The sequence below is a fragment of the Streptomyces sp. NPDC001100 genome (assembly GCF_053598575.1).
Genome location: NZ_JBSFKO010000020.1, coordinates 114743 through 166117, shown reverse-complemented (window position 1 = coordinate 166117; position 51375 = coordinate 114743). Strand labels below are relative to the sequence as shown.

Here is a 51375-nt window from a genome sequence, read left to right as displayed (position 1 = left end):
GCCCCACCGTGCTCGGCGCTGCGCGCCTCCGCGCGGTGGGCCTCTCGACACCGGCTTCAGGCGCCCCGAAGGCGACCGAACCAAAAGAGGTGCACGCACGGCGCCTGTCGAGCACCGGCCCAGCCAACCGGGACCTGCCCCACACCGGCCCAGCTACCCGGCGCCTGCCCAGCACCGGCCAAGCTCCCCGGCCCCCACCCCACACCCCCTCAGTCGTGCCAAGCCCCAAAGTCCTCCAGCAGCCCCTGAAGCGGCTCGAACACCCCCGGACTCCCCGCCACCGCCAGATCCCGCCCGGGCCGCTCTCCGGGCCGTCCACCGGTCAGGGCGCCCGCCTCACGGGCGATCAGGTCCCCCGCACCGAGGTCCCACGGGTTCAGCCCCCGCTCGTAGAAACCGTCCAGCCGCCCCGCGGCCACATCGCACAGGTCGACCGCCGCCGAGCCGCCCCGCCGGATGTCCCGCAGCAACGGAATCAACTTCTGCGCCACATCGGCCTGATGGACCCGGACCTCGGTGACGTAGTTGAACCCGGTCGACACCAACGCCTGCTCAAGGGGCGGCGCGGGCCGGCAGGCGAGCCTGCGTTCGCCCTCCCACGCGCCCGTGGCCCACGCCCCGCCGCCGAGCACCGCGTGGAACGTCTCGCCGCGCATCGGGATCGCGACGACCCCGGCGACGGTCTCGCCGTGCAGCTCGGCCGCGATGGAGACGGACCAAGTGGGCAGCCCGTACAGGTAGTTGACCGTGCCGTCGAGCGGGTCGACGACCCAGCGGACACCGCTCGTGCCGGTGACAGAGGCGCCCTCCTCGCCCAGGAACCCGTCGTCGGGCCGCTGCTCGGAAATCAGATCGGTGATCAGCTTCTCGGCCGCGATGTCCATCTCGGTGACGACGTCGATCGGGCTGGACTTGGTGGCGGCGACCGCGAGGTCGGCCGGGCGGCCGTCCCGCAGCAGCGCGCCGGCCTTGAGGGCGGCTTCCTGGGCGAGTGCCAGCAGTTCCTGGTGCAGGGGGTCGGTCACGGCGCTCCTCATGCGTAGGGGCTGTCGGCGCCCGCGGCGGCGGGACGCGGGGCGCGGGCCGGGCAGCAGCCCACCGGGCAGACGTTGTGGCCGGCGCCGAGGGCGCCCAGGGCGCAGGGGGTGACCTGCCGCCCGCTCTCCACGGCGGCGCGCTCCAGGACGAGTTCGCGGATGGCGGCGGCGAACCGCGGGTCGGCGCCCACGGTGGCCGACCGGCGTACGGGCAGGCCCAGTTCCTCGGCCTTGGCCGTGGCCTCCGTGTCGAGGTCGTAGAGGACCTCCATGTGGTCGGAGACGAAGCCGATGGGCGCCATGACGACCGCGGGGACGCCGGCCGCGTGGCGCTCCTCCAGGTGGTCGCAGATGTCGGGCTCCAGCCAGGGGATGTGCGGGGCACCGGAGCGGGACTGGTAGACGAGCTGCCAGGGGTGGTCGATTCCGGTGCGCTCGCGGACGGCGTCGACGATCAGGCGGGCGACGTCCAGGTGCTCCTCGACGTACGCCCCGCCGTCTCCGTGGGCCTCGGCCGGGCCGGAGGTGTCGGCCGCGGCGGTCGGGATGGAGTGGGTCGAGAAGGCGAGGTGGGCGCCGTCCCGGACGTCCTCGGGGAGATCGGCGAGGGATTCGAGCACCCCGTCGATCATCGGCTCCAGGAAGCCGGGATGGTTGAAGTAGTGGCGCAGCTTGTCGACCCTGGGGAGGACGAGGCCCTCGGCCTCCAGGGCGGCCAGGGAGTCGGCGAGGTTCTCCCGGTACTGGCGGCAGCCCGAGTACGAGGCGTAGGCGCTGGTGGCCAGGACGAGGATGCGGCGGCGGCCGTCGGCGACCATCTCGCGCAGGGTGTCCGTGAGGTACGGGGCCCAGTTGCGGTTGCCCCAGTAGACCGGCAGGTCCAGGCCGTGGTCCGCGAAGTCCTTGCGGAGGGCGTCCAGGAGGGCGCGGTTCTGGTCGTTGATGGGGCTGATCCCCCCGAACAGGAAGTAGTGCTGTCCCACTTCCTTCAGGCGTTCCTTGGGGATGCCTCGCCCGCGCGTCACGTTCTCCAGGAACGGAACCACCTCGTCCGGGCCTTCGGGACCGCCGAACGAGAGCAGGAGCAGGGCGTCGTAGGGAGTGGCATCGAGCGTGTCTGGCATGTCTCCGATCCTGCCACCCGCCACTGACAGGCGGGAAACGGAGGGGTGCCGGACCGCGAACCCCGGGCTTCCGGGGCGGTGCGTCGGGGGCGGCACGGGCGGGTGCATCGGGCCGGACCTGCTCGTAAGCTGTATCAGCCGCATTCGCACCTTACTGAGCGGTCATCGCATCACCGCACCACCACCGAGCCGCCGCCCCGCCCTTCCGACCGGAGTCACCCGTGCCCAGCCCCTATCGCGCCCTCTTCGCCGCCCCCGGCTCCAAGGGCTTCTCCGCCGCGGGGTTCCTCGGCCGGATGCCCCTGTCGATGATGGGCATCGGCGTGGTCACGATGGTCTCCCAGATCAACGGGCGCTACGGGCTCGCGGGCGCGCTGTCGGCCACCATCGCGCTGGCCGCCGCCGCGATCGGGCCTCGGATCTCGCGGTGGGTCGACCAGTACGGGCAGCGGCGGGTGCTGCGTCCGGCGACGCTCGTCGCGCTGGCCGCGGCGGCCGGGCTGCTGCTGGCCGCCCGCTTCGGGTGGCCGGACTGGGTGCTGTTCGTGTGCGCCGCCGGCATCGGCTCGGTGCCGAGTCTGGGCGCGATGGTCCGGGCGCGCTGGGCGGCCGTCTACCGGGGCACCCCGCAGCTGCACACGGCGTACTCCTTCGAGTCCGTGGTGGACGAGGTGTGCTTCATCTTCGGGCCGATCATCTCCATCGGGCTGTCCACGGCGTGGTTCCCGGAGGCCGGTCCCCTGCTGGCCGCCTGCTTCCTGGCGGTGGGCGTCTTCTGGCTGACCGCGCAGCGCGCCACGGAGCCCGCGCCGCACCCGCGCGTGAAGGGTGCCGAGGGCGGCGGCTCGGCGCTGCGGGCGGCAGGTCTCCAGGTGCTGGTGGCCACCTTCGTGGCGACCGGGGCGATCTTCGGGGCGGTGGACGTGGTCACCGTCGCGTTCGCCGACGAGCGGGGTCACAAGGGTGGCGCCAGTGTGGTGCTCGCCCTGTACGCGGCGGGGTCCTGCGTGGCCGGAGTCGTGTTCGGGCTGCTGCGCTTCCGGGGAGCGCCCGAACGCCGGTGGCTGCTGGGCATATGCACGATGGCCGTGAGTATGATCCCCCTCCTACTGGTCGGAAACTTGCCGCTTCTGGCCGTGGCGCTGTTCCTTGCGGGACTGTCCATCGCACCCACGATGATCACGACGATGTCCCTCATAGAAGAGCACGTACCTCGCGCGAAGCTCACCGAGGGCATGACCTGGGTGAGCACCGGCCTGGCGGTCGGGGTCGCACTCGGTTCCTCGGTCGCCGGCTGGGTGATCGACGCAGCCGACGCGCGGGCCGGGTACGGGGTTCCGGTGGTCGCCGGAGCCGTCGCGGTCGCGGTCGGTTTCCTCGGGTTCCGCCGGCTCAGCAGACCGGCACCGGGTCGGGGAGGCACCGTTGTTGGGCACCACAGCGAGCGCGAAGAACGGCACGTGGCGTAACTGGGGCGGGACGGTCGCGTCCCGGCCCGCGCGGGAGGTGACGCCCGCGTCCGTCGAGGAACTGGCGGCGGCCGTCCGCAGGGCCGGTGAGGACGGCCTGACGGTGAAGGCCGTCGGCAGCGGGCACTCGTTCACATCGATCGCCGCCACCGACGGTGTGTTGATCCGCCCTCAACTGTTGACCGGCATCCGCAACATTGATCGGGATGCATTGACGGTCACGGTCGAGGCGGGCACCCCGCTCAAGAGACTCAACATGGCTCTCGCGCGCGAGGGTCTGTCGCTCACGAACATGGGCGACATCATGGAGCAGACGGTCTCCGGGGCGACCAGCACCGGCACCCACGGCACCGGACGCGAATCGGCCTCCATAGCCGCCCAGATCAGGGGACTTGAGCTGGTGACGGCGGACGGCTCGGTGCTCACCTGCTCCGAGCAGGAGAACCCGGACGTCTTCGCTGCGGCCCGCATCGGCCTCGGCGCCCTGGGCGTCGTCACCGCGATCACCTTCGCCGTCGAGCCCGTCTTCCTGCTCACGGCCCGCGAGGAGCCGATGACCTTCGACGAGGTCACCGGACGCTTCGACGAACTCTGGGCCGAGAACGAGCACTTCGAGTTCTACTGGTTCCCGCACACCGGCAGCACCAACACCAAGCGCAACAACCGCAGCGCGGGCCCGGAGCAGCCGGTGGGCAAGGTGGCCGCCTGGTTCGAGGACGAGTTCGTCTCCAACGGCCTCTGGCAGGTGGCCAACTGGGTCGGCCGCGCGGCGCCCGCGACCATTCCGACCATCGCCCAGATCTCCACCCGGGCCTGGTCCACGCGGACGTACACGGACATCCCCTACAAGGTGTACACGTCGCCACGCCGGGTGCGGTTCGTCGAGATGGAGTACGCCGTTCCGCGCGCGGCCCTGGTGGACACGCTGCGGGAACTCAAGGCGATGGTCGACCAGTCCGACTTCAGGGTCAGTTACCCGGTGGAGGTCCGCACCGCGCCCGCGGACGACATCGCCCTGTCCACCGCCTCCGGCCGGGACAGCGCCTACATCGCCGTACACATGTACAAAGGCACGCCGTATCAGGCGTACTTCACCGCCGCCGAGCGCATCCTCACCGCGCACGAGGGCCGGCCGCACTGGGGCAAGGTGCACACCCGGGACGCCGAGTACTTCGCGGGGGTCTATCCGCGCTTCGGCGAGTTCACGGCGCTGCGGGACCGGCTGGACCCTGAACGGCGGTTCCAGAACGACTACTTGCGGAGGGTGCTGGGGCAGTAGCGGGCGAGCCGCCGGGCGAGTCGGGCGGGGAATCGGCCGTACCCGGTTCCCCGCGACGTGCGGGACGCTCGGACAGTTCCGTTTCCGGCTATTGCGTGAAGTACGCCACTTTCAAGATCGCCCGAACCCCGCTCCGGACCGCCAAGTCCCGCTCCCCACAAGAAGTTGGGTGGCGTGCCAATCCACGCACGTGGTCCAAATGGAGTACTGTTGCGAGCCCTGGGTGCGGTCTCCTGCCAGGGCGTCCGCGGCCTTTTGGACCGCTCAGAGGGGGCCAGTTGCACAGGGTGACGTAGTTGGTCACTTAGCGTTGCGAATAAGTAACCGTGCCATAACGGCGAGTCCGGGCCCGTGCCCGACACGCCGGGCAACTCGGCAAGGTTGTGGCAGGCTGCACCCGGGCAGGCCACACTCGACTAGCGGAAGCAGCGACGCACGTGACGTCGGCAGGCACCACCCGGGAGGTCCCCATGCCCGAACTGCGTGTCGTGGCCGTCTCTAACGACGGCACACGGCTGGTGCTGAAGGCTGCGGACAGCACGGAGTACACGCTTCCGATTGATGAGCGTCTGCGCGCCGCCGTACGCGGCGACCGTCCCCGCCTCGGCCAGATCGAGATCGAGGTGGAGAGCCATCTCCGCCCCCGAGACATCCAGGCACGTATACGTGCCGGCGCCTCCGCCGAGGAGGTCGCGCAACTCGCCGGCATTCCCGTCGACCGGGTGCGCCGCTTCGAGGGTCCCGTGCTCGCCGAGCGTGCCTTCATGGCCGAGCGCGCCCGGAAGACCCCCGTCCGCCGCCCCGGTGAGAATGCCGGACCCCAGCTCGGCGAGGCCGTTCAGGAACGGCTGACGCTGCGCGGTGCCGAGAAGGACACCGTTCAGTGGGACTCCTGGCGCCGCGACGACGGCACCTGGGAGGTCCTGCTGGTCTACCGGGTCGCGGGCGAACCGCACTCGGCGAGTTGGACGTACGACCCGCCCCGGCGGCTCGTCCAGGCCGTCGACGACGAGGCGCGCTCGCTGATCGGCGAGTCCGACGACCTCTCCGCCACCCCGGAGCCCAGCTTCCCGTTCGTCCCGAGGATCGCCCGGCTCCCGCGCGACCGCCCGCTGGACCGTGCCCTGGAGCGCCCGGAGCGTCCCGCGCTGCCGTCGCCCGAGGTGGCCGAGGAGAGCGAGCGCGACTCGCTGACCAGCCTCCTGGAGGCGGTACCGAGCTTCCGTGGCGACATGGTGGTTCCCGAGCGCCCCTCGGAGACCCCCGAGGAGCCCGTCGAGGAACCGGAGGCGGAGGAGCCACCGGCGCCCGCGGCTTCGGCCGGTTCGGCCTACGCGGACGTCCTGATGCCCCGTTCGGTCGGCGCGCACCGCGACCGGCTCATCGGCTCCACCGACCGCCAGGCCGAGGCGGACGGCGTCCGCCCGGGCCGCAGAGCGGCGGTCCCGAGCTGGGACGAGATCGTCTTCGGCACGCGGAGAAAGAAGCAGGAGTAGTCGGCCGTACGAGCGGTTCGCCGTAAGGGAGTTCGGCTACGGCAGGGAGGGCCCGCGCCGGTTTCGGCGCGGGCCCTCTTTGTCCCGCTACGGCCGCTACTGCGGGTCGGGGCCGACGGCGACCGGGCGCTCCGGGTCCGCGGACCACTCCGACCAGGAGCCGACGTAGAGTCCGGCCGGAATGCCCGCCACGGCAAGGGCCAGCACCTCGTGGGCGCCCGAGACGCCGGAGCCGCAGTAGACGCCCACGCCCGCCCCCTCCGTGGCACCCAGGGACTTGAAGCGGGCGGCCAGTTCCTCCGCCGGGAGGAAACGGCCGTCGGTGCCCACGTTCTCGTTGGTCGGCGCGGAGACGGCGCCCGGGATGTGGCCGCCGACCCGGTCGATCGGCTCCACCTCGCCCCGGTAACGCTCCCCCGCGCGGGCGTCGAACAGGACCCCGCTGCGGGCCAGCACGGCGGCACCGTCCGCGTCCAGGAGTTGCACGGCACCCGGCTCCGGCGTGAAGTCGCCCTCGGCCGGCGTCGGCGTATCCGTCTCCAAAGGACCCTCCCAAGAGGGAAGGCCGCCGTCGAGGACCCGCACGTCCGGGTGACCCGCCCAGCGCAGCAGCCACCACGCGCGGGCCGCCGCCCAGCCCTGGCCGCCGTCGTACACGACGACCGCGCGGTCGGCCGATACACCCGCTCGGCGCATCGCGGAGCCGAAGCGTGCGGTGTCGGGGAGGGGGTGCCGGCCGCGGGCGCCGGGGGCCGAGGCGAGTTCCTGGTCGAGGTCTACGTAGACGGCACTTGGGATGTGCCCGGCCGCGTACTCGGCGTGTCCGTCGAAGGGCGGTTCACCTGCGGCCTTCGCGACGCTGAGCTGCCAGCGGATGTCGAGGAGGACCGGCGGGTTCGACCCGGCCAGATCGCTCGCCAGTTCGGATGCGGAGATGATGGCGTTCATGGACACCATCCTCGCGCAAGGGGTGGCCGACACGGCCGGGTCCGACTACTCTGCCCGCCGGACAGTCTCGGTCACGAGGCGTACGGGATCGAGCACATGGTGTACAACCGATGGACACCCCACGGCAATCAACCAGAAACGGACGAGGGGCCACAGACCGGGCATCCTCCGTACGTGAGCCGCCCGTCGACGGCGCGGCCGGGGCGCGTGGCGCCGCAGGGGGTGCGAGCATCGGCTCGGGGCGTGACGCGGCTGCGGCACGCGGATCCGCAGTGCGGAAGAAACGGCCACCGCGAGGGGCCGAGGAGAAGGTGACGATGACCGAGGCACGGGGGTCGGCCGGCCTGAACGGCGACACGCACACTCGGCGTACGCAGGGCACACCCTGCTGGGTGAGTCTGATGGTGCACGGCATGACGACGACTCAGGAGTTCTACGGGGAGCTGTTCGGTTGGGAATTCCAACCCGGTCCCCATCAGCTCGGCCCCTACGTGCGGGCCCTGCTCGACGGGCAGGAGGTGGCCGGCATCGGCCAGCTGCCGCCGGACCGGCATCTGCCCATCGCCTGGACGCCGTATCTCGCCTCGGACGACGTGGACCAGACGGCCGAGACGGTACGGATGTGCGGCGGCACGGTAGGGGTGGGTCCCCTGGACGCGGCCGAGGCGGGCCGCCTGGCCATCGGCTCCGACCCGTCGGGGGCGGTGTTCGGCATCTGGCAGGTCGCGGAACACCTCGGCACGTCCATCACGGGCGTCCCCGGCACCCCCGCCTGGAACGAGCTGCTGACCTTCGAGACCGCGAGCGTCGCCAAGTTCTACGAGGCGGTGTTCGGCTACGAGGGGGTCCCGGTCGACTCCGCGGACCTCGACTACGTCACCCTGCACCTGGACGGCACCCCGGTCGCCGGCATCCACGGCGTCGGCACGGCCCTGCCCCGCGACCGGGGCCCGCACTGGATGACGTACTTCGAGGTGGCCGACACGGACGAGGCCCTGCGCCGCGTCGCAGACCTGGGCGGCCACACCCTCGAACCCTCCCACGACAGCCCCCACGGCCGCGTGGCCACGGTCGCGGACCCCGAGGGCGCAATGTTCTCGGTGATCCAGGGGCCGCGGTAGCCCTTCGGGTCGCTTCCGGGGTGGTGCGGGCGGATCAGCCGCTCCGCACACCCGGAGGGGGCAGCCCGAAGTCGTGATCCCTAGGCCGACGTCATCGGCAGTACATCCGGTGACAGTGCCGCCGCCCGTGCCGTGGCCGACGTCATGCGGCGGCGGTGGTGGCGGCGGCAAAGGACCTCGTAGCCGATGGCCTCCGCCTGGTTGACGTCGCCGACGACCACCTGGGCGCCCTCGACGACCATCTCGCCGCCTATCGTGCGGGCGTTGTGGGTGGCGCGGGCGCCGCACCAGCACAGGGCCTCCACCTGGAGGACCTCGACGCGGTCGGCGAGTTCGACCAGGCGCTGGGAGCCGGGGAAGAGCTTGGAGCGGAAGTCGGTCGTGATGCCGAAGGCGTAGACGTCGAGGCTCAGATCGTCGACCACGCGCGCGAGTTGGTCGATCTGGACGGGCGCCAGGAACTGCGCCTCGTCGGCGATGACGTAGTCCGCGCGGCCGCCCTGAGAGAGGTGGTCGACGAGATACGCGTACAGGTCCTGCTCGTCCTCGACCTCCACCGCGTCGGTGACCAGGCCGAGGCGTGACGAAAGCTTTCCCTCGCCCGCGCGGTCGTCCCTGGTGAAGATCACCCCTGCCAGGCCGCGCGCCGAGCGGTTGTGCTCGATCTGGAGCGCCAGGGTCGACTTCCCGCAGTCCATCGTTCCGGAGAAGAACACCAGCTCGGGCATGGGAAGTTGAGCACCTTTCGGCAAACAGGAGGACGGTGGGGCTTCAGGAGCGTACTTCGAGCAGGGGGACCAGCTGTTCGGCAGGGGTCATGGAACCGTGGTTGCCGACCATCACCGACTCCTTCGGCTCCCGCTCGGACGCGATGACCAGGACGTCGTCCCGGGCCGCCACGATCACGTCGCCGAGGCGGTCGTGGACGCGCTCGTCGACCGTCGGGCCGAACCAGCCCGCCGCGATCGCCTCGTCACGCGACGCCACCCAGAACTGTTCGCCGAGGACCTCACGCCAGCAGGTCAGTACGTCGTTCTCGGCGCCCCGGACCGCGTAGACATGGCGTGCGCGGCCCTCGCCGCCGAGCAGGGCGACCCCGGCGCGCAACTCCCAGTCCGCGTCGAAGTCGATGCGGTGCTCCTCGTCGAAGGGCACGTCGATCATGCCGTGGTCGGCGGTGACGTACAGCGCGCTGCGCGGCGGCAGTTGCTCGGCCAGGCGCTGGACGAGCCGGTCGACGTACATGAGCTGGCCGCGCCAGGTGTCCGAGGCGACGCCGTAGCGGTGGCCGGCGCCGTCGAGTTCGGCGTAGTACGTGTACACCAGGGAGCGGTCCCCGGCGGCCAGTTGCTCGGCCGCGAGGTCCATGCGCTCCTCGCCGGTCAGCCGCCCGAGGAACGTTCCGCCACTGAGCGCGACCTTCGTCAGCGGGGTGTTCTGGAAGGTGGGGGACGAGACCTGCGCGGCGTGCACGCCCGCGGCCTGGGCGAGTTGGAAGACCGTGGGGTAGGGCTGCCAGGTCTTCGGCTCGGTCCACGGGTGCCAGCGCAGCTGGTTCATCAGCTCGCCGGTGGCCGGGTTGCGCACGGTGTAGCCGGGCAGCCCGTGCGCGCCGGGCGGCAGGCCGGTGCCGACGGAGGCCAGCGAGGTCGCGGTGGTCGCCGGGTAGCCGGCGGTCAACGGACGTCCTGTGCCGCCACGTGAGCTGCCGAGGAGCGCGTGCAGATACGGCGCCTCGTCGGCGTGGTCCTTGATCTGCTCCCAGCCGAGGCCGTCGACCAGGAAGACGCAGTTGCGGTCGGCCGCGGTCAGTTCCGGGATCGCCGCGACCGTACCGGGAACGCCCATTCCGGCGGCCAGCGTGGGCAGCAGGTCGGCGAGGGAGCCGGAGCCGTACTCGGGGACGGGTGCGGAGGCGACGGCGAGGGGTTCGGGGTGGTCCCAGGTTGCGGGCTGCGCCATCAGCGGGGAACGTCCGCGGTCGCCTCGGAGAGCGACTGCGCGAAGGCAAGGGTCTGCTGCACCGTCTCCGGGCCGTCCCCGGCCTCGCTGACGCGCAGGCTCAGGTCGTCCGCCGTCGAGTTGCCCGTGTAGCCGTGGTCGGCCTCGCAGTTGGGGTCGCCGCAGGCGGCCGGCTCCAGGTCGATCCGGGAGACGGCACCCCAGCCGATGGTCAGCACGACCTCGCGGGGCGGTGTGCCCGGCTTGTACGACTCCGGGTTGGCGACCACGCGGCTGAGCACCACCGACGAGATCCGGCCGATCTTCACGGACTCCGTGGACGTCGTGGCGTAGGGCGTCGGGGAGGTGCTGTCGGCGGCCTGCTCGTCGGTGTGGCTGACGATGAAGCGGTTGCCGGTGAGGACCAGCACGGTCACATGCCGACGCACCTCGTTCTGGTCGAACGTGGTCTCCTGATGGACCAGGAACGACCGGATCGGCTCGCCGCCCACGGCGGCCTCCACCGCCTCGGCCACGAGGGCCGGGTAGTAGCCGCTGCGCTCGATCGCCGCACGCAGCCCCTGGGTCGTCGTACTGGTCTTGGCCATGACGTCCATCCTACGGTGGCCCACTGACTGCGAGGCACCGCCGAGCACGGTCTTGTCACAGCCGTCTCAGTACACGGGACCAGCACCCGGAAGCGGTCTCCCGCGCGCGGGAGGTCCGTCAGTAGACGGGAAGTGTCCTCGGGCCGAGGTCGTCGCGGACCGGCGGCGGGGCCAGGCGGACGGAGGCGCCGAGCACGCTCAGGCCGTGCGCGGCGACGACGACCGGCTCCAGGGTCACCGCGACCACCTCGGGGTGGTCGTCGACCAGCCGTGACACCCGCAGCAGCAGCTCCTCCAGGGCCGGCGTGTCCGCGGGCGTCGAGCCGCGCCAGCCGAACAGGAGGGGCGCCGTCCGGATCGACCGGATCAGCGAACCGGCCTCCCGGTCCGTGACCGGGATGAGCCGGTGCGCGGTGTCCCCGAGCAGCTGCGAGGCGGCTCCGGCGAGCCCGAACGACAGCACGGCCCCCGCCGCCGGGTCGATGACGGCCCGTACGACGGTGTCGACCCCGCGCGGCGCCATCCGCTGCACCACCGGCCGCAGTTCCTCCGGCTTGCCGAACAGCTCGCCCAACTCGGCGTACGCGCGCCGCAGTTGGTCCTCGTCCGCGAGATCCAGGCGTACGCCGCCCAGGTCCGCGCGGTGGCGCAGGTGCGGGGCGGTGGCCTTGAGGGCGACCGGGTAGCCGAGGGTGCCGGCGGCCTCGGCGGCGGCATCGGGGGTGGGCGCGGGCAGCGCGCGGTGGACGTCGACGCCGTACATGCCGAGCAGTTTGCAGGTCTCGTCGACGCCGAGCGTGAGGCCCTGCCCGCGCGCGAGGAGCCCGCCGATCAGCCGGGCAGCTCCCTTCTCGTCGATGTCCTCGTACTCGGGCACCCGGCCGGGGTCGACGGCCTCGCGCCGCCACTGGGCGTACTTCACGGCTTCGGCGAGGGCGCGGACCGCGCGTTCGGCGGCGGGGTAGGCGGGGATGAGGCCGACGCCTTCGGGGGCCTGCGGCGCGGCCGACGGTCGTTCCGCGGGGCGAGGGGTGTCCCCTCGCTTCGAAACGGCCCGCGGTGCCGTGCTCATCGCGGCCGACAGCGCCGCCGCGAGTCCGCCGAGCTCCACATGCACCACCAGGACGGGCTTCCCGGGAACCTCCTCGGCCGCCGACCGCAGCGCCTCTGCCAGCGCCGCGTCCTCCTCCGGCCCCTCCCCCACGGCGGGTATCGCGGTCACCACCACGGCGTCGCAGGAGTCGTCGGCCAGCGCCCCCGACAGCGCCCGGTGGAAGTCCGCCGCCGCCGCAGCCGTCGTCAGATCCACCGGCGGTGTCGGGCGCAGCCCCTCGGAGAGGCACGCGTCGTACGTCAGCAGCCCCAGTGACTCGGAGTTCCCGACGATCGCCACCCGTGGCCCGCCGGGCAGCGGCTGGCGGGCGAGCAGCAGCCCGGTGTCCACGAGTTCGGTGATCGTCTCGACGCGGATCACGCCGGCCTGCCGCAGCAGCGCGGACACCGTGGCGTGCGGCAGGCGGGTCGCGCGTACGGCGTGCCCCTGGGGAGCGGATCCGGCGCCCTGCACCACGACGAGGGGCTTCGCCGCCGCGGTGCGCCGGGCGAGGCGGGTGAACTTGCGGGGGTTGCCGATGGACTCCAGGTACATGAGGGCGACGTCGGTGTCGGGGTCGTCGTACCAGTACTGGAGGACGTCGTTGCCGGACACGTCCGCGCGGTTGCCCGACGACACGAACGTGGAGACGCCCGTGACACCGGTGACGCCGCCGCCGCGCCGGTGCAGCCGGGAGAGCAGGGCGATGCCGATGGCGCCGGACTGGGCGAACAGGCCGATGCGTCCGGGGCGGGGCATCTCGGGAGCCAGGGACGCGTTCAGCCGTACGTCCGCGGCGGTGTTGATGACCCCGAAGGCGTTCGGCCCGATGATCCGCATGCCGTACGTGCGCGCGTGCCGGACGAGTTCGCGCTGGCGCTCGCGTCCCTCGGGGCCGCTCTCGGCGTAACCGGCGGTGACCACGACGAGCCCCTGCACCCCGTGTTCGCCGCACTCGGTGACGACCTGGGGGACGTGTTCGACCGGGACGGCGACGACCACGAGGTCGACGGGGCCTTCGATGTCGCGCACCGAGCGGTACGCCGGCACCCCGTCGAGTTCCTTCTGCCCTTCGGGGAAGGCCTTGTTCACGGCGTACAGGCCGCCGGTGAATCCGGCGCCCCTGATGTTGTCGAGAACGCTGCGGCCCACCCCTCCGGGGGTACGGCCGACACCGACGACGGCGACCGAGCCGGGCACCAGCAGGCGTCGTACGGACCGCGCTTCGGCGCGCTGCTCCCGTGCGCGCTGCACGGCGAGGGACCTGTCCGTGGGTTCGAGATCGAACTCCAGGCGTACGACGCCGTCCTCGAAGCTGCGCTTCTGGGTGTAGCCGGCGTCCGTGAACACCTTGATCATCTTGTTGTTGGCGGGCAGCACCTCGGCGGCGAAGCGGCGGATGCCGCGCTCGCGGGCGACGGCCGCGATGTGCTCCAGGAGGGCTGAGGCGACGCCCCTGCCCTGGTGCGCGTCCTGTACGAGGAAGGCGACCTCGGCCTCGTCGGCGGGGGCGGACGCGGGACGCCCGTCGGCACTAATGCGGTCATAGCGTACGGTGGCGATGAACTCGCCGCCGACGGTGGCCGCGAGTCCCACCCGGTCCACAAAGTCGTGGTGCGTGAAGCGGTGGACATCCTTGGCGGACAGGCGAGGGTACGGCGCGAAGAAGCGGTAGTACTTCGACTCGTCGGAGACCTGCTCGTAGAAGCTGACCAGGCGATCGGCGTCGTCGACGGTGATGGGCCTGACGCGCGCGGTACCTCCGTCGCGCAGCACGACGTCGGCTTCCCAGTGGGCGGGGTACTCGTGCCGGTCCGACGAGGTCTGCTGCATGGGGCCCAGCGTACGGCTCGCGTCCGACAACGGCGCGAGGCAGTCTGTGGGTGAATGCAGCGAGGAGACGAGGGGAAGTGGGGCCGAGGCCGCGGTCCGACCCCCCTTTCCGGACGGTCCGCGAGACCGGTCCGGGCTCGCTTCACGTGTGGGAAACTGGTCTAGACAACCCTGAGACTCTGAAGGGCAGCATCACATGGCTGAGCGCCGCGTCAACGTCGGCTGGGCGGAGGGCCTTCACGCCCGCCCCGCCTCCATCTTCGTCCGGGCCACCACGGCCGCAGGTATCCCCGTGACGATCGCCAAGGCCGACGGCAACCCCGTCAACGCGGCCTCCATGCTCGCGGTCCTGGGCCTGGGCGCCCAGGGCGGCGAGGAGATCGTCCTCGCGTCGGACGCCGAGGGCGCGGACGCGGCCCTCGACCGGCTGGCGAAGCTGGTCGCGGAGGGTCTTGAGGAACTCCCCGAGACCGTCTGAGCCCCCCTCTTTGCGCCTAAACCGGCGCCGCTCTCGCGGAGGTGGTTGCGCTCCGTCGGGGTTCCTCAATTGATGGTTGCGGTGCTTTTCTCCGCAAAACCACGTACGCAACCTCGAAGGGCTCGCCCGAATTACCGGGCGAGCCCTTCGCAATTCCATTCGCGGGCAGCAGAAATAATCCCCCGCGAATTACCTCTTCTTTGTATACGGCGCCCGTGTTAATGCCGGAGACCCGACATGTTTACGGGAGGTTGCGAAGTCCTCACACGCTCCGTGCCGTTCGCCCCGCCGGGAAAGCGCAGCCGGTGCGCGCTGCCCGCGCGCTCGGTGTGCAGGGCGGTGATCGCCCGCGCGCGCTCGGCGTCGCCGCGCGCCACGGCGTCCACGATCGCCCCGTGCTCCGCCCAGGACTCCACGGGATTGGCCGGCGCCTCCACCGCGTACATCCAGGCGATCTTGTGCCGCAGCTGGGTCAGCATCGAGGTCAGGGCGGGGCTCCCGGAGGCCTGGGCCAACGTCTCGTGGAACCAGCTGCCCAGGGAGCGCAGATCCTCGCTGTTGCCCCTCCTGGCGCGCTCCTGGCCCAGCCGGACGAGGCCGCGCAGCACCTTGAGGTGAGCCTCGGTGCGCCGCTGGGCGGCCCGCGAGGCGCCGAGCGGCTCCAACAGCATCCGCATCTCCAGCAGGTCGGCGGCCTCCTGCTCGGTCGGTTCCGCGACGCACGCGCCCGCGTGCCGCCGGGTCACCACGAACCCCTCCGCCTCCAGGGTCCGCAGGGCCTCCCGCACGGGGACGCGCGAGACGCCGTAGCGGCGCGCGAGGAGTTCCTCCGTGAGCCGGCCGCCGCGCTCGTAGACACCGGCGACGATGTCGTCCCGGATCGCCGTGCATACCGAGTGCGCCGGAATACGCATGTCCGACCTCCGCCTTAATCCCCGTGAAACGTCGACGATTGACGTGTGTTCCGTGACTCTATTGCAATCAGCGTGAATTTCCGATGGCGGACCGGAATCCATGGATATTTTTTGGACAGGAGGGGTCCGGAAACGCCGAAAGCCCCGGCCGACGGGCCGGGGCTCCGGGAAGTGCGCTGGTGCGTCGTCAGACGTTGACGCCGTGCTTGCGGAGGTAGGCGACGGGGTCGACGTCGGAGCCGTACTCGGCGGTCGTCCGGGCCTCGAAGTGGAGGTGCGGTCCGGTGACGTTGCCGGTCGCCCCGGAGAGGCCGATCTGCTGGCCCGGGGTGACCTTCTGGCCGACGGAGACGCCGATGGACGACAGGTGGCCGTACATGGTGTACATGCCGTCGGCCATCCTGATCACGACCTCGTTGCCGTACGAGCCGCCCCAGCCGGCCTCGACGACGGTGCCGGAGCCCACCGCGTGGACGCTGGTGCCGGTCGAGGCGTGGAAGTCGATGCCCGTGTGGGCGCCGGAGGACCACAGGGAGCCGCCGGTCTTGTAGCCGGTGGACACATAGGAGTTGGCGACCGGCGCGACGAAGGTGTTGAGCCTCTTGCGCTCGGCCTCGCGGGCGGCGCGCGCCTGGGCCTCACGGGCCGCCTCTGCCTGGGCGGCGGCCTTGGCGCGGGCGGTCTCCTCGGCCAGCGTCTCGGCGGCGGCCTGCTGCTGGGCGACGGCCTGGGCGTCGATCTTCTGGGCCACGGAGTCGCCGATGGCGACGACGGGCGTGAGTCCGGTCTGTTCGGGGGCGGGCTCCGCGGCGAACGCCGGGGCGGCGGCCAGGGTGCCTACGACGCCGGAGGTGGCGAGAGCCGCGACACTCGCGGCGCGAACGGTGGTGCGGTGGGTCCGGCTCGGGCGACGGTGCTTCCCGGTGGCGCGGGTGAACGCCATGAAGTGGCTGGTCCTTTCCTTCCTTCTCGCCTACCGGGTTAGCTGACGGGTTCGGAGCAGGAAGGTCTCCTACGGACTCCCCCGCCACGCGCGCGGGCGTCCGATTCACCCCAGGGACTCATGTGGGTCCCCGGCTCCCCTGGCTCGCGCCGTACGGGGACTCGGCGATGACTGTCCGGTGCCGCGAGTGCGGCGCGGTGCCTGACGGACAGCCGGACCGACGCTAAGGGGGGCCACTTTCAATCCCCAAACGGATCACGGGTTTTGTTGCGCATGCCACAGGGCAGACGGGCAACCTCTCCCTCAATTCGGACAATAGGGAGCCCTGGTGACGCTTCAGTCACCAGGGCCTCCCCACGCGCGCGTGCCGCTCCTGCGGCTACTCCGCCGGAACGACGGTCACTTCGCCGATACCGAGGGCCTCGACGGGCTCCTTGATCTGCTCCGCGTCGCCGACGAGGATCGTCACCAGACGCTCCACCGGGAAGGCGCTCACGACCGCCGCGGTGGCCTCCACGGTGCCGGTCGCGGCGAGCTGCCGGTACAGCGTCGCCTGGTAGTCGTCGGGCAGGTGCTGCTCGACCTGGTCGGCCAGCGTGCTCGCCACGGCGGCCGCGGTCTCGTACTTGAGCGGCGCCACCCCGACGAGGTTCTGTACGGCGATGTCCCGCTCGGCGTCGGTGAGTCCGCCCTCGGCGAGCTTGCGCAGCACCGTCCACAGGTCGTCCAGGGCCGGACCGGTGTTCGGGGTGTCCACGGAGCCGCTGATGGCGAGCATCGACGCGCCCGTGCCGTCCGGTGCCGAGCGCAGCACCTGGCCGAACGCCCGCACACCGTAGGTGTAGCCCTTCTCCTCGCGCAGGACGCGGTCCAGGCGGGAGGTGAGGGTGCCGCCGAGGCAGTACGTGCCGAGTACCTGGGCCGGCCACACGCGGTCGTGCCGGTCGGCTCCGACGCGGCCGATGAGCAGCTGCGTCTGGACGGCGCCGGGCCGGTGCACGATCACGACCCGCCCGCTGTCGTCGGCGGTCACCGGCGGCACGGGGCGCGGCTGGGCGGTGGAGCCGGTCCATGAGCCCAGAGTGTCGGCGAGCAGCGCGTCCAGGTCGATGCCGGTGAGGTCGCCGACGACCACGACGGTGGAGGTCGCGGGGCGAACGTGCCGGTCGTAGAAGGCGCGTACGGCCCCGGAGTCGATCTTCTGGACGGTCTCCTCGGTGCCCTGGCGCGGGCGCGACATGCGCGAGCTCGCCGGGAACAGCTCCTTGGAGAGCTCCTTGGCCGCGCGGCGGGACGGGTTGGCCGTCTCGTGCGGGATCTCGTCGAGGCGGTTGCGGACCAGCCGCTCGACCTCGCTGTCCGCGAAGGCGGGCGCCCTGAGGGCGTCCGACAGCAGACCGAGGCCCTTGGCCAGGCGCGAGGCCGGGACCTCCAGGCTCAGCCGGATGCCCGGGTGGTCGGCGTGCGCGTCGAGGGTGGCGCCGGAGCGCTCCAGCTCGGCGGCGAACTCCTCGGCGGAGTGCTTGTCGGTGCCCTCGGAGAAGGCACGCGCGGTGATCGTGGCGACGCCGTCCAGTCCGGACGGTTCGGCCTCCAGGGGCGCGTCGAGGAGCACCTCGACGGCGACGACCTGCTGGCCGGGGCGGTGGCAGCGCAGGACGGTCAGGCCGTTGCCGAGCGTCCCGCGCTCGGGCGCCGGGAAGGCCCACGGCCTGGCCTCGCCCGCCTGGGGCTGCGGGTGGAATTCCATCGTGGCGAGCTCGGTCACTTGGCCGCCTCCTCGTTCTCGTCGCCGGCCTCGGCCGCTGCTTCGTCGTCGTCGGCATCCTCGTCCGCGATCGGCTCGTAGACGAGCACCGCGCGGTTGTCGGGCCGCAGGCGCGCCTTGGCGACCTCCTGGACCTCCTCCGCCGTCACGTCCAGGACGCGCTGTACGGCGGTCAGGGCGAGCTGCGGGTCGCCGAACAGGACGGCGTACCGGCACAGTTCGTCCGCGCGGCCCGCGACCGTGCCGAGCCGGTCCAGCCACTCGCGCTCCAACTGGGCCTGAGCGCGCTCCATTTCCTCGGCCGTGGGGCCCTCCGCGGCGAACCGGGCGAGCTCCTCGTCGATGGCGGCCTCGATGACGGGCACCTCGACGTCCCCGGACGTCTTGACGTCCAGCCACCCCAGGGAGGGCGCTCCGGCCAGCCGCAGCAGCCCGAAGCCGGCCGCGACGGCCGTACGGTCGCGTCGTACGAGGCGGTTGTAGAGGAGCGAGGACTCGCCGCCGCCGAGGATGGTGAGGGCGAGGTCGGCCGCGTCGGACGCGCGCGTGCCGTCCTCCGGGAGCCGGTAGGCGCACATCAGGGCGCGGGCCGGGACCTCCTCCTCGACGACCTCGCGCAGTTCGCCGCCCATCGTGTCGGGCAGTGAGCCGTCACGGGGCGCGGGCTTGCCGTCGTGCGAGGCGATGGACCCGAAGTACTTCTCGATCCAGGCGAGTGTCTGCTCGGGGTCGATGTCGCCGACCACGGAAAGGACGGCGTTGTTGGGCGCGTAGTAGGTGCGGAAGAACGCGCGCGCGTCCTCCAGGGTGGCCGCGTCCAGGTCCGCCATCGAGCCGATGGGCGTGTGGTGATAGGGGTGCCCCTCCGGGTAGGCGAGGGCGGTCAGCTTCTCGAACGCCGTTCCGTAGGGCACGTTGTCGTAGCGCTGGCGGCGCTCGTTCTTGACGACGTCCCGCTGGTTCTCCATCGACTCGTCGTCCAGGGCGGCGAGCAGGGAACCCATGCGGTCGGCCTCCAGCCAGAGGGCGAGCTCCAACTGGTGGGTGGGCATGGTCTCGAAGTAGTTGGTGCGCTCGAAACTGGTGGTGCCGTTGAGCGAACCGCCCGCGCCCTGCACCAGTTCGAAGTGTCCGTTGCCCTTCACCTGTCCGGAGCCCTGGAACATCAGGTGCTCGAAGAGGTGAGCCAGGCCGGTACGCCCCTTGACCTCGTGGCGGGAACCGACGTCGTACCAGAGGCACACCGCCGCGACCGGGGTCAGGTGGTCCTCGGAGAGCACCACGCGCAGACCGTTGGCCAAACGGTGTTCGGTCGCTGTCAGACCGCCGGACCCTGCCTCGGCGGTGGCCGTGTGACCCATGGGCATGTACGTCCCTTCGATCGCGGATTCTCTGGCTGGAACCGCAGAAATCCTGCTCGTCCCGCCACTGTATGCAAGCGTGCGGACCGTCGGCGAAGTTCCCGGCGGACGTACGCCGAGAGCGAGATCGCGTAGCCTGCGGGCAGTCGCACACGTGGACCCACGCGGCAGCCGTCGGTGACGGAGCCGAGCGGCCAACGCCGGGTCCTGGTCCGCGTTGTCAGTGCCGCGGTCCACAATGGTTCACGTCAAGACCCCGTTCACGCTTCAGCAAGAGTGAGCCGAAGGGGAGCGACCCCCAGGCGAGCGACCAGAAAAGAGGAGCCGGCAGCGATGGCCCGCCGCAGCACGAAGACCCCGCCGCCCGACGACTCGTTCGAGGAGCGGATCCTCGACATCGACGTCGTCGACGAGATGCAGGGCTCCTACCTTGAGTACGCCTACTCGGTCATCTACTCCCGGGCCCTGCCGGACGCCCGGGACGGCCTGAAGCCGGTCCACCGCCGGATCGTCTACCAGATGGACGAGATGGGCCTTCGCCCCGACCGCGGCTATGTGAAGTGCGCGCGTGTCGTCGGCGAGGTCATGGGCAAGCTGCACCCGCACGGCGACGCGTCGATCTATGACGCCCTGGTGCGCATGGCCCAGCCCTTCTCCATGCGCGTCCCCCTGGCCGACGGCCACGGCAACTTCGGCTCGCTGGGCAACGACGACCCGCCCGCCGCCATGCGGTACACCGAGTGCCGGCCGTCCGAGGCCGCGAACCTGATGACCGAGTCGATCGACGAGGACACGGTCGACTTCGCCCCGAACTACGACGGCCAGGAGCGGGAGCCGGTGGCCCTGCCCGCCGCCTTCCCGAACCTGCTGGTGAACGGCTCGTCGGGCATCGCCGTCGGCATGGCCACCAACATGCCGCCGCACAACCTGGGCGAAGTCATCGCGGCAGCCCGCCACTTGATCCGCTATCCGAACGCGGACCTGGACACCCTGATGCGGCACGTCCCAGGCCCCGACCTGCCCACGGGCGGCCGGATCGTCGGCCTGACGGGCATCCGGGACGCGTATGAGACGGGCCGCGGCACCTTCAAGATCCGCGCCACCGTCACCGTGGACAACGTGACGGCGCGCCGCAAGGGCCTCATCGTCACCGAACTGCCCTTCTCCGTGGGCCCGGAGAAGGTGATCGCCAAGATCAAGGACCTGGTCGGCGCGAAGAAGCTGCAGGGCATCGCCGACGTCAAGGACCTCACCGACCGCGCGCACGGTCTGCGCCTGGTCATCGAGATCAAGAACGGCTTCGTACCGGAAGCGGTCCTGGAGCAGCTCTACAAGCTGACGCCGATGGAGGAGTCCTTCGGCATCAACAACGTGGCACTGGTCGACGGCCAGCCCCTCACGCTGGGCCTCAAGGAACTCCTGGAGGTCTATCTCGACCACCGCTTCAACGTCGTACGGCGACGCAGCGAGTTCCGCCGCACCAAGCGGCGCGACCGCCTCCACCTCGTCGAGGGCCTGCTCACCGCGCTCATCGACATCGATGAGGTCATCCGGATCATCCGCTCCAGCGACAACTCCGCGCAGGCGAAGCAGAGCCTGATGGACCGCTTCTCGCTGAGCGACATCCAGACGCAGTACATCCTGGACACACCCCTGCGCCGCCTGACCCGGTTCGACCGGATCGAGCTGGAGTCGGAGATGGAGCGACTCAACGCGGAGATCGCGGAGTTGACCCGCATCCTGGAGTCGGACACCGAACTGCGCAAGCTGGTCTCGACCGAACTGGCCGCGGTGGCCAAGAAGTTCGGCACCGACCGGCGTACGGTCCTGCTGGAGTCGGCGGGCTCCCCCGACGCCACCGTGCCGCTCCAGGTGGCCGACGACCCGTGCCGGGTCCTGCTCTCCTCGACGGGCCTGCTGGCCCGTACGGCGAACGGCGAGCCCTTCCCGGAGGACGCCGACGCACGGCGCGTCAAGCACGACGTGATCGTCTCGGCGGTCCCGGCGACGGCCCGCGGCGAACTGGGCGCGGTCACCTCGGCCGGCCGCCTCCTGCGGATCAACGTCGTGGACCTCCCGCAACTCCCGGAGACGGCGTCCGCGCCGAACCTCTCCGGCGGTGCGCCGGTCTCGGAGTTCGTCTCCCTGGACGAGGGCGAGACGGTCGTCTGCCTGGCAACGCTCGATGAATCGTCCCCGGGCCTGGCCATCGGCACGGAGCAGGGCGTCGTCAAGCGCGTGGTCCCCGACTACCCCACGAACAAGGAGGAGTTGGAGGTCATCACGCTCAAGGACGGCGACCGGATCGTCGGCGCGATCGAACTGCGCACCGGCGAGGAGGACCTCGTCTTCATCACGGACGACGCCCAACTCCTGCGCTACCAGGCCTCCCAGGTGCGTCCCCAGGGCCGCCCGGCCGGCGGCATGGCGGGCATCAAGCTCACGGACGGCGCGAAGGTCATCTCGTTCACGGCGGTCGACCCCGCTGTGGACGCGGTCGTCTTCACGGTCGCGGGCTCGCGCGGCACCCTGGACGACTCGGTCCAGACGACGGCCAAGCTGACCCCGTTCGACCAGTACCCCCGCAAGGGCCGTGCCACCGGCGGCGTCCGCTGCCAGCGCTTCCTGAAGGGCGAGGACTGCCTGTCCCTGGCCTGGGCGGGCGCCGTACCGGCGAAGGCCGCCCAGCGAGACGGCACACCCGCCGAACTCCCGGAGATGGACCCGCGGCGCGACGGCTCGGGGGTGTCGCTGCCGAAGACGGTGTCGGTGGTGGCGGGGCCGGTGTAGCCCGCGCCCTCGACCCCTACGGTTCCGAGTAGGGGTCGAGTTCCGGCTCGGATTCCGGTTCCTGATCCTCCGGTTCCTGATCCTCCGGTTCTTGTACGTAACGCAGGACGCCCCACATGCCGTGCTCGTCGGCGTGTGGGGCGTCGCCGTCCTGGCACGCCTCCAACTCCTTGCCGAGCGCGGCCAGTTCGAGACCGGTGCCGATCAGCACGAGCTGAGTGAGCCGGGCGTCCCCGCTCGCCCAGGGCTCGGGATAGAACCGCAGGAACCGTCCTACGGCGTGCACGGCGTACCGGTTGCGCGGATCGTGGGCGCCGAAGTCGACGTACCCCTTGATCCGGTAGAGCCCCTCGGGCCTGCTGTCCAGGAACCCCATCAGCCCGCGCGGATCCATGGGCACCTCGGAGGCGAAGGAGAGGCTGTCGTAGGCGGTGTGCAGATGGCCGGCATGGTCGTGCTCGTCGCCGGTGTGCTGGTGCAGATCGTCGAAGGTCAGCTGTCCGACGCGCTCCTCGCTTGGCCTGCAGTCGAAGAGGAACTCCGGGTCGATACGGCCGTAGGTGGCGGGCACCACGGCGGCCCCGTCGGTGAGGGAGCGGACGAGTCCGAGGACGCGCGGGGCATCGGCTGCCGCCCGGTCGAGCTTGTTGACCACGACGAGGTCTGCGAGGGCGAGATGCCGGTCGATCTCGGGATGCTTCGCGCGCGTGTCGTCGAACTCGGCGGCGTCGACGACCTCGACGAGTCCGCCGTAGACGATCCCCGGGTGTTCGCTGGCGAGCAGCATGCGCACCAGTTCCTCCGGTTCGGCGAGTCCGCTGGCCTCGATGACGATGACGTCGATACCGGTGGAGGGGTGGGCGAGCCGCTCCAGATAGACGTCGAGTTCACTGGCGTCGACGGCACAGCACAGGCACCCGTTGCCGAGCGAGACGGTCGAGTCGCCGAGGGCCCCGGCCACGGCGAGCGCGTCGATCTCGATCGCCCCGAAGTCGTTGACGATGGCGCCGATACGGCTGCCTCCGCTGCGGTGCAGGAGGTGGTTGAGCAGGGTCGTCTTGCCGGAACCGAGGAATCCGGCGAGGACGACGACGGGGATCTGCGGGGGGCTTGAAACCGGCGCCCCGCTCTCGCTCGGGCTCGGGTGCGCGCTCGGGTTCTGCGGGCTCAACGTGCGACCTCTTTCACGCCGACGCGTGCACCGGATCGCGTCCGGCTGCACGTACGGAGGTTGAATGCCGCCCCAGGATACGAGCCGGAAGAATCGCCGCTAAGTGAACGATTGTTAGCACTCCTTGCGGGGCACACGTTGGGGAAGGCGCCGGTTCGTGCGACCCTCGCTTCCCTCCGTGCGCCTCCTCTCCGCCTCCCTGCCGATCAGAGCCGCTCGGCACTCTGGGAGACGGCAAGCGCCGCCCATCGCTCGCCGGTCCCCATCAGTCGACCCGCACCCCGACGACCGGCGGACGGCCGCCTGATTCGGGGGTTATTGACATGGCCACACGGAACGTGGGGATGCGAAGGCTCGGCTCAGCCGTCAGAGCTTGGGTCGCGGCCGTCGCCGCGCCCCTTGCCGGGCCGGTCTCACGCCGTCGGCACAAAGCGGCCCTCGCCGAACAGCACCGGCTCCACTTCGCCCTGCTGTGCAAAGCCATGGACGACCCGGCCCTGGCCAGCGTCCTCGACACGTACGAGACCCCCGTGCCGCCCGAGAAGCAGCGTCAGTACCTCTTCGCGAACGCGCTCTACGTGAACGCCCTGCACTACCACCGAATCGGTGCCCTGTCCCTGGCCGAGCTGCACGGCCACTTCCGGGTCATGTGCCAGAACCCGGTCTTCCGCGAATACTGGGCAGCCACCGAGCACCACCGGAAGAGCCTGCCTGACGCCTCCGAGGAGGCGGGGCTCGGCCACGTCATGGACGAACTGATCCAGGAACTCGACGACTCGGACACCGACGAGTGGTGGGTCGTCGGGGAGACGCCGGGCGATTCACCGTGACCGCAGACGGGTCCCAACGCCCCGAAAGCACTCCGTCAAGAGCAGACGGCAGAGTTCACCTGAATGCTTGCTGTTAACCGGCCCACCACGAGTCGCGGAATGGTCTACCTTGTCGTCTGGCCCCCTCCGGGCACTCCGACGAACACCCTTCACGCTCGGAGACCTGCGGTTCCGGCGCCACACCTGCCCGGGGTGCCGCACCGCTCGGAGTCCCCATCCCTCCGAGCCACAAGGAGCCACACTCGGAGAACACTCCGAGTAAGATTGGTAACACTACGTGAGAATCGTGCGACGTGTCGGGGCTTCGCCTCGCGAGCGAGGCAGCGCCACTGGCCAGACTTGCCCCGATATCTTCGAGCTCAGTGACGGCGACTTCGCCGTCATCGGGCGCGAAGCGACTGCGGAACTCGACTCCGAGCTCCCTCCTGACGCCGCACGTGCCGACTACGAGCGCATCGTCGTCATCAGTCGCGAGACCCTGCTTCGCGCGAAACAGGACATCCCCGACGCCTGACACCTACGACCATCAAGGCACGTCTCCCCCTTCAGTTCACACCCAGGACTTGCACATAGAGAACCCGGCACCCTGCGGTGCCGGGTCTCCGGCCACAGGCCTCATCTTTCATCTGAGCCCAACCCGTCAACTCCCCTCCGTCCCGCTTGGGTTCACGAGCCGCGTCCCTCACGTGAGGACACAACCGTGGACTCGGCGGCGCGGGACGCCATCCCGCACACCCAGGGCCTTTGGGCCGGGAGGGAGCCGGTCTTGAAGCGCAAGCGGACGGACCGGTGGCGGATCCATGTACGGCAGCACGTCTCATCGGAGCGTGTGTGCGCGACCTGCGAGATCTTCCTTGTGATCGCGTGGATCATCCAGCACTGCCCGTGGGTCTGAAGCACGAGGGCCCCGGCTGAGTGATCGGCCAAGGCCCACGTCCACCACCAGGGCCTCGTCCTCAAAGTCCTAGCCGACGGCAGGACGAGGCCTTCGTGTGTCCCTTAATGGATACACGCGCGACGCGACAGGAAGCAACACAGCCCACCGCCGCACCAGCGGCGAACGCAGGCCGCCCCCGGGGAGCCAGCCTTGCCTCAAGTCATCGCCGGCACCACTACCGGCGCCCCCACCCCCACATACCGAGCCACCGGCCGAATGATCTTCGAATCCTCCGCCTGCTCCACCACATTCGCACCCCACCCCACCACCCGCGCCGCCGCGAACGTAGGAGTGAACATCTCCCGCGGCAGCCCGCACAGTTCCATGACCAGCCCCGCGTAGAACTCGACGTTGGTGTGCAGCTCGCGGCCCGGCTTGAGTTCCGCGAGGATGGCCTCAACCTGACGCTCCACCTCAACCGCGAACTCCACCCGAGGCCCACCGAACTGCTGGGCGACCTCGCGCAGCATCCGCGAGCGCGGGTCCTCCGTGCGGTAGATCGCGTGGCCGAAGCCCATGATGCGGTCGCCGGCGAGGACGCGTTCACGGATCCAAGGGTCGATACGGTCCGGGGTGCCGATCGCGTCCAGGGTGTCCAGGGCGCGGCTGGGCGCACCGCCGTGCAACGGGCCCGAGAGCGCCCCCACGGCTCCGACCAGACAGGCCGCCACATCCGCACCCGTCGATGCGATGACCCGCGCGGTGAAGGTTGACGCATTGAATCCGTGGTCAATGGTTGAGATCAAGTATTGCTCGATCGCCCTGGTCTGCTGCTTGTCCGGCTCCGAACCCGTCAACATGTAGAGGTAGTTGGCCGCGAAGGAGAGGTCCTCGCGCGGCTCCACCGGGTCGAGCCCTTTGCCGAGCCGGTACAGCGCGGTCAGCAGTGTCGGTACGGCGGCCGAAGCCACAAGGGTGTCCCTGCGGCGCGCATCCGCGTCGATGTCGTACACCGGCCGGAAACCCTTCGCGGCGCCGAGCAGCGACAGCGCCGTGCGCATGCCGGAGAGCGGTCCGGACGTCCTGCTCGCCGCCGCCACGGCGGGCAGCGCGGCCCGCACCCCGTCGGGCAGCCTGCGCAGTGCCGCGGTCTCGGCGGCGAAGGCGGCACTCTGTTCGGCGTCCGGCAGGTCGCCGTGGGCCAGGAGATGCCAGACGTCCTCGAAGCCGCGGGTCCGCGCGAGCTCGACGGCGGAGTACTGGCGGTAAATTCGGTGCACCGCTCTGACCTGGACTTATGAAGGCCGAAACGGTTGTGACCTGCTAGGACGGGTCGCAGAGGCGATCGGAGGCAGTCAGAGGGAAACGCTCTGATTCGACCCCGGTTCGACCCGGGCCGCTCGGAGGCAGTCAGAGGCGATCCCTCTGATTTTGGCTCCGAGCGGACCCGAGTTGGCCGGCTCGATCAGGGCAACACCTCGACGCTCTTCGCTTCGCCCCGGTCGAGCCGCGATGGGAAAGCCTGCCTCTCGTCGGAGCCAGGCATACGAAAGCCCCCAGGACCGGAAATCCTGGAGGCTTCGTTGGCACCGATTGGAGGTCGGTTCCGGACACCACCCCTGGTTTTAGCCGGCCTGGGTGGCGTCCACGTCTTTGCGAGACGCCTTCAGAATGCCATACGACATACCGACTCCGCACTACTCGCAGCATGCTTCACCCCAGCCAGAGGCAGTCGCAGGCCCCCACACCACGCGGCAGGGCCTCGCGAAGCTCCCGCGGACGGCGGCTGATCTGGTCCTTCTCGGAGACCTCACCGGCCGCTACGCCTCAGGCAGCTACAGCCGGCTCGATCGTCAAGGACACGTAGTCCTGCGTCAGGTCCGGACGGGCGTGGCCGAGCACGGTCACCGCGTCACGGCGGCCATCGCCTGCCACGTGGCCCGGGCCGGCGGAACCGTCAGCCAATTGACGGAACTCCTCCTGCATCCGGATCACGAGGGCGGCAGGCACGCACAGTACATCGCTCTCCGCTCCGGCCAGGCCCGTGCCCTCGCCTACATCGAGCGCGTGTGGAGGAACGCCAGCGCCACGGTCACCAGCACCGTGAGAGTCGCGTCGCGCCAGGACGTGCACGAAGACCTTGCGGCCCTCCGTGACCGCATCGAGGTCACGCCCTGGCGTGGGGAGCGGGGACGCACCGCTTTGCGGGTGCTGCGGGCGCATCTCAACTTCGCCGAGGCCGCCGGCGGCCGTCTGCACGCCGCAAGCGAGCGCCAGGCCGCCGAGGAGGCCGGGATCTCCCGGCAGACGCTCCGCCACGCGTACGAGAGGGTCCTGAAGCCCGGGGGGTGGCTGCGCCGGCTGAAGGTCGGACGCGGCACGGAGGGCTCCTCCTGGTACCTCGGCAACGGTCTCAACGGCACGGCAGACAGCTGGACTTCTCACACACAGACCACTCAGTTCCCCCCCTCCCCGGCACTTGAGGAGTGGACCACCCCTGAGACAGCCCTTACGGCCGATGTCGACTCAACCGTCATCGCCCACCTGATGGCCCACGACGCCTTCGCCCACGGCGCGCTGGGCAGTTCCGCTCTCATGATCATCGGAGCCTTGCATGCACGCCCGGCCCAGACCGTCGGTGAACTCGTCATCACCTCGTCCGTCTCCCGCGCCACCGTCTACCGCGCCCTCGACCGCCTCACTAGCCACGGCCTCGTGCACCACATCGGCGAGACCTGGATCCTGGCCCCCCGCGCCCTCGAAGGCTTCGGTAACAGCCTCCCGGAGGCTGTTACCGCCCCGCACGTTGTGCTCTCACGTGGCTGGGACGCGGTCGCCACTCATCACGCAACCGCGGGCCTCGCAGCACGCCGGAGGGCACTGCACGCGGCCGAGCGGTCGGCGTACCGGATGACGCTGGACCGGCTTGCGGGACATCGCAGCAGCGCCATGGTGATCGTCCGCGACGGCCGCCAGATCCTCGTTCCGGCCCCGCGCCCAGACGAGATCCCCTCCACCGTGCAGGCCCGCAACGGATTCGTCCTCGATCCGGTCACCGGACAGCCCTCCCCGGACTGGCGGATCGCCACTGACGGCCGCCTGATCCTCATCACCCCTGCCGACCAGCGCAATTACGACGAACTGGCCGCCGCCCATGCCGAAGCCCTCAGCGAATGGGAGTCCGCAGCATGAACTCACAACCCCCGTGCACACCCGCCGACGATGAAATACGGGCCCCGCAGTCTCTGCGTGAACGGTATGAGTCCGGTGCCACGGTCCAGGAGCTCATGGCTGCCAGCGGCCTGTCGTACGGCACTCTCCTCAACCGGCTACGCGAGGCCGGGACCGTGATGCGCACCTCGTGGCAGACCCGCCGGATGCGCGCGGATCCGGAAGCGCGTCGGCGTCTCGCCGTCCATCTGCGCGTCCTCTATGAGAAGCACGGCGCGACCCTCACCGAACTCGCGTCAGCCGCAGGAGAGACGAGGACCGTCGCGCGAGGCCTGCTCGTCGAGGCCGGCGGCACCGTGCGCACGACGCAGCAGACGCTGCAGATCCGCTTCGCAGCGCGTGCCGCCGAGCGGCAGAAGCTCGCACAGTCGTTGCGGGCGAAGTACGAGGCGGGTGCCACGGTCCCGGAACTTGCGCAGGAGTGCAGGTACTCCATCGGCACGGTCTACCGGCTCCTGCACCAGGCAGGCACTCGTATGCGGGCCAAGCACCGCCATGGACCCGCTAGCCGGACGCAGAGGCGGTCATGAACCCCTGCCCTCTTGCGGCTCCTCCCGGCGGAGCCGTTCGCCTCAAGTGCCCACCCGCTCACCATCCCAGCCACGGCGGCGTGCCGAGGGCTCCTCCCTCCGCTTGGCAACCCCCGGAGAACGTGTCGACGCCGTCGACAGCCCGACCAAGATCAACACCCCATTTAATGTTGAGGAGATCAAGCACACGTGAACGAGAACATCCGTCACAAGACCCTGGCCGCGGCCACGGCGAGCGTCTGGGACGCGTTCGTCATCGTCGTCGGCATGCTCAAGGGCGGCACCGCCAAGACCACCTCCGCCTGGTTCATCGCCCTCTACTACGCCGTCGTCCTCGGCCTGCCCACCCTGCTGCTGGACGCCGACGCGACCAGCCAGTCCGCCTACGACTGGTTCAAGGTCGCCCAAGCCGCCGGATTCGAGATCCCGGCCAACCTGGTGATCGAGCGGCACCCGTTCGACGACATCGCCGAATACATCTGTGAGAAGCGCGCCGAGTTCGGCGCGATCGTGGTCGACGCCGGCGGCGGCAGCGCCAAGTTGTTCCACGAGGCCGTCACCGAAGCGAACCTCCTGCTCGTGCCCGTCGCACCCACCAAGATCGAGCGCCGCAAGCTCGTGGCCACTTTCGACGAGGCCGAGCGCGCCGCCGCCCGCAACGAGCGCGACGTCACAGCCCACGTGGTGCTGGTGAAGGCCGATGACCGCACCAGCCTGCCCGGCACGGCGAAGGACAAGCTCCTGGACCCCGCCAAGGGCGAGGGCATCGGGCCCGACCGCGATGAGCCGTTCCCGCTCGCCGAGACCGTCATCCACTCCTGGGTGCACTACATGGAGGCCTTCGGCGAGATCCCGACCGACCTGAGCGAGTACGTCGAGCTGATGAAGGAGCTGACCGCACCATGACTGAGAAGAACGAAAGGCCGAAGCCGCCCCGCCGTCCCGGTCGCGCCCTCGGCGCAACCAAGACGACGGCGTCCCCTCCTCCGGCTCCCCCGTCTGCCGAGCTCACCCCCGAGCAGTTCGCCGCCGAACAGGCCACCGACCAGAGGAAGCCCAGTGCCGCTGCGCAGTCCGCATCCTCCGTCGCTCCCGCCGAGGGAACAGTGCAGGCCCGTACTGTGACGGTGCACCAGGCCTCGGAGCCCTCCATTCAGCCCGGCGCCGGGCTCGTGCCGGGGGAACCCGTGAAGGAAACTGACGCGAGTGCGCCGACTGCTCCAGCCACCGCAGAGCGCGAGGCAGGCACGGAATCCGTCAGGGAACCGGTGGAGCAGTCGACAGCACCCGTACAACCCGAAGCGTCTGCCGATCAGCCCGCCGAGTCGGCCGCTCCCACCTCCCAGCCGGCGCCCTCGCCCATCACTTCCTGGGCGCCCAGCACGGCTCCGGCTGCCGAACTGGCCGTCCGTACGGCGCATCCTGCGGCGGCAGCCGGTTCGACATTCCCCTTGAGGTCTGACAGCCCTGCGGGTCACCAGGAAGAGCAAGCTCGACCTCAGGAAGCCGCACAGGGAGAGCCGTACGCCCACGGCCCGGGCCGTCCGAAGGACATTCCCGAGGCTGCTGTCGTGCTCAACCAGCGCATGATCACGCGCGAGAGCCTCGACTCGTCGGTCCCCGCCGCGCTGAAGCTGAAGAGGCGGATCAAGCGCTTCGCCCTGGACAACGAGCTCGATCATCTGCCGATCGGTGACATCGTCTCGGTCGCGCTGGACGAGTGGCTCACCGCACGCGGCTTCTGACACACGCGACCCCGGGGTGGCCGCGAACGCTCGTCTCGCTCGCGGCCACCCGCCCGCCCGACTATTCCACTAGTCCACTAGGCGGCTAGCTAGCCGCCTAGTGGATCCAATCGGAGTGCTCCGTGCCCGACCTCTCGCACCACGCTCATCAACTGCGCGCCGTGGCTGACGCTCTCGAAGCGCAGTCCGACTCATCCGCCGACCCCTTGGCTCCTCACGTAGACACTCTGGAGATCATCAAGGCCCGGCACACCAGCCGCGGGCAAATCAACTACGCCGTCCCCGACGATCTCCAAATTCAGCGGCGCATTCGGCGGTACCACGCGGACCACGGAATCCAGCACGGTGACATCGTCGCGCTGGCACTCGACGCGTTCCTTCGCGCCAAGGGATACCCGCCTGACCTCAAACCCGCTCAGGCAGACGCCACGTGAGCACAGCCAAGTACCAACTTCTGTTGGAGGACATCGCTTCCCAGCACTGCCAGACACGGTCGACTGCTGAGCAACTCTCGCTCCTCGGGAAACCGGTACCCGTTCGGGTCCCCGCGGAACTCTGGCAGTCCTGGCTCATCGACGAGGACGTTGTCGCACGATTCGAAGCCAAACGCTACGTCCGATCGGTGGGCCAGTGCTGGCCGTGGTTAAACGCCGTCAGCTCGACAGGACATGGGTCCTTCCGTGCCGCGAGCCTTCCCGGACCGTCCCGTCGGGGAACCGTACCCGCGCATTTGTTCGCGTTCCAGCTCGCCCATGGAGTGATAGGGCGGCCGGGTTGGACTGCAGCCGAAGATCCCGTCGTGTGCCACACCTGCGACTTCCACGGTTGTGTCAACCCGTCCCATCTGAGGCTCGGAACCGCAGCGGAAAACCGAGCGGAGTGGTCTCTTCGGCGACGCGACCCCCATGGGCCGCTCGCGGATACGCGTGGGGCGGCGGGACGCACCCATGCCATCGCTCACGCAATTCGAACCGGGCTCGCAACGGGTGAGTCACCTGAAGAGATAGAGGAGCGCATCCGGGCCGCCGAGGAGGCTGGCCTCCCACTCACCCTCTGGTGAACGTGATCACGTTGGCATGGGACTGTCCAGTCATCCTGTATCCGCCAAGGGGCACAGAAGTCGGTCGGGGTCCGCTTCCTCGCCGCTGGTCCGCCTTCACTCCGAACCGGGAAATGTGGTTCGGAGTGAACGAGTTGATTGACGTCGCACTGACGCCCTCTCAGACGCGGCGTATCGCTGAGCTGTCTGGGCCGCTCCACGACGACGAGGTTGCCCACGCGTGGTGACTGAAGGTGCCCGAAACCGGAGACCATGACGCCGACGACTTCCTCCGAGAGCTGTTCTTTGGACAATGGGAGCAGGACCAGGGACCGGACGCGACAGGGTAGGTATTCGACATGGATGCCGGAAAGGTCTACTTGATGCTCTCGCGATCATCTTAACGAGGGGATGAGTCCCTTACGTTTGTGGTTTCATACCCATACAGCAGATACAGAAGGCGGGAATTTACAGATGGCTCAGAAGACGGTCGTTCTCCTCACTGATGACATCAGCGGCGGGGACGCTGACCAGACCTTGATCTTCGGGCTCGACGGCAAGTCGTTCGAGATCGATCTGAACGACAAGAACGCCGAGAAGCTGCGCAAGGCCCTGAAGCCGTACATCGAGGCAGGCCGCAAGACGGGCGGGAGGGCTTCGACCCGCGGGCGCGGCGCTGGGGCCACGAGAAGTGGAGAGGACACTGCGGCTATCCGGGCTTGGGCCAAGGAGAACGGCTTCGACGTCAACGACAGGGGCCGGGTTCCCGCGAACATCCGGGACGCCTACACGAAGACAAACGGTTGATCTCGGAAACACGGAATTCCCCCCGGACCGAATCCGGGGGGAATTTTCTTCTTCCTCTTCCGGATCCGCACCGCGCAGCCCTCTCCCGAATCTTGGTCCAACCCGAGGGCGGACACCCAGGGTTTTGTACCGGGGGCGGTTTAGCTGCCACCGACCCAGTCGTGGCGTGTCGTCGTCCACCGAGGTGAGCAGCCGGTCCCCTAGCGCAGTGTCCGGCCGGCACTGCGGGCAGGCATCGACTCCCTCCGCGAGCGCACGCAGTGCCTGATCCCTCTCAACGCCCTTGGACCGCGAGCCTGCGTTCCAGCAGCCGCCGACGTGGCATACACCGCGTTGCGCTGGGACCGGCCCCGTTCGATCAGCCAGTCCGGCGCCGGCGGCCGAGCGGCGAGTCCGCGCTGCCGTCCGGCCTCGCGCTGCTCACGGCGCGGGGCGCGCTCTCACTTGATCGTGTATCTGCCACGGGATGAACACAATGCCCTGCCCAACCATGAATAGTCCGATCCGGCGTCAGGAGGGGTAGAGCAGGCGCAAGGCCTTGAGGAGAGCGTTCATGGTCGTGCGGGCCGCGGACCGTCGGTAGGCGTGGCGCGACCAGATCGTCGGCAGTACCACCCCTACGAAAATCAGGACCATGCCGAGCAGGACAAGCAGGCCTACAGGGCCGAGGGCGTCGAGGGCGTCGTGCAGCTTCAATGTGTGCTCCGCTCTTTTGTAGTGACGGGAGCACCTTCCGCCGCCCGGACGGCCGGTGGTGCAACTCGGATCGAATCGGGATACCGGCCTCGTCGCCGCAGGCCGCAGCCTAGGCTGAGGGTCGGAATGCGGGGCGCCCCGGGATGTTCCGGGACGCCGGGGAGGGGCGGCGTTGCACCTGGGAGACGAGACACGGAAGCAGTTCACCGGCTGGCTCCGGGAGGTGCACCGGGCGGCGGGCGCGCCAAGCGCGGCTGCGCTAGAGCGGATGAGCGCCCGCACCCCGTCATCGGACGGCCGGACCCTCAGCAAGTCGCGTGTTCACCGACTCCTGAAGGGCGAGTTCGTCAGGCCCCCAGACTGGGAGACCGTGGAGGCCGTCCTAGACGCGTGCGTCCGCTGCGCCCCGCCTTCCGATCCAGTCAGCGGCTCCCTGGTGGGCCGAGAGCTGTGGCGAAACCGGCACCAGCAACTCGTCACGCTCCTCGAAGCAGCCAGGAAGGATAGCCGGGACGACGGCCGGGATGCCGCTGCCAAGAACGAGGGAGACGCCGCCGTCAACCAGGCGCTCGCAACCTACGCGCGCCGTGTCCGGGAAACGTACGGAAATCTCGACCTGGAGGTCCTAACGCCCGACAACGACCAGAGCGTGCAGCCAAGTGTCGAGATGCGCGAGGTCTTCGTCGTGCCGACTGTCCGAGCCAACCCGCCGCAAGTGGAGCTCTCTCGGGAACTCTTGAGCAAGCTACTCAAGGGCAAGGAGCTGGCCGCGGACGGGGAACTGCCACCGAGTCTCGACCTGGAGCTACTCAATTCCCTCACGGAGTCGTACCGCCGTCAGCCCGCAGAGGACGTGCTCGACGTCCTTGAACGGGAGGGCAGCCAACGGGTCGTGCTCCTCGGTGACCCAGGGGCCGGTAAGTCCACCCTTGCGCACTACCTCGCGCTCGCCATGACCGGTGACCTGCATCCCGATGGGCCCGTAGCCGCCGTCGCGGGCCGGATCGCCCTCATCGTGGAGCTGCGGCACTACGCGCAGCCGGCGTGGCGGCAGCAGTCGTTTGCGGACTTCATCGCACATCTGTGGACCACCGAAGGTATGGGGCTTCCGCTCCCCGTCCTGCGCCGGCTTCTCGACGAGGGACGCGTCCTCGTCGTCTTCGACGGGCTCGACGAGATCTTCGAGCCAGAGTTCCGGGCAGAGACGGCCCGCCGCATCGCCGGTTTCGCCGCTCACCACGAGCGCTGCCGGGTACTCGTCACGTCCCGGGTCATCGGCTACCAACGGCAGACGCTGGACGGGGCGGAATTCGCCCACTACATGATCCAGGACCTGGACACCCCTCGCGTCCACGAGTTCGCGGGCCGGTGGTACACGACGACATGCCCCGGACAGCCCGCACTCACCGAAATGCTCGTCACCCGGCTTAAGAAAGCGATCGCTCTTTCGCGGTCAGTTCGCGAACTGGCTGGGAACCCGCTCCTGCTGACCATCCTTGCCATCCTCGGCCGCCGGCAGACCCTGCCGCGCGACCGGCACGAGGTATATCAGCACGCCGTCACCGTGCTCGTCGCCCGCTGGGACCGGGACGCGAAGCATCTGACGGCTCCACTGTCGGGTCCCGTCGCCGACGCCCTCGACCTGCTCGGCCAGACCGAACGCCTGGAGATGCTGCGGCTCCTCGCTCGCAGGATGCAGGAGGGATCGGACGGCATCTCGGGTAACTACGTGCCCGAAGTAGACATTGAGGACGTCTTCCGCCAGTACCTCCAGCTCTGCGACGTTCGACCGGACGTCGCGCGTCGCGCCGCCCGCGCAATGGTCCAGCAGCTCCGGGAGCGCAACTTCATCCTTGCCCGGTACGGCGGGGGCGCCATGGGCTTCGTGCACCGCACGTTTCTGGAGTACTTGGCCGCGGCGGACATAGTCCACCGCTACGAACACGAACGGGAGTGGACCCCCGAAGCACTCGTCTCCGAGGTCCTCATCCCGAGGACCGAGGACACCGCCTGGCACGAGGTGATTCTGCTGGTCGCCGGGAAGCTCCGGGAGCACGACACCGGGACGCTGGTGGACAGCCTCGTCCGGCCGGCACCCTTCACCGACCGCAAGGAGCGACTCGTCTTGGCCCTCCAGACACTGGCCGAGGTGAAGAAGGTCTGGACGCTGAAGACCCAAAGCGTCGCGGTGGTCGACGGGATCACCCAGTCCCTGAGCACTGGGAGCGAGAGCTTCACGGCAGCCCTCCACGAATACCCGTACTTCGCGGTCGACCAACTGTCCCCGTCACTAGCTTCCTTCGGTGAGAACTGGGCGGGGCGCGACCGCTATCTAACCTGGTTCCACGTGTGGGGCCAGTTCATCGGGACCCGCGTCCCCGCTCAGCTTGCCAGCGCGCTCCACCGTGATTTCTCCGCCGTCATCGCGTACGCGCGGTTTGCCCGGCACCCGAGCGCCCGCGCCGGAGCCCTCACGGTGCTGGGCGAACGGTGGCCGACGATCGCCACCGTCACGGAGGCGATCAAGACGAGTGCCGTGCGAGACAAGGATAGGGTCCGCATCGCCGCCCTGCAGGCCCTAAGTACCCGCCCGATCGAGCACGAAGGAGCCGCTGAATTGCGGCTATTCCTCCAGGCCCGCGCCATCAACGAATCCACGCCCGGCGTGCGCAAGGAAGCGCTGAATGCCCTGGCGCGCCGCCACCCGGATGACGAGACTGTCTGCTTCCTGCGGTGGCGAGCGCAAGTGGACGTTTTCGATGCGGTACGGGCCACGGCGGCGGCGCTGCGGGCCAAGTTACTGTCGGAACCGGAAGAGGAGGGCGGCGAGGCACGCGCGCTTCCTGCATCGCGTGACAGCGCCTACATTCCCCGGAGAAGTGTCACCAGGCTCGGCTCCGATTTGGCTGCGGCGATGGCGGCCTGGCGGTCCCGCCGGCCCCGCGGGTTCGACGAGCTCAGCACGTTGCTCGACGACCACAAGGTGGTGGGCGGCCAGAAGAGGCTGACCTCGTGGCTACGGAAGCATCCCGAGGACCTCCAGCTGCTGATGCGGGACGCCCTGCGCTTCGCGCGTTTCACGGAGCTCCGGCCCTCCATGGAGTGGTTGAAGGATGTTGCAGAGACCGCTCTGTGCGCCACAGGCCACAGCGACGACATCCAGGCACGGAACTTCCTCATCGACTGTGTCCAGTCCCCCCACATCCTGCGGCGGACCGCGATGCAGGTGCTCGGCGAGTCCTGGGGCGGCGATCCCACGGCGACAGCCGCACTCGTGGAAAGCGCGGAACGCGATCCGGACCCCGAACTCAGGCTGACCGCTCTCCAGTCGCTGACCAAGCACTGCACGCACCTTCTGGAGGCCAGGGAGCTGCTGTTCCGCGCCGCTTCTGCCGATCGGGACGACGAGGTACGCGGCTACGCCCTGCTCTGGATGGCACAGTGGTGGCCCGATCACCCTGAATACGCCGCTCTCTTCGTCACCGACCCGCAAGCGACGGACGCGCCCGAGCCTGAACTTCGCGCCGCGATGCTCCAAGCCCTCGCCGCCGGCGGGCACGAGCAGGAGTTCGAACGGCAGCTCGCCCGGGAGGAAGTGCCCTGGATCCGGCGACGAATGCAGCAGATCGAGCGGTTGCGGACGGCTCCCGGAGCGGCGGCCCCCGCTGTCTTTTACGAGCGGCTACTGAACGGCCTACGGCAGCTCATCAAGACCCGGGCCGGGGCCGTGAGGGCGGGCTGAACAGCCGCGACGCCCGGCGTCGCCCCACTCCACCCAACACCATGCGGGCATCCGGAACCCACTCACAGCTGCTGCGCACCGGCTTCAAGGGACCTACTCATGCTGGGAGCACCGGAGGCAGAGCCTGGTCAGCGCGAAACAGCGCACGTCCCCGCTCTCTGTCGGTACGCCTCGGGGCTAGACCAGGGAGCACGACCACGCCAAAGACTTGGCATCGGACTGTTACGTCGAATCTTGTCCCGGAAATCATGAAGTGGCTGCCATGATCTAGCTGTGATTGCAGCGGTGCGACAGCGAGTGCGGCAAAAGCGCCGCCAGGCAGGTGACAAGATCGTTGATCAATTGGAACGTGACCTTCACGCCTTAGGGATGCCACGGCCCTCACGGCGCGTACGGGTAGCACTACGGGCTGGGACGTCCGGAAGGATCACGACCCCATTCATCCTGTTGGGGTGGGTAATTCTTGCTTCCACATGGTGCGACACTCTTATACATCAAACCATGGCCGGTGATATACCCAACACTTACATGGGCTTCACTGACACTTCTTTGCGCCACTGGGAAGACATCCAAAACGCACATTTCGATAGCGCAACCCTAGTGGCTCCCGTATTTTCAGCCGTGGCATTCGCCGCAATCTATTCCGCCATTCTGTTGGCTCCGTTATTTTTTGCCTTTAGAACAGTCACTGGGTTAAGGTGGTCACTTTCAAAGACGACCCGCACGCGACGTCGCTGTGAGACCACATACAACGCGGCACAAGCAATTTCTGCGTGCATAGAGGTTCGCCAGGCTTCCTGGAAGAATCGCCCTCGCAAAATGATTCACCTTGCCGAATGCTTGAAGCAGGTAGAAGTGTCAGTTATGAGCCTGCGCCGCACCAGCGGATATACACCTCAACGATCACACCGAAACCATCAGCTTAAGCGCCATGCTGGCCTCGTCGTAGCTGCCCTCCGCGCAGCTGAGTCCCTCATCGATAGCGATGGTATTGCGGCTTTGACCAGGATTGCATACCTCCTCACCAAGATTGGTGAGCGAGCCACCGAAGGGCGTATCGGCGCACTTCTCGACCCCGAGGACATCGATAGCAATCTCACGCCAGCACGTGATTGGGAATCGCTCCGACTCGCAGCGGCGGCGGCTCTAGTGGCAGCTTGTGGCGTAGGCGTGGGTCTTCTTGATATTCCCGATGGGGCCAGCGCCTACGTTATTGGCGGTTGCGGGGTCGCCATCCTCGTCCTGCTTTACGGGCGAAGGGCACATCAGTTTTTGGACCTTCTGAACACGATCCGTGGCAGCTGACGGTCGAGACAAACTTCACGATTTCCAGCAGCCCGTACGCCAGCCAACTAATACTCCAGTTGCACTTCTCCATATGCCCTGGTCGTGGGGCCCTTTCGGAGTCTACTAACTTGATCGGATGATGTCGGGCTGTTCGCCGGACAGCGCGCAGGTGGCCTCGGTAGTCCTGATGCGGTGAGATATCCGCAGGGTGGCGGCTTGACTGACGCCGAGAGGGCCGCGCGGGAGCGGGTCCGACTCCAGGCTGTGGCTTGCTTTGAGTGCCTGTTCCTGAGGCCGACATGACATGACGCTTGAACGCACTGCTCGTTGGATCTTCCAGGATGTGAGGGCGATCGGGAGCGATCCGGAACCGAACTGGTGCAGCGCACGTCTCCCGCACCATGATCTCAAGCGAGCGCCAGGAGCACGCGATTTCCACGAGGCTGGTGTCGCCGTCCTCTGTGGGTGTGGATTCGTCGAAGACCAACGATTACAACGGGTTCGCCGAGGCGTATACGGCCGCAAACGAAACCAACCTGGTCAATGCCTACTACGAGCGGCCCGCGATGCTGGCCCTCGCTGGAGACGTGGCTGGCCGTCGGATCCTCGACGCGGGCTGCGGCTCGGGGGCCTTGTTTGCCGAGCTGCGCGACCGTGGCGCCGTGGTGAGTGGCTTCGACGCGAGTGCCGGGATGCTGGAGCTGGCTCGGCGACGGCTCGGTGACGGTGCGGATCTACAGGTGGCGGACCTGGGCAGTCGGCTTCCTTACGCTGATGACACGTTCGACGATGTGGTGGCGTCCCTGGTGCTGCACTACCTGGAGGACTGGGGGCCGGCGCTGGCCGAGCTGCGACGCGTCCTCAGGCCGGGCGGTCGGCTGATCGTGTCTGTCGACCATCCCTTTGCCGTCAACCTCATACATCGCGAGGCCGGTCGTGAGGGCGAGTGCGACTATTTCGACACCACCAAGTGGACCGTGGAGTGGACCGTGGGCGGCCAGACCGCTCTGGTGAGCAGATGGCACAGGCCGCTGCACGCGATGACCGAGGCATTCAGCGGGGCCGGTTTCCGGATTACGGTCATCAGCGAGCCGGATCCTGATCCCGCCGCCCGCGAGCTGTTCCCCGAGGCCATCACGGCCACGCCGCGCTTCCTGTGCTTCCTGTTCTTCGTCCTGCAGGCGGGCTAGGGCTTATGTGATGGCGTGGTGAACCGGTTGTCTCCAGGGAGGCGTCGGTCCAGATCATTGAGGATTGTTCGGGCAGGTCACGTCATGCTTGAGCAGGAACTCAGGGGGCTCGCGGAGCCTGTCCTTGCTTCGTACGGTGAAGAGCATGGGCGGTGACAAGGTGCCCCGGCTGCGGTTGGTCGCCGTTGCGGCCGACGAGGGCGGGCCGAGGTTGTGCCGGGGGTGCGGGATGCCGTTGATGCCGTCGGCGAAGGCGACGGCGGTGTTATGCAAGGACGCGTGCCGGTCGAGGAGTTGGCGGCGGATGCGGCGGACCAGGGCGCGGGCCGAGGCGGTGACGGCCGGCGTGACGGCGGTGTGTCCGCAGTGCGGGGCGGAGTGGACGGTCGGGGTCGACCGCCTCGTTTCGGCGGTCTACTGCTCTCCCGTCTGCCGCAAACGGGCCTGGCACGCGCGGCGCGCGCGGGCCGACGAGGGGTGAGCCCGCACGCCGCCGGACCGTGGGGCCGCTTCGGGCGCCGGGTCCGTACGCTCTTCCCGCCGGGGGCGAGGCGGTCGGATCGTGCGAAGTGGAGGGTTTCCAGGGCGAGTTGCCGGCACGGGTCGGGTTGTCGTCCCCGGGGGCTCGTGGGGTGGTGTCCGGATGACCGGGATGGTCGGCAGTGTGACCCGGCAGCGCTACGACGAGCTCGTGGAACTGGGCCGGGGCTGGGTCGCGGAGATGAGCTCCGTGCAGTGGCGGCTGGGGGACGCGGCCGGGGAGATCGAGCCTATGCGCGTCCACGGCGGGGTGAACCCGTCGGGGAGCGAGGAGTTGTTCACCGTCAGCGAGGCCCTGCGGATGTTCGCCGAGGACGTCGGCCTCGCCTACACGACGGTGCGGGACTACCGGTGGGTGGCCTCGCGCTGGCCGAAGGAGCACCGCCGCGCGGACGTCTCCCACACGATCCACAAGATCCTCGCGTCGATCCCGGACGAGAAGGAGCGGTTCGAGGCGGTCGCCAGCCCTCCGGCGCATCCGCGCGGGGGTCCGGCACGCTGGACGCACGACAGCGCGAAGCGGATCGTGGGCTGGAAGGTCGACACCCCCGAGAGCGTCCAGGAGAAGGTGGACGCGATCCACGATCTCGCCGCCGACGACCAGGTCGCCGCGAAGGTGACGACGGACTTCCTGCGCCGGCCCGCGGTCGCCTCAAAGGCGATGGCCGACGACACCGCCCGGCACGCCGTGAACGAGGCGCAGTTCGACCGCTTCCGTCAGGAGGCCGCGTTCGTGCAGGACGAGGCGGCGCCGCTGCCCCAGCTGGCGCGGATGGAGCACAGCGTCCAGTTCATGGACCTGGTCGCGGCCTGCACGCAGTTCGTCGTCACCGCCGGCAGGATCGTGCCGAACCTGCGCGGGACGCCGTTCGACGACGCCGAACGCGAGACGGTCCTGCACGGCCTGTCCAGGGTGCGGGCGTCGGCCGACTGGATCGAGAACGCGGTCACCCGCGGCGAGGTCGACCTCGACGAGCAGCTCGCAAAGCTGCTGAAGGGCTCGGGCGAGTAGCCGTGGGGCGGGGCGTTCCCGCTCACGTCCACGCCGAAGCCATCCTGTCCGCCCTCCTGGAGGCCCGCCCCGCCGGACTGACCGTCGTCCAGCTGATGGCGGCCACCGAACGCACCCGCGCGCAGGTCCACACCGGCCTCGGTCATCTGCGCAAGGTCGCCGCTGCGAAAGGCCTGCCGCCGATCACCTGGGACAGGACCTGGGGTTATCGGATGCTGGAGGACGCGCCGGAGATCTGGATCGGCTACGAGCGGGCGTTCTTCGAGTCCACCCACCACCGGATCGTCAACTTCATCGAGGGCATCCTCCTCGCGCACCGCAAGAAGAGGCCCGACGACCCCTACATCCGCACGGTCATGGCCAGGATGGGCGCGATCGAGTCGACCCTGCACCTCCTCGCCAACCTGGAGTGACCTCGTCCGAGGAAGGCGACGGGCCGCGACCGCCCCGCAGTTGGCTCCCCGCACCGGTCGCGGCCCGCCACCCCGCCATGCCCCTCGACATGCCCCGCTACCACTACCCGTCCGACACCAGCGACCTCGAATGGGCTCTCCTGGAACAGCTGTTGCCGGTTCCCGCCTGCCGGACCGCCAGGGGCGGGGCCCCGGAGAAGTGGCCCCGCCGGCGCGTCGTCGACGCGATCCGCTACATCACCGACAACGGCGCGAAGTGGCGGGCGCTGCCCGCCGACTTCGGCATCCCCTGGCGCACCGTGTTCGGCTACTTCGCCCGCTGGGCGAAGGCCGGCGTCCTGCGGCACGTCCTCGACCACCTCCGCCGGCGGCTTCGTATCCGGCGACGCCGGTGTCCCTGGCCGGTCCGGGTGATCGTCGACTCCCAGTCCGTCAAGGGCGCCGAGACCGTCTCGAAAGCGACTCGGGGCTACGACGCGAATAAGCACATCAATGGGAGGAAGCGTCATCTTCTGGTCGACCAGGACGGCCTCCTCGTCGACCTCCTCGTCACCCCCGCCGACGTCACCGACCGCGACGCGGCCCGCATCCTGCTCACCCGCCTGCACACCGAGCACCCCGAGATCGTGCTGGTCTGGGCCGACAACGGCTACGGCGGCGAGGAGTTCGCCACCTGGACACAGAGCACCCTCGGCATCACCGTCAAGGTCGTCTCCCGGCCCAAGGACGCCAAGGGCTTCGTCCTGCTGCCCAAACGCTGGGTGGTTGAGCGGTCGAATTCGTGGACCATGCGGGCTCGCCGCAACGCACGCGACTACGAGCGCCTCATGTCCCACGCCGAAGCCCACATCCAGTGGGCCTTCATCACCCTCATGACCCGCCGCCTCACCCGCAGGAACCGCCGAACCGAGGTGGCCCCGACTCCCCTCGCGGCAGTCGCCTGACGATCTCCCATTTTCCGTTCGGTTCGGCGTCCGCCGGACGCCGAACCGAACGGAAACAACGATCAACCCTCACTTACATACGCCACGACCTGCGGAAAGAAGATGTGACACAGCTTCTCAGCCGCCGGATACGTACTTGGTGGCGTCAGCACCTCCGTCGACTGCGACAACGTCAACCGGGTGACCAAGCAGAATCCGGACGCGGGCACCGTACTCCTCCCGGGATCCTCGGTCTCCATCACCCTCGGCAAGAAGCCCGCCCCGCCTGCCCAGTGCCCCTGACCCCAACAACTCCCCACCGCCCTACCTCGTGGGACCGAAGACCGCGGCCCCGGCACGCTTGTGTGACCTACCGCCTGAGCGGGTGAGCCGGGACATGACGCCACCGCTTCGGTGCCCATGGCCGCCGCCCGTGCGATGTGCTGGGAACCGAGCCGCTTGAGCTTGCGGTCCACCCACTCCCCGAAGGCTGTCGGCAGCCGGTCGGTGTCCAGGCTGGGCAGAGCACCAGCGGCACACCGCGTTGTCGAACTCGGTATTACAGATAGCTGGACAACCGCGCGCCCGATGCCCTCCTGAGACAGGTAGGTAGGCATCGGGCGCGCGGAATGCTACGAAGTGCCGTTAGGGCTGATCTGCGTCATGCGCTCCTCGGAAATCCGCAAGACCCTCACTCTAGATGAATGAATTCTGGTACGCCGTCGGTCGACGTTGGATCGTCAAGGGCATACGTCAGAATTCCTTCTGGAGCACGTACACGCGACACTGAGACACCGTGCAGGCACGCCTCACACCAGAACAAGACATAGCCGATTCGACTCTCACTGTCGACGATGTAGCGAATCTTCAGCTCAGATCGACCACAATTCGGACATGAGATGTGATTGGTCTCGCCGGACTCGCGAGCAGCGGCTAGCGCCTTTAGCCAAGTCTGCCGATCACTCATCACTTCAGCTTTCCGTTGAAGTAGTTCACGAATTGTTCCTCGATGCCGTAGGCCGCACTCTCATAGGCCCTCCTTGCTGTTTCATCTGCGGGGGGACCGTAAAGATCGATCTGCATGACATGCGTGCGTTCATGGCCTATCGTCGCGGCAAGAGTCTCCTCTGAAGTGAACGCATCCGGATACAGGGTGATGGTCCTGTTCGGAGCAGTGTGACCGTAGAAGCTTTTGCCGATCAGCCCGGAGTCTCGGTTGATTTTGACCTTGACGCCGTCGAGCCCGACACCGGCGGCCTCCGCTATGAACTTGACCACACGCTTCTGCATGGCGACCTGAAGTCCGGTGAAGGCTCCTGTATTTACGCCTCGACGAGCGAGACTGATCTGAGAATTCTCTTCGGGAGTTTTTCCGCCGAGGGCCAACGCCGGGGCCAGTGAACCGTTTTCAAACGCCGCCGTGTAGAGACTGGATTCCGTATCCGCTCCAGCAGCACTCGCCCACCCGTCGTAGGCCGCCTTCGTGTCGTCAGTGGCACTGCAGGAACCTGAATCGAACCAGCAGAATGGATTGGCGAGGTCGCTCACCTCGTCAAGGCCGTAGCCTATACCTGCCAAATGCCCCACGACGTTGGTCTTGAGGTTGCTGCCCTTCTTCAGTGGGACGGGATCTGGCCCGTTCTTGAACACCACCGTCGCTGACGCGTGTCCCCCGCCAGTGCTGACGGTGACAGTCAGGGTGCCGCTTCCATAACTCTGCGTGTAGGTCTTGGTGGAGTGGAAAACCCACCCATGGGCGCTCGGTGTCGCCCATTCCCGGTAGGTGCCGCCCTTGCCGTCGCTGCACCCGCGTTCGCAGTCTGTGATCGGCCGCAGACCCGTCGGGTCGGACTTGGTGACGGGGGTGTTGTTGGCGTAGGCGTAGCCGTTGAGGGACTCGTGGTCCTCGGGGGCCAGGACGGGGTCGACGGAGAGGAAGCGGCCGGTGACCGGGTCGTACTCGCGGGCGCCGACGTGGGTGAGGCCGGTGTCGGCATCGGCAGGTTTGCCGAGGAAGCCCTTGTCGTCGGGCCAGGCCGACGGGGTTGCGCCGCGTGCCTCGCCGAAGGGCTTGGTGTAGCGGCGGGTGACGGCCTGGGTGGTGGCGTCCACCGTCATCGATGCGGTGCCGTGGTGGTCGTCGACCATCCAGAACAGGCTGGTCTCGGTGCGCACCGCGGTGGCGTCGCCGGCCGGGTAGTAGCGCTGGGCGGTGAACTTCTTGGCGGCCGTGTCGTAGTGGAGTTCCTGACCGGCCAGGTAGAGCACGGTCTTGCCCGGGCCGCGGCGGATCAGGAGTTCGCCATTTGCGTCGTACAGGTAGTCGGTGGTCTTGGTGCCTTCGGTGAGCCGGGTCAGCTCCCCTTCGATGTCCCAGTCCAGGCTCTGCGCGGTGCCCGTCGGGCTGTACCGTTTGGTGGTGTTGCCCTGCTCGTCGTACTCGTACGACTTGGCCGCTGCGGTGCCGACCGTGACCGAGGTCATCGTGTGGGGCTGGCCGGCGCCGGCGGCGTTGACGGTGGGGTAGCCGTAGGACGTGGTGGTGTTACCACTGGCCTTGTGCTCGATCTGCGTGTCGCGCAGGCCGCCGGGCTTATAGGTCCAGCTGGTCCAGTACGGGGCGGGGCCGCCGAGCGCGGATGCCGAGCGGGCGGTGGCGCAGTCGTTGGAGGTCGGGGTCCATGCTTCGGCGAGGCGGCGGTAGCCGTCGTAGGCGAAGCACTGGGTGTCCTTGCCGTTCGCCTGGTCGGTGACCGACTTGATGTTGCCGGTGGCGTCGTAGGCGTAGTCGACGTCGCTGGTGTACCCGGTGTTGGTCTGGTCGACGGTGTGGGTGTTGGTCAGACGGCGGGTGCCGTCCTCGTACTGGTTGAGGATCTGGAGTTGCTTGGCGCCGGTGGAGGTGCCGAGACGGGTCTCCTGGATCTCGCCGTACGGGGAGTAGCCAATGTTTTGGACGTAGTCGGTCATGCCGTCGGTGCCGGTGAGCATGCCGAGGCCGTTGTAGCTGCTGGTGACGGTCTCAGCGGGGAGCCCTGACACTGCGGGCATCGAGGTGGACTGGATCGTGCCGTCGATGTTGTAGGTGGTGGAGGTGGTGAAGGTCGGCGACGCACCGGCGGCGGTGAGGGCGCTGGCCAGGGGGTCACTCGCGGCGATGACGGTCTTGGCGCCCTTGGGGCGCCCGAGCGCATCGTAGCCGGTGACGACCTGGGAGTAGATCTTGCCGGTGGTGCCGCCGACGTAGCGGATCGCGGCGGTCGGCTGTCCCTTGGCCAGGGTGTCGTAGGTGAACTTCGTCAGCTGATGGGTGGTGTCCTTCGTCCCGTCCCAGGTGCCGGTCTTGCGTCCAAGTTCGTCGTAGTCGGTGATTAGTGTCCGGGAGACGCCCTTGAGGGTGGAGGTGACCGTGATTGGCTGGTCGGCGTCGTTGTAGGCGGTGTCGACCTGGCCCTTGTCCGGGTCGGTCGAGGTGGTCTTGCGGCCGTACAGGTCATACCCGTACGTCCACACTGCTCCGTCCGGGCCCGTCAGCTTCTTGACCTGACCGCTGGCGGTGTACTCATACAAGGTGCGCGTGTAGTCATTGCCCGTGGGGGCGGGGCCCCCATACTCGCGGCGCTCGGTGACCCGGCCGCGGGCGTCGGTGATCGTCAGCGTGCCGGTGCCGCCTGCGGCAGCGGTAACGGCGGTGCGGTCGCCCTGGTCGTCAGTCTTGGTGCGCCACTTCTCCTGGTCGTAGACCCGGAAGATCGATTCCGTAGCGCGTGCGGCGGCGTCGTAGACCGTCTCGGTGGAGGCGGGAACCGAGCCGGGGAAGGTGTTGGCCAGGGTGCCCGACGGGGCGTTGTTGTCGTGGACCTGGGCGTTGGACATGTAGGCCAGGCCGCGGTCGTCGTACAGGGTCTCGGAGATCACCCGGCCGCCGTCCGGTGCGGGGACCTGCTTCTGTCGGGAGCGCAGCAGGCCGTCGAAGATCTCGTAGGAGCTGTTGTAGGTCTTCCCGTCGGCCTTGAGGGCGTCGGTGCGGACCCAGGTCTCCTTGTCGTTGTTGATGCTGTATGCGTAGACGATGCTCTCTGCGTCACCCAGCGCGCGCGAACGGTCGGGCTTCCAGACCGACTTGAGACGGCCGAGCGCGTCGAAGGCCCATTCGGTGACGTTGCCGTTGGGGTCGGTGGTCTTGGTGGCGGTTCCCCAGGCCGGGTCCACCACGGTGGTGGAGGTGTAGAGCTTGGGATCCTGGGTGGTCTTGGACGTCATCGGGCCGTAGCCGGTGTCGTCGGGGACGTAGGTGGTCCTGACCGTCTGGTTGAGGGCGTTGGTCGCGGTGACCGGCCGGCCCAGCTTGTCGTAGGTGGAGGAGGAGACCTGCTGGTAGACAGGCTTCTTGTCCACTGCGCCGTAGCTGGAGACCCGGTAGGTGGCCGTCATTTCGCCCAGAGTGGGCGCGATTCCGACCCCCTGGCCGTCGTAGGCCGTGGTGACGTCGGAGATGACGTCGTCGGGGACGACCGGGACAGCCGAACACGTAGTGCTGTAGGTCTCGGCGCGCGAGACCTTATTCACCAGCCAGGCGGAGGTGTTGCGGGCGTAGCTGGTCTTCACACAGGTCTCGTCACCGGTCTTGGCGGTGTCGCCGCTGTCCTCAACGGTCATCGGCATGCCGTACGTGGGGTCGTACGTGGTCTTCTGGGTGACCGTGCGGGTGCCGGTGGAGGTCTTGGTGCGGGTAGCGGTCTCGCCTGCCTGGACGATCCAGGCGTCGGTGGTGCCCCAGCTGTAGGTGTGGCTGCCGGTCTTGTGGGACCAGGGGGTGTTGATGGTGCCGCTGAGTTCTTCGGTGCCGTTGTAGACGATGGTCTCGCGGACGAAGCCGGCGTACTGACGGGCGTCGTCGACCGCGGTACCGGTGGAGTCGGTGACCTTCTCCACCCGCGCGGTGCCGTCGAGTTCCTTCTCTCCGTGCAGTCCGCGCATGTAGAGCGTGGACTTCTTTGAACGCGGGCCCTCGGAGTCGCCGGAAGTCTCGACGACCTTGCCGTAGCCGCGCCACTGCGACCATGTGCGGTTGGAGGCCTTGGTCAGGCCCTCGTCGTCGGCGTAGCCCCAGCCGGCGCCGCCCTGGTAGTCGTAGTACTTCTCGCCGGTGTCGCCGTGGCCGTAGGGGTCGTCCTGGAAGACGGAGGTGACCACGTACTTGTGGAACCAGTCGGTGACCGGGGTCGCCCCGGACTGGGACCACTTGACCGGGTAGCAGCGCCGGGAGTTCTTGTCGACGTCCGCCGGCATGCTGGAGCCCCAGATGCAGTCCGGGTCGGAGTAGTTGACAGTGGTGGTCGACCCGGTCTCGGACTTGATGGTGCGTACGCGCCACTTGATGTAGCGCAGAGTGTCCGGGCCGCTGCCCTCGACGTGGTTGGACAGCTGCATGCCGCCGAAGGTGACCTGTGGCATGGCGGCCGTGGTGGTGTTGGCCTTGCCGGTGTTCTGGATGGACTTCAGCCACAGGCTCGCCGAGGAGGCGTCGCCGGTGTCGGGGAAGCTCTGCTCCAAGTGCCAGGTGTCGACGTCCCGTTGGGTGGTGCCGCTGCCGGTCCACACCGAGGTGGTGATGTCGGTGAGGCGCTTGCGGGTGAAGAAGGCCGGGCCGATCTGGGTGGTGCACTTGGTGCCGCTGGCGCAGATCATGTCGTAGGGCACGTCGGGCCAGTTGGCCTTGGTGTCCTTGGTCAGGCTGGAGCAGCCGCCCGAGACGACGCAGCGCTCGGCGTAGTCGAAGCGGACCTGCTGGGCGGCGGGCTTGGAGTAGATCAGGTCGCTGCGCAGGCCGTAGTCGATGCGGTTGAGGTAGCCGCCCCTGGTGTAGCCGGTGCCGTTGAAGGCGGTGTCGGCGTTCTTGGAGTAGTAGTTCGTCTCCGTGCTGTACCAGTACGTGGAGGCGTTGCCGTGGGTGTCCACGACGTAGTCCAGGTTCCAGCGCCACGCCTGGTTGCAGGAGGAATCGGCGAAGCCGGTGGACTTGTAGCAGGGCTCGCCGGAGTCGTCGCCGAAGACCGGCACGGTCCATACGGAGTTGGTGACCGGGTCGTCGGCGGCGGTGCCGTTGTCGCTCCAGCCGGGCATCCGGTGTTTGCCGAAGAAGTACTGGTTGCCGGAGGCGTCCGTGACCTTCCAGTACTCGGTGTTGTCGTCGCCGTTGCCGGTGGCTCCGGTCAGATGCTCGACGCGGGTGCCGTCCTCGTTCTTCAGCTTCCACGAGCCGCCGGATGCCTGGGACAGGGCCGCGGTGTCGCAGGCGGTCTTGTCGGCGCAGGTGTTGACCAGCTCCACTGCCTTGCCGTTGAGGACGAGGGTGGCGTTGGCGTACTTCCAGCACAGGTCGCCCTTGCCGGCCTGGCCGTCGTCCCTGCAGGAGGCGTACTTGCGCTCGATGAAGGACTCGGTCATCGAGAAGCCTTCGCCGATCACCGAGGTCTGGTTGTTCTCTCCGGCGGTGCGGCCGTCCACCGAGGCGGAGTTGTAGGAGATCGACAGGCTGGGGGCCGGGCCGGCCGTCGCCGGAGGAACCCGCAGCGGGTAGTTCCAGGTGAAGTCACCCGTGCTGCCGCCAGCCTCCCAGGTCGCGGTCGGGGACAGCGGGGTGGAGGCGTAGTCGCCCCCGCCGCCGGAGCTGTCGGCAGCCGCTGCCAGGAGCATCGGGGTGCCGGCTTTCAGCGTGCTGGAGGGGAGGGTGCCGGTCAGGGTCTGGGACTGGGTGTCGTTGTCCGCGCCCGTCACCGGGGTCTGGGTGCGGCACGCCTTCTTCTGCGGGGTGGTCAGCGCGCATGCCGGGAGCGTCACCAGGCGCAGGCGGGGGCCGAAGTTGCCGCCGTAGACATCGCTGAAAGAGGAGTAGTTAAGGGAGACCCGGAGTTTGTCGCTGTCGCCGGGGAAGTCCTCGGATGCGGCTCCCGCCGGGTCGACGGTGAGCAGGACGCCGTTGACGCCCGCCTTCTTCGCGGCCGACTCGGAGCGAAGGCTGAGCGCCACCTTTTCGGCAGGGCCGGTGGCCTTCGCGTTCTTCCTGGTCTTCGCCGACTTGGCCGCCGAGGTGGCAGGTTCCTGGGCCAGCGTCATGCCGAGCCCGCCGACGGTGACAGCGGCCTTGCCGGTCGAGGCGACCGAGGTGGTGGCGCTTCCGGGCTTCGGCCAAGCGGCCTTCTTCAGGCGCTCACGGGTTTCGCGGGATGCCGACGCGGCCTTGTCCTTGGGTGCTTTGGACGTGCCGGGTTTGAGCACGCCCACCTTGTCGGTCTTCGCCTCGGGCCGGTCCTCCAGCGGCTTACGGACAGTCTGGGACTGGGCCTGCGCGGCAAAGTCGAAGCCCGGGGGAGCCACGACTTGTGGCAGGAGAGCGAGAGAGGTGACGAGTGCGCCACGGCCCAGCCAGCGGCGTACGACCGCCCCTGACAAGCGTGTGCGGAAGGGTGTTGAAGGCACGGTGATGTCCCGTTTTCGGAAAGGGAAATGGGCAGGAAGCGCTCAGGCGCCGGATCTCGATCGCGTGTCCGCACAGACATGCGGAGCGTCGAGGGCGGAACGGAAAAGAGCGGAAAGGGCAGAGGGGGACAGGGCAGGCAACTGGCCCGCCCTGTCCCGTTCCGCTGCTAGTGCTGCTCGGTGTTGCGCCGGTTGGCGATGGTGTCGGTGGAGGTGGCTCCGGCCCAGACACGGACGCTGTCGATGCTTCCGGGGAAGTAGCGCGCGGCGGCACCGTTGATCTTCGCCCGGCCGATCTCGAACGCGCCGCCGCCCTGCCAGGAGGCGGAGTACGGCACGCCGTCCTCGTCGCCCATCAGGGCGCTGTCGACGTAGAGCTTGAGCGCGCCGAGCTTGGAGGTGTCATCGGCGTCGGCTGCCGACTGGGCGTCGTAGACGACCGTCAGCATGACCGGGACGCCGAGCTGGGCTGTGGTGAAGGCGGTGGACTCGCTCGTGGTCCAGGCAGCTCCGGTGCCGTCCTTGTTCGGGCGGCCAAACGTCCACCGTCCTTGGGCGCTGCCTGCCGGCTGCTCGTACCAGACGCCCCAGGCGGACTGACTCGTTCCCGACTGGCCGAACACCTGTACCGAGTACGACTTGCTGGTGTCGGCGAGCTTGGCGGGGTCCAGCGTCACCCAGGCGGTCGCGGTGAACGAACCGGCGTCGTCCACAACTGGTCCGGTGGCGGTGGCGTACGCGGTGCTGCCGTTCAGGGTCATCGCCTGCGTGGTCGTCACCTCCTCGCCGATGTCCGGGTCGCCGGTGGTGAACTGGGTGAGCGCTGCGCCGTTGAGGGTGAGGTTCCGGCCGAAGCCGCTGGTGTCCTTCACCGTGGTGCCGGTCGCGTTGGCCATGTCCGTTGCGTCCCACTTGGCAACGAGTGCGGGGACCGGATCGCCGGCGGTGCCGTCGCTCAGATCCTCGTCCTCCAGCCAGGCGTCGTGGGCGAGTTCGGTGTCCGCGAGTGCGCGGGACCAGACCTTGACCTCGTCGATGGTGCCGGCGAAGTTCTCCTTGCCGGTACCCGAAGCCAGCAGCCGGCCGATCTGAAGTCCGCCGGACGCCTTCCACGGGGTCACGGGGAACGACACCGGCTCGCCCTGCGCGACACCGTTGACGTAGAGCTGGATCGTCTGCGCCGCCGCGTCGTAGACACCGGCGAGATGAGTCCAGGCGTTCAGGACCGGTGGTTTACCGCCTATCGAGCGAGTGAGGACCGGACTGACGACATCGGTCTGGTGCCGGTTGAAGACCCAGGCGTTGTAGGCCGTCGAGTAGTACAGCTGGAACCCGGAGGCGTTCGTGCCCGCCTGGGTCAGGACGGTGTAGTTGACGTCCTTCTTCGTCAGACGGGCCCAGGCCGAGACAGTGAAGGACTTGGTGGTGTCCAGCACCGCGCCGGAGGTGGCGAGGTACGCGGTTGTGCCGTTCAGCTTCGCCGCGCCGGAGCCGCTGCGGGCCAGGGCGTCCCAGGTGGCCCCCGAGGAGGTCAGCGGGTGCTGGGTCGCGGTGGTCGAGTCGGTGAGGCCGTTGTCCAGATGCCAGACCCCCGAAGGCTGTTCGGCACCCTTCACCTGGAAGCTGTAGTAGCCGGTGTTCGAGCTGTGGCTTGCCG

38 protein-coding genes, 3 pseudogenes and 1 riboswitch (1 of these 42 running past the window's edge) are annotated in these 51375 nt (G+C 68.8%); of the genes and pseudogenes, 23 read left to right on the top strand and 18 right to left on the bottom strand.

Annotation, left to right across the window (positions count from 1 at the left end):
• Positions 1-209: 209 nt before the first annotated feature.
• Together ACWDEW_RS27975 and ACWDEW_RS27970 are read right to left on the bottom strand one after the other, a co-directional pair.
• Entirely contained in the window at positions 210-1025 is an 816-nt protein-coding gene (locus ACWDEW_RS27975; RefSeq protein WP_450516049.1) for an inositol monophosphatase family protein, read from the bottom strand.
• A gap of 8 nt (positions 1026-1033) precedes the next feature.
• Positions 1034-2161, bottom strand: a complete 1128-nt coding sequence (locus ACWDEW_RS27970; protein ID WP_450516047.1) for a ferrochelatase — start codon at positions 2159-2161, stop codon at positions 1034-1036.
• Positions 2162-2382: 221 nt separating this feature from the next.
• Between ACWDEW_RS27970 and ACWDEW_RS27965 the strand changes: the two genes are divergently transcribed.
• The 3 genes from ACWDEW_RS27965 (at position 2383) to sepH (ending at position 6405) form a co-directional block, all read left to right on the top strand.
• Entirely contained in the window at positions 2383-3630 is a 1248-nt protein-coding gene (locus ACWDEW_RS27965) for an MFS transporter (protein ID WP_450516045.1), read from the top strand.
• Complete coding sequence (locus tag ACWDEW_RS27960; protein ID WP_450516043.1) at positions 3590-4909, top strand: D-arabinono-1,4-lactone oxidase; 1320 nt, start codon at positions 3590-3592, stop codon at positions 4907-4909. The genes ACWDEW_RS27965 and ACWDEW_RS27960 overlap by 41 nt, the downstream gene beginning before the upstream one ends.
• Positions 4910-5379: 470 nt before the next feature.
• Positions 5380-6405, top strand: coding sequence for a septation protein SepH (sepH, locus tag ACWDEW_RS27955; protein ID WP_200711016.1), 1026 nt, complete (start codon positions 5380-5382; stop codon positions 6403-6405).
• 96 nt (positions 6406-6501) lie between these two features.
• Here sepH and ACWDEW_RS27950 read toward each other — a convergent pair whose 3' ends face one another.
• Positions 6502-7353, bottom strand: coding sequence for a sulfurtransferase (locus ACWDEW_RS27950; RefSeq protein ID WP_450516041.1), 852 nt, complete (start codon positions 7351-7353; stop codon positions 6502-6504).
• A 317-nt stretch (positions 7354-7670) separates the two neighbouring features.
• Between ACWDEW_RS27950 and ACWDEW_RS27945 the strand changes: the two genes are divergently transcribed.
• Positions 7671-8474 carry a VOC family protein gene (locus tag ACWDEW_RS27945; RefSeq protein ID WP_450516039.1) on the top strand — a complete coding sequence of 268 codons (804 nt, stop codon included), beginning with the start codon at positions 7671-7673 and terminating at the stop codon, positions 8472-8474.
• Between the two features lie 80 nt (positions 8475-8554).
• On the opposite strand, the gene ACWDEW_RS27940 is transcribed toward ACWDEW_RS27945, so the two are convergent.
• From ACWDEW_RS27940 to ACWDEW_RS27925, 4 genes are all read right to left on the bottom strand, one after another.
• Entirely contained in the window at positions 8555-9202 is a 648-nt protein-coding gene (locus tag ACWDEW_RS27940; RefSeq protein ID WP_450516037.1) for a thymidine kinase, read from the bottom strand.
• A gap of 43 nt (positions 9203-9245) precedes the next feature.
• Positions 9246-10436 (bottom strand): alkaline phosphatase family protein, encoded by a 1191-nt coding sequence (locus ACWDEW_RS27935; protein ID WP_450516035.1) that lies wholly within the window; start codon positions 10434-10436, stop codon positions 9246-9248.
• Positions 10436-11023, bottom strand: coding sequence for a DUF5998 family protein (locus ACWDEW_RS27930; protein ID WP_019072945.1), 588 nt, complete (start codon positions 11021-11023; stop codon positions 10436-10438). Before ACWDEW_RS27930 ends, ACWDEW_RS27935 begins: the two co-directional genes overlap by 1 nt.
• A 118-nt stretch (positions 11024-11141) precedes the next feature.
• On the bottom strand, positions 11142-13949 hold the full coding sequence (locus ACWDEW_RS27925; RefSeq protein ID WP_450516033.1) for a bifunctional acetate--CoA ligase family protein/GNAT family N-acetyltransferase: 2808 nt from the start codon (positions 13947-13949) through the stop codon (positions 11142-11144).
• A gap of 196 nt (positions 13950-14145) precedes the next feature.
• On the opposite strand from ACWDEW_RS27925, the gene ACWDEW_RS27920 reads away from it, so the two are divergent.
• On the top strand, positions 14146-14427 hold the full coding sequence (locus tag ACWDEW_RS27920) for an HPr family phosphocarrier protein (protein WP_019072943.1): 282 nt from the start codon (positions 14146-14148) through the stop codon (positions 14425-14427).
• Positions 14428-14645: 218 nt separating this feature from the next.
• Here ACWDEW_RS27920 and ACWDEW_RS27915 read toward each other — a convergent pair whose 3' ends face one another.
• The 4 genes from ACWDEW_RS27915 to ACWDEW_RS27900 all read right to left on the bottom strand — a co-directional run bounded on the left by ACWDEW_RS27915 (position 14646) and on the right by ACWDEW_RS27900 (position 19413).
• Complete coding sequence (locus ACWDEW_RS27915; protein WP_450516031.1) at positions 14646-15341, bottom strand: GntR family transcriptional regulator; 696 nt, start codon at positions 15339-15341, stop codon at positions 14646-14648.
• A gap of 187 nt (positions 15342-15528) precedes the next feature.
• Positions 15529-16284, bottom strand: coding sequence for a M23 family metallopeptidase (locus tag ACWDEW_RS27910; RefSeq protein WP_450516029.1), 756 nt, complete (start codon positions 16282-16284; stop codon positions 15529-15531).
• 13 nt (positions 16285-16297) lie between these two features.
• A riboswitch (cyclic di-AMP (ydaO/yuaA leader) is annotated at positions 16298-16461 on the bottom strand.
• A 202-nt stretch (positions 16462-16663) separates the two neighbouring features.
• Positions 16664-18052 (bottom strand): M16 family metallopeptidase, encoded by a 1389-nt coding sequence (locus tag ACWDEW_RS27905; protein ID WP_450516027.1) that lies wholly within the window; start codon positions 18050-18052, stop codon positions 16664-16666.
• On the bottom strand, positions 18049-19413 hold the full coding sequence (locus tag ACWDEW_RS27900; RefSeq protein WP_450516055.1) for a M16 family metallopeptidase: 1365 nt from the start codon (positions 19411-19413) through the stop codon (positions 18049-18051). Before ACWDEW_RS27900 ends, ACWDEW_RS27905 begins: the two co-directional genes overlap by 4 nt.
• Before the next feature lie 333 nt (positions 19414-19746).
• Here ACWDEW_RS27900 and ACWDEW_RS27895 point away from each other — a divergent pair, with 333 nt between their 5' ends.
• Positions 19747-22203, top strand: a complete 2457-nt coding sequence (locus ACWDEW_RS27895; RefSeq protein WP_450516026.1) for a DNA gyrase/topoisomerase IV subunit A — start codon at positions 19747-19749, stop codon at positions 22201-22203.
• A gap of 16 nt (positions 22204-22219) precedes the next feature.
• On the opposite strand, the gene ACWDEW_RS27890 is transcribed toward ACWDEW_RS27895, so the two are convergent.
• Positions 22220-23374 carry a CobW family GTP-binding protein gene (locus tag ACWDEW_RS27890; protein WP_450516024.1) on the bottom strand — a complete coding sequence of 385 codons (1155 nt, stop codon included), beginning with the start codon at positions 23372-23374 and terminating at the stop codon, positions 22220-22222.
• A gap of 323 nt (positions 23375-23697) precedes the next feature.
• Here ACWDEW_RS27890 and ACWDEW_RS27885 point away from each other — a divergent pair, with 323 nt between their 5' ends.
• Both ACWDEW_RS27885 and ACWDEW_RS27880 read left to right on the top strand, forming a co-directional pair.
• Positions 23698-24204 (top strand): DUF6082 family protein, encoded by a 507-nt coding sequence (locus ACWDEW_RS27885; RefSeq protein ID WP_450516022.1) that lies wholly within the window; start codon positions 23698-23700, stop codon positions 24202-24204.
• 277 nt (positions 24205-24481) lie between these two features.
• Positions 24482-24718: a hypothetical protein gene (locus ACWDEW_RS27880; RefSeq protein WP_450516020.1), complete on the top strand. Its 237-nt coding sequence runs from the start codon at positions 24482-24484 to the stop codon at positions 24716-24718.
• 578 nt (positions 24719-25296) lie between these two features.
• On the opposite strand, the gene ACWDEW_RS27875 is transcribed toward ACWDEW_RS27880, so the two are convergent.
• A complete protein-coding gene (locus ACWDEW_RS27875) occupies positions 25297-26361 on the bottom strand; it encodes a citrate/2-methylcitrate synthase (protein WP_450516019.1) in 1065 nt (354 codons plus the stop codon).
• A gap of 610 nt (positions 26362-26971) precedes the next feature.
• Here ACWDEW_RS27875 and ACWDEW_RS27870 point away from each other — a divergent pair.
• From ACWDEW_RS27870 to ACWDEW_RS27845, 6 genes are all read left to right on the top strand, one after another.
• Positions 26972-28273 carry a helix-turn-helix domain-containing protein gene (locus ACWDEW_RS27870; RefSeq protein ID WP_450516017.1) on the top strand — a complete coding sequence of 434 codons (1302 nt, stop codon included), beginning with the start codon at positions 26972-26974 and terminating at the stop codon, positions 28271-28273.
• Positions 28255-28842, top strand: a complete 588-nt coding sequence (locus ACWDEW_RS27865) for a helix-turn-helix domain-containing protein (RefSeq protein ID WP_450516015.1) — start codon at positions 28255-28257, stop codon at positions 28840-28842. The genes ACWDEW_RS27870 and ACWDEW_RS27865 overlap by 19 nt, the downstream gene beginning before the upstream one ends.
• A gap of 189 nt (positions 28843-29031) precedes the next feature.
• On the top strand, positions 29032-29748 hold the full coding sequence (locus ACWDEW_RS27860) for a ParA family protein (RefSeq protein ID WP_450516013.1): 717 nt from the start codon (positions 29032-29034) through the stop codon (positions 29746-29748).
• Between the two features lie 665 nt (positions 29749-30413).
• On the top strand, positions 30414-30587 hold the full coding sequence (locus ACWDEW_RS27855; protein ID WP_450516011.1) for a hypothetical protein: 174 nt from the start codon (positions 30414-30416) through the stop codon (positions 30585-30587).
• 122 nt (positions 30588-30709) lie between these two features.
• Positions 30710-31021: a hypothetical protein gene (locus ACWDEW_RS27850; RefSeq protein WP_450516009.1), complete on the top strand. Its 312-nt coding sequence runs from the start codon at positions 30710-30712 to the stop codon at positions 31019-31021.
• 1079 nt (positions 31022-32100) lie between these two features.
• On the top strand, positions 32101-32433 hold the full coding sequence (locus ACWDEW_RS27845) for a histone-like nucleoid-structuring protein Lsr2 (protein ID WP_450516008.1): 333 nt from the start codon (positions 32101-32103) through the stop codon (positions 32431-32433).
• A 258-nt stretch (positions 32434-32691) separates the two neighbouring features.
• Here ACWDEW_RS27845 and ACWDEW_RS27840 read toward each other — a convergent pair.
• Together ACWDEW_RS27840 and ACWDEW_RS27835 are read right to left on the bottom strand one after the other, a co-directional pair.
• Positions 32692-32799, bottom strand: a pseudogene (locus tag ACWDEW_RS27840) (hypothetical protein); the annotation flags it as partial.
• A gap of 144 nt (positions 32800-32943) precedes the next feature.
• Entirely contained in the window at positions 32944-33129 is a 186-nt protein-coding gene (locus ACWDEW_RS27835) for a hypothetical protein (protein ID WP_450516006.1), read from the bottom strand.
• A 172-nt stretch (positions 33130-33301) separates the two neighbouring features.
• Here ACWDEW_RS27835 and ACWDEW_RS27830 point away from each other — a divergent pair, with 172 nt between their 5' ends.
• The 4 genes and pseudogenes from ACWDEW_RS27830 to ACWDEW_RS27815 all read left to right on the top strand — a co-directional run bounded on the left by ACWDEW_RS27830 (position 33302) and on the right by ACWDEW_RS27815 (position 39348).
• Entirely contained in the window at positions 33302-36871 is a 3570-nt protein-coding gene (locus ACWDEW_RS27830) for an NACHT domain-containing protein (protein WP_450516004.1), read from the top strand.
• Between the two features lie 501 nt (positions 36872-37372).
• Positions 37373-38176 (top strand): hypothetical protein, encoded by an 804-nt coding sequence (locus ACWDEW_RS27825; RefSeq protein ID WP_450516002.1) that lies wholly within the window; start codon positions 37373-37375, stop codon positions 38174-38176.
• 174 nt (positions 38177-38350) lie between these two features.
• Positions 38351-38437: pseudogene (locus tag ACWDEW_RS27820) on the top strand (helix-turn-helix domain-containing protein); the annotation flags it as partial.
• 122 nt (positions 38438-38559) lie between these two features.
• Positions 38560-39348 (top strand): class I SAM-dependent methyltransferase, encoded by a 789-nt coding sequence (locus ACWDEW_RS27815; protein WP_450516000.1) that lies wholly within the window; start codon positions 38560-38562, stop codon positions 39346-39348.
• A 54-nt stretch (positions 39349-39402) separates the two neighbouring features.
• Here ACWDEW_RS27815 and ACWDEW_RS27810 read toward each other — a convergent pair whose 3' ends face one another.
• Entirely contained in the window at positions 39403-39621 is a 219-nt protein-coding gene (locus ACWDEW_RS27810) for a hypothetical protein (RefSeq protein ID WP_450515998.1), read from the bottom strand.
• Positions 39622-39652: 31 nt separating this feature from the next.
• Between ACWDEW_RS27810 and ACWDEW_RS27805 the strand changes: the two genes are divergently transcribed.
• The 5 genes and pseudogenes from ACWDEW_RS27805 (at position 39653) to ACWDEW_RS27785 (ending at position 42539) form a co-directional block, all read left to right on the top strand.
• Positions 39653-39829 carry a hypothetical protein gene (locus tag ACWDEW_RS27805; protein ID WP_450515996.1) on the top strand — a complete coding sequence of 59 codons (177 nt, stop codon included), beginning with the start codon at positions 39653-39655 and terminating at the stop codon, positions 39827-39829.
• Positions 39830-39991: 162 nt separating this feature from the next.
• Positions 39992-40900: a DUF6192 family protein gene (locus ACWDEW_RS27800; RefSeq protein ID WP_450515994.1), complete on the top strand. Its 909-nt coding sequence runs from the start codon at positions 39992-39994 to the stop codon at positions 40898-40900.
• A 2-nt stretch (positions 40901-40902) separates the two neighbouring features.
• Entirely contained in the window at positions 40903-41313 is a 411-nt protein-coding gene (locus ACWDEW_RS27795) for a RacP protein (RefSeq protein WP_450515992.1), read from the top strand.
• A gap of 89 nt (positions 41314-41402) precedes the next feature.
• A pseudogene (locus ACWDEW_RS27790) lies at positions 41403-42206 on the top strand (IS5 family transposase); the annotation flags it as partial.
• A gap of 231 nt (positions 42207-42437) precedes the next feature.
• Positions 42438-42539 carry a PASTA domain-containing protein gene (locus ACWDEW_RS27785; RefSeq protein ID WP_450515990.1) on the top strand — a complete coding sequence of 34 codons (102 nt, stop codon included), beginning with the start codon at positions 42438-42440 and terminating at the stop codon, positions 42537-42539.
• A 663-nt stretch (positions 42540-43202) separates the two neighbouring features.
• On the opposite strand, the gene ACWDEW_RS27780 is transcribed toward ACWDEW_RS27785, so the two are convergent.
• Both ACWDEW_RS27780 and ACWDEW_RS27775 read right to left on the bottom strand, forming a co-directional pair.
• Positions 43203-49616 (bottom strand): RHS repeat-associated core domain-containing protein, encoded by a 6414-nt coding sequence (locus ACWDEW_RS27780; RefSeq protein WP_450515988.1) that lies wholly within the window; start codon positions 49614-49616, stop codon positions 43203-43205.
• A gap of 269 nt (positions 49617-49885) precedes the next feature.
• Positions 49886-51375, bottom strand: the final stretch of a protein-coding gene (locus ACWDEW_RS27775) for a LamG-like jellyroll fold domain-containing protein (RefSeq protein WP_450515986.1). The gene runs 2047 nt beyond the window's last position; only the last 1490 of its 3537 coding nucleotides appear in the window; its start codon lies off the right edge, out of view — the gene reads right to left on this strand; its stop codon occupies positions 49886-49888.

Coding starts and splice junctions, on each gene's coding strand:
- ACWDEW_RS27970 (WP_450516047.1), bottom strand. CDS start 2,161: ATGCCAGACACGCTCGATGCCACTCCCTACGACGCCCTGCTCCTGCTC.
- sepH (WP_200711016.1), top strand. CDS start 5,380: ATGCCCGAACTGCGTGTCGTGGCCGTCTCTAACGACGGCACACGGCTG.
- ACWDEW_RS27950 (WP_450516041.1), bottom strand. CDS start 7,353: ATGAACGCCATCATCTCCGCATCCGAACTGGCGAGCGATCTGGCCGGG.
- ACWDEW_RS27945 (WP_450516039.1), top strand. CDS start 7,671: ATGACCGAGGCACGGGGGTCGGCCGGCCTGAACGGCGACACGCACACT.
- ACWDEW_RS27940 (WP_450516037.1), bottom strand. CDS start 9,202: ATGCCCGAGCTGGTGTTCTTCTCCGGAACGATGGACTGCGGGAAGTCG.
- ACWDEW_RS27935 (WP_450516035.1), bottom strand. CDS start 10,436: ATGGCGCAGCCCGCAACCTGGGACCACCCCGAACCCCTCGCCGTCGCC.
- ACWDEW_RS27930 (WP_019072945.1), bottom strand. CDS start 11,023: ATGGCCAAGACCAGTACGACGACCCAGGGGCTGCGTGCGGCGATCGAG.
- ACWDEW_RS27925 (WP_450516033.1), bottom strand. CDS start 13,949: ATGCAGCAGACCTCGTCGGACCGGCACGAGTACCCCGCCCACTGGGAA.
- ACWDEW_RS27920 (WP_019072943.1), top strand. CDS start 14,146: ATGGCTGAGCGCCGCGTCAACGTCGGCTGGGCGGAGGGCCTTCACGCC.
- ACWDEW_RS27915 (WP_450516031.1), bottom strand. CDS start 15,341: ATGCGTATTCCGGCGCACTCGGTATGCACGGCGATCCGGGACGACATC.
- ACWDEW_RS27910 (WP_450516029.1), bottom strand. CDS start 16,284: ATGGCGTTCACCCGCGCCACCGGGAAGCACCGTCGCCCGAGCCGGACC.
- ACWDEW_RS27900 (WP_450516055.1), bottom strand. CDS start 19,413: ATGGGTCACACGGCCACCGCCGAGGCAGGGTCCGGCGGTCTGACAGCG.
- ACWDEW_RS27895 (WP_450516026.1), top strand. CDS start 19,747: ATGGCCCGCCGCAGCACGAAGACCCCGCCGCCCGACGACTCGTTCGAG.
- ACWDEW_RS27885 (WP_450516022.1), top strand. CDS start 23,698: ATGGCCACACGGAACGTGGGGATGCGAAGGCTCGGCTCAGCCGTCAGA.
- ACWDEW_RS27865 (WP_450516015.1), top strand. CDS start 28,255: ATGGGAGTCCGCAGCATGAACTCACAACCCCCGTGCACACCCGCCGAC.
- ACWDEW_RS27845 (WP_450516008.1), top strand. CDS start 32,101: ATGGCTCAGAAGACGGTCGTTCTCCTCACTGATGACATCAGCGGCGGG.
- ACWDEW_RS27825 (WP_450516002.1), top strand. CDS start 37,373: ATGGCCGGTGATATACCCAACACTTACATGGGCTTCACTGACACTTCT.
- ACWDEW_RS27815 (WP_450516000.1), top strand. CDS start 38,560: ATGATCTCAAGCGAGCGCCAGGAGCACGCGATTTCCACGAGGCTGGTG.
- ACWDEW_RS27805 (WP_450515996.1), top strand. CDS start 39,653: ATGCGGCGGACCAGGGCGCGGGCCGAGGCGGTGACGGCCGGCGTGACG.
- ACWDEW_RS27800 (WP_450515994.1), top strand. CDS start 39,992: ATGACCGGGATGGTCGGCAGTGTGACCCGGCAGCGCTACGACGAGCTC.